General features: G+C 70.8%; 51 protein-coding genes and 1 tRNA gene (1 of these 52 running past the window's edge). 33 read left to right on the forward strand and 19 right to left on the reverse strand.

Features of this window, described 5'->3' with window-relative positions; translation table 11 throughout:
- Positions 1 to 80: 80 nt before the first annotated feature.
- Positions 81 to 404 (reverse strand): chorismate mutase, encoded by a 324-nt coding sequence (locus ACLF6P_RS16060; RefSeq protein ID WP_415950999.1) that lies wholly within the window; start codon positions 402 to 404, stop codon positions 81 to 83.
- A gap of 105 nt (positions 405 to 509) precedes the next feature.
- Between ACLF6P_RS16060 and pepN the strand changes: the two genes are divergently transcribed.
- From pepN to ACLF6P_RS16120, 12 genes are all read left to right on the forward strand, one after another.
- Entirely contained in the window at positions 510 to 3,005 is a 2,496-nt protein-coding gene (pepN, locus tag ACLF6P_RS16065; RefSeq protein WP_415951000.1) for an aminopeptidase N, read from the forward strand.
- 274 nt (positions 3,006 to 3,279) lie between these two features.
- Positions 3,280 to 4,701: a pyridoxal phosphate-dependent decarboxylase family protein gene (locus tag ACLF6P_RS16070; RefSeq protein WP_415951001.1), complete on the forward strand. Its 1,422-nt coding sequence runs from the start codon at positions 3,280 to 3,282 to the stop codon at positions 4,699 to 4,701.
- Positions 4,698 to 6,110 (forward strand): lysine N(6)-hydroxylase/L-ornithine N(5)-oxygenase family protein, encoded by a 1,413-nt coding sequence (locus ACLF6P_RS16075; protein WP_415951002.1) that lies wholly within the window; start codon positions 4,698 to 4,700, stop codon positions 6,108 to 6,110. Before ACLF6P_RS16070 ends, ACLF6P_RS16075 begins: the two co-directional genes overlap by 4 nt.
- A 122-nt stretch (positions 6,111 to 6,232) precedes the next feature.
- Positions 6,233 to 6,940: an SIMPL domain-containing protein gene (locus tag ACLF6P_RS16080; RefSeq protein WP_415951003.1), complete on the forward strand. Its 708-nt coding sequence runs from the start codon at positions 6,233 to 6,235 to the stop codon at positions 6,938 to 6,940.
- Positions 6,941 to 7,205: 265 nt separating this feature from the next.
- Entirely contained in the window at positions 7,206 to 8,633 is a 1,428-nt protein-coding gene (gene pyk, locus ACLF6P_RS16085; protein WP_415951004.1) for a pyruvate kinase, read from the forward strand.
- 255 nt (positions 8,634 to 8,888) lie between these two features.
- Complete coding sequence (locus ACLF6P_RS16090) at positions 8,889 to 9,371, forward strand: PaaI family thioesterase (protein ID WP_415951005.1); 483 nt, start codon at positions 8,889 to 8,891, stop codon at positions 9,369 to 9,371.
- Between the two features lie 140 nt (positions 9,372 to 9,511).
- Entirely contained in the window at positions 9,512 to 9,928 is a 417-nt protein-coding gene (locus tag ACLF6P_RS16095) for a hypothetical protein (RefSeq protein ID WP_415951006.1), read from the forward strand.
- A 434-nt stretch (positions 9,929 to 10,362) separates the two neighbouring features.
- A complete protein-coding gene (locus ACLF6P_RS16100) occupies positions 10,363 to 11,571 on the forward strand; it encodes a branched-chain amino acid ABC transporter substrate-binding protein (protein WP_415951049.1) in 1,209 nt (402 codons plus the stop codon).
- Between the two features lie 105 nt (positions 11,572 to 11,676).
- On the forward strand, positions 11,677 to 12,606 hold the full coding sequence (locus tag ACLF6P_RS16105) for a branched-chain amino acid ABC transporter permease (protein WP_415951007.1): 930 nt from the start codon (positions 11,677 to 11,679) through the stop codon (positions 12,604 to 12,606).
- Between the two features lie 5 nt (positions 12,607 to 12,611).
- Positions 12,612 to 14,402 carry a branched-chain amino acid ABC transporter permease gene (locus ACLF6P_RS16110; protein WP_415951008.1) on the forward strand — a complete coding sequence of 597 codons (1,791 nt, stop codon included), beginning with the start codon at positions 12,612 to 12,614 and terminating at the stop codon, positions 14,400 to 14,402.
- A 5-nt stretch (positions 14,403 to 14,407) separates the two neighbouring features.
- Positions 14,408 to 15,337 (forward strand): ABC transporter ATP-binding protein, encoded by a 930-nt coding sequence (locus ACLF6P_RS16115; RefSeq protein WP_415951050.1) that lies wholly within the window; start codon positions 14,408 to 14,410, stop codon positions 15,335 to 15,337.
- Complete coding sequence (locus ACLF6P_RS16120) at positions 15,334 to 16,050, forward strand: ABC transporter ATP-binding protein (protein ID WP_415951010.1); 717 nt, start codon at positions 15,334 to 15,336, stop codon at positions 16,048 to 16,050. The genes ACLF6P_RS16115 and ACLF6P_RS16120 overlap by 4 nt, the downstream gene beginning before the upstream one ends.
- A 168-nt stretch (positions 16,051 to 16,218) precedes the next feature.
- On the opposite strand, the gene polA is transcribed toward ACLF6P_RS16120, so the two are convergent.
- Positions 16,219 to 18,882 carry a DNA polymerase I gene (gene polA / locus ACLF6P_RS16125; RefSeq protein WP_415951051.1) on the reverse strand — a complete coding sequence of 888 codons (2,664 nt, stop codon included), beginning with the start codon at positions 18,880 to 18,882 and terminating at the stop codon, positions 16,219 to 16,221.
- Positions 18,883 to 19,198: 316 nt separating this feature from the next.
- Here polA and ACLF6P_RS16130 point away from each other — a divergent pair, with 316 nt between their 5' ends.
- Positions 19,199 to 21,472 (forward strand): FdhF/YdeP family oxidoreductase, encoded by a 2,274-nt coding sequence (locus ACLF6P_RS16130; protein WP_415951011.1) that lies wholly within the window; start codon positions 19,199 to 19,201, stop codon positions 21,470 to 21,472.
- Positions 21,473 to 21,554: 82 nt separating this feature from the next.
- Here the strand turns inward: ACLF6P_RS16130 and ACLF6P_RS16135 are convergent.
- Positions 21,555 to 21,627 (reverse strand) — tRNA-Leu (locus tag ACLF6P_RS16135).
- Positions 21,628 to 21,729: 102 nt separating this feature from the next.
- Between ACLF6P_RS16135 and ACLF6P_RS16140 the strand changes: the two genes are divergently transcribed.
- Positions 21,730 to 22,389, forward strand: a complete 660-nt coding sequence (locus tag ACLF6P_RS16140) for an ANTAR domain-containing response regulator (RefSeq protein ID WP_415951012.1) — start codon at positions 21,730 to 21,732, stop codon at positions 22,387 to 22,389.
- Positions 22,390 to 22,674: 285 nt separating this feature from the next.
- Positions 22,675 to 23,076, forward strand: coding sequence for a hypothetical protein (locus ACLF6P_RS16145; protein ID WP_415951013.1), 402 nt, complete (start codon positions 22,675 to 22,677; stop codon positions 23,074 to 23,076).
- Here the strand turns inward: ACLF6P_RS16145 and ACLF6P_RS16150 are convergent.
- Positions 23,055 to 24,002 carry a DUF4184 family protein gene (locus ACLF6P_RS16150; RefSeq protein WP_415951014.1) on the reverse strand — a complete coding sequence of 316 codons (948 nt, stop codon included), beginning with the start codon at positions 24,000 to 24,002 and terminating at the stop codon, positions 23,055 to 23,057. The genes ACLF6P_RS16145 and ACLF6P_RS16150 overlap by 22 nt on opposite strands.
- A 239-nt stretch (positions 24,003 to 24,241) precedes the next feature.
- On the opposite strand from ACLF6P_RS16150, the gene ACLF6P_RS16155 reads away from it, so the two are divergent.
- The 3 genes from ACLF6P_RS16155 (at position 24,242) to ACLF6P_RS16165 (ending at position 27,436) form a co-directional block, all read left to right on the forward strand.
- A complete protein-coding gene (locus ACLF6P_RS16155) occupies positions 24,242 to 26,092 on the forward strand; it encodes a lytic transglycosylase domain-containing protein (protein WP_415951015.1) in 1,851 nt (616 codons plus the stop codon).
- Positions 26,093 to 26,282: 190 nt separating this feature from the next.
- Positions 26,283 to 26,417, forward strand: coding sequence for an SPW_0924 family protein (locus ACLF6P_RS16160; protein ID WP_415951016.1), 135 nt, complete (start codon positions 26,283 to 26,285; stop codon positions 26,415 to 26,417).
- Positions 26,418 to 26,431: 14 nt separating this feature from the next.
- Entirely contained in the window at positions 26,432 to 27,436 is a 1,005-nt protein-coding gene (locus ACLF6P_RS16165) for a cell envelope lipid trafficking protein PgfA (RefSeq protein ID WP_415951017.1), read from the forward strand.
- Here ACLF6P_RS16165 and ACLF6P_RS16170 read toward each other — a convergent pair whose 3' ends face one another.
- Together ACLF6P_RS16170 and ACLF6P_RS16175 are read right to left on the reverse strand one after the other, a co-directional pair.
- Complete coding sequence (locus tag ACLF6P_RS16170; RefSeq protein ID WP_415951018.1) at positions 27,437 to 30,028, reverse strand: ATP-dependent RNA helicase; 2,592 nt, start codon at positions 30,026 to 30,028, stop codon at positions 27,437 to 27,439.
- A gap of 165 nt (positions 30,029 to 30,193) precedes the next feature.
- The gene (locus ACLF6P_RS16175; protein ID WP_415951052.1) at positions 30,194 to 31,042 is read right to left on the reverse strand and encodes a class I SAM-dependent methyltransferase; all 849 of its coding nucleotides are present in this window, start codon (positions 31,040 to 31,042) and stop codon (positions 30,194 to 30,196) included.
- A gap of 426 nt (positions 31,043 to 31,468) precedes the next feature.
- Between ACLF6P_RS16175 and rpsA the strand changes: the two genes are divergently transcribed.
- The 4 genes from rpsA (at position 31,469) to ACLF6P_RS16195 (ending at position 35,467) form a co-directional block, all read left to right on the forward strand.
- Positions 31,469 to 32,983, forward strand: a complete 1,515-nt coding sequence (gene rpsA, locus ACLF6P_RS16180; protein ID WP_415951019.1) for a 30S ribosomal protein S1 — start codon at positions 31,469 to 31,471, stop codon at positions 32,981 to 32,983.
- Positions 32,984 to 33,161: 178 nt separating this feature from the next.
- Complete coding sequence (locus ACLF6P_RS16185; protein ID WP_415951020.1) at positions 33,162 to 34,100, forward strand: PAC2 family protein; 939 nt, start codon at positions 33,162 to 33,164, stop codon at positions 34,098 to 34,100.
- 176 nt (positions 34,101 to 34,276) lie between these two features.
- Complete coding sequence (gene coaE, locus ACLF6P_RS16190; RefSeq protein WP_415951021.1) at positions 34,277 to 34,879, forward strand: dephospho-CoA kinase; 603 nt, start codon at positions 34,277 to 34,279, stop codon at positions 34,877 to 34,879.
- A 204-nt stretch (positions 34,880 to 35,083) separates the two neighbouring features.
- The gene (locus ACLF6P_RS16195) at positions 35,084 to 35,467 is read left to right on the forward strand and encodes a tetratricopeptide repeat protein (protein ID WP_415951022.1); all 384 of its coding nucleotides are present in this window, start codon (positions 35,084 to 35,086) and stop codon (positions 35,465 to 35,467) included.
- A gap of 92 nt (positions 35,468 to 35,559) precedes the next feature.
- Here ACLF6P_RS16195 and ACLF6P_RS16200 read toward each other — a convergent pair whose 3' ends face one another.
- Positions 35,560 to 36,669, reverse strand: coding sequence for an ABC transporter substrate-binding protein (locus ACLF6P_RS16200; RefSeq protein ID WP_415951023.1), 1,110 nt, complete (start codon positions 36,667 to 36,669; stop codon positions 35,560 to 35,562).
- 181 nt (positions 36,670 to 36,850) lie between these two features.
- Between ACLF6P_RS16200 and ACLF6P_RS16205 the strand changes: the two genes are divergently transcribed.
- Positions 36,851 to 37,129 (forward strand): DUF6343 family protein, encoded by a 279-nt coding sequence (locus ACLF6P_RS16205; RefSeq protein WP_415951024.1) that lies wholly within the window; start codon positions 36,851 to 36,853, stop codon positions 37,127 to 37,129.
- Positions 37,130 to 37,202: 73 nt separating this feature from the next.
- Positions 37,203 to 37,646, forward strand: coding sequence for a DoxX family protein (locus ACLF6P_RS16210; RefSeq protein ID WP_415951025.1), 444 nt, complete (start codon positions 37,203 to 37,205; stop codon positions 37,644 to 37,646).
- A 119-nt stretch (positions 37,647 to 37,765) separates the two neighbouring features.
- On the opposite strand, the gene ACLF6P_RS16215 is transcribed toward ACLF6P_RS16210, so the two are convergent.
- The 4 genes from ACLF6P_RS16215 to ACLF6P_RS16230 form a co-directional block, all read right to left on the reverse strand.
- Positions 37,766 to 38,359, reverse strand: a complete 594-nt coding sequence (locus ACLF6P_RS16215) for a GNAT family N-acetyltransferase (RefSeq protein WP_415951026.1) — start codon at positions 38,357 to 38,359, stop codon at positions 37,766 to 37,768.
- Positions 38,349 to 39,002, reverse strand: coding sequence for an RNA-binding S4 domain-containing protein (locus tag ACLF6P_RS16220; RefSeq protein ID WP_415951027.1), 654 nt, complete (start codon positions 39,000 to 39,002; stop codon positions 38,349 to 38,351). The genes ACLF6P_RS16215 and ACLF6P_RS16220 overlap by 11 nt, the downstream gene beginning before the upstream one ends.
- A gap of 61 nt (positions 39,003 to 39,063) precedes the next feature.
- Positions 39,064 to 39,579: a GNAT family N-acetyltransferase gene (locus tag ACLF6P_RS16225; RefSeq protein WP_415951028.1), complete on the reverse strand. Its 516-nt coding sequence runs from the start codon at positions 39,577 to 39,579 to the stop codon at positions 39,064 to 39,066.
- Positions 39,576 to 39,989, reverse strand: a complete 414-nt coding sequence (locus tag ACLF6P_RS16230; protein WP_415951053.1) for a RidA family protein — start codon at positions 39,987 to 39,989, stop codon at positions 39,576 to 39,578. Before ACLF6P_RS16230 ends, ACLF6P_RS16225 begins: the two co-directional genes overlap by 4 nt.
- 181 nt (positions 39,990 to 40,170) lie before the next feature.
- Here ACLF6P_RS16230 and ACLF6P_RS16235 point away from each other — a divergent pair, with 181 nt between their 5' ends.
- Complete coding sequence (locus ACLF6P_RS16235) at positions 40,171 to 41,094, forward strand: NADP-dependent oxidoreductase (RefSeq protein ID WP_415951029.1); 924 nt, start codon at positions 40,171 to 40,173, stop codon at positions 41,092 to 41,094.
- A gap of 93 nt (positions 41,095 to 41,187) precedes the next feature.
- Here the strand turns inward: ACLF6P_RS16235 and ACLF6P_RS16240 are convergent, their stop codons facing one another.
- Positions 41,188 to 41,994 (reverse strand): ArsR/SmtB family transcription factor, encoded by an 807-nt coding sequence (locus ACLF6P_RS16240; protein WP_415951030.1) that lies wholly within the window; start codon positions 41,992 to 41,994, stop codon positions 41,188 to 41,190.
- 292 nt (positions 41,995 to 42,286) lie between these two features.
- On the opposite strand from ACLF6P_RS16240, the gene ACLF6P_RS16245 reads away from it, so the two are divergent.
- From ACLF6P_RS16245 to ACLF6P_RS16255, 3 genes are all read left to right on the forward strand, one after another.
- A complete protein-coding gene (locus ACLF6P_RS16245) occupies positions 42,287 to 43,993 on the forward strand; it encodes a tetratricopeptide repeat protein (protein ID WP_415951054.1) in 1,707 nt (568 codons plus the stop codon).
- Between the two features lie 260 nt (positions 43,994 to 44,253).
- Positions 44,254 to 45,819, forward strand: a complete 1,566-nt coding sequence (locus ACLF6P_RS16250; protein WP_415951031.1) for an MFS transporter — start codon at positions 44,254 to 44,256, stop codon at positions 45,817 to 45,819.
- A 175-nt stretch (positions 45,820 to 45,994) separates the two neighbouring features.
- Positions 45,995 to 46,954 carry a bile acid:sodium symporter family protein gene (locus ACLF6P_RS16255; RefSeq protein ID WP_415951032.1) on the forward strand — a complete coding sequence of 320 codons (960 nt, stop codon included), beginning with the start codon at positions 45,995 to 45,997 and terminating at the stop codon, positions 46,952 to 46,954.
- A gap of 9 nt (positions 46,955 to 46,963) precedes the next feature.
- Here ACLF6P_RS16255 and ACLF6P_RS16260 read toward each other — a convergent pair whose 3' ends face one another.
- The 3 genes from ACLF6P_RS16260 to ACLF6P_RS16270 form a co-directional block, all read right to left on the reverse strand.
- Positions 46,964 to 48,412 carry a WGR domain-containing protein gene (locus tag ACLF6P_RS16260; protein ID WP_415951033.1) on the reverse strand — a complete coding sequence of 483 codons (1,449 nt, stop codon included), beginning with the start codon at positions 48,410 to 48,412 and terminating at the stop codon, positions 46,964 to 46,966.
- Between the two features lie 103 nt (positions 48,413 to 48,515).
- Positions 48,516 to 48,911 (reverse strand): hypothetical protein, encoded by a 396-nt coding sequence (locus tag ACLF6P_RS16265; protein WP_415951034.1) that lies wholly within the window; start codon positions 48,909 to 48,911, stop codon positions 48,516 to 48,518.
- A gap of 11 nt (positions 48,912 to 48,922) precedes the next feature.
- Complete coding sequence (locus ACLF6P_RS16270; protein WP_415951035.1) at positions 48,923 to 49,273, reverse strand: ATP-binding protein; 351 nt, start codon at positions 49,271 to 49,273, stop codon at positions 48,923 to 48,925.
- 401 nt (positions 49,274 to 49,674) lie between these two features.
- Between ACLF6P_RS16270 and ACLF6P_RS16275 the strand changes: the two genes are divergently transcribed.
- From ACLF6P_RS16275 to ACLF6P_RS16285, 3 genes are all read left to right on the forward strand, one after another.
- A complete protein-coding gene (locus ACLF6P_RS16275; protein WP_415951036.1) occupies positions 49,675 to 50,535 on the forward strand; it encodes a helix-turn-helix domain-containing protein in 861 nt (286 codons plus the stop codon).
- Positions 50,536 to 50,582: 47 nt separating this feature from the next.
- Positions 50,583 to 50,831 (forward strand): DUF397 domain-containing protein, encoded by a 249-nt coding sequence (locus tag ACLF6P_RS16280; protein ID WP_415951055.1) that lies wholly within the window; start codon positions 50,583 to 50,585, stop codon positions 50,829 to 50,831.
- Positions 50,832 to 50,904: 73 nt separating this feature from the next.
- The gene (locus ACLF6P_RS16285; RefSeq protein WP_415951038.1) at positions 50,905 to 51,726 is read left to right on the forward strand and encodes an SAM-dependent methyltransferase; all 822 of its coding nucleotides are present in this window, start codon (positions 50,905 to 50,907) and stop codon (positions 51,724 to 51,726) included.
- A 98-nt stretch (positions 51,727 to 51,824) separates the two neighbouring features.
- On the opposite strand, the gene ACLF6P_RS16290 is transcribed toward ACLF6P_RS16285, so the two are convergent.
- On the reverse strand, positions 51,825 to 52,799 hold the full coding sequence (locus ACLF6P_RS16290) for an SGNH/GDSL hydrolase family protein (protein WP_415951039.1): 975 nt from the start codon (positions 52,797 to 52,799) through the stop codon (positions 51,825 to 51,827).
- A gap of 164 nt (positions 52,800 to 52,963) precedes the next feature.
- A complete protein-coding gene (locus tag ACLF6P_RS16295; protein ID WP_415951040.1) occupies positions 52,964 to 53,446 on the reverse strand; it encodes an anthrone oxygenase family protein in 483 nt (160 codons plus the stop codon).
- A gap of 319 nt (positions 53,447 to 53,765) precedes the next feature.
- Between ACLF6P_RS16295 and ACLF6P_RS16300 the strand changes: the two genes are divergently transcribed.
- Both ACLF6P_RS16300 and ACLF6P_RS16305 read left to right on the forward strand, forming a co-directional pair.
- Positions 53,766 to 54,185 (forward strand): CBS domain-containing protein, encoded by a 420-nt coding sequence (locus ACLF6P_RS16300; RefSeq protein WP_415951042.1) that lies wholly within the window; start codon positions 53,766 to 53,768, stop codon positions 54,183 to 54,185.
- A gap of 330 nt (positions 54,186 to 54,515) precedes the next feature.
- The gene (locus tag ACLF6P_RS16305; RefSeq protein WP_415951043.1) at positions 54,516 to 55,310 is read left to right on the forward strand and encodes a methyltransferase domain-containing protein; all 795 of its coding nucleotides are present in this window, start codon (positions 54,516 to 54,518) and stop codon (positions 55,308 to 55,310) included.
- A gap of 68 nt (positions 55,311 to 55,378) precedes the next feature.
- Here ACLF6P_RS16305 and ACLF6P_RS16310 read toward each other — a convergent pair whose 3' ends face one another.
- On the reverse strand, positions 55,379 to 56,266 hold the full coding sequence (locus ACLF6P_RS16310) for a carbohydrate kinase family protein (RefSeq protein WP_415951056.1): 888 nt from the start codon (positions 56,264 to 56,266) through the stop codon (positions 55,379 to 55,381).
- A 128-nt stretch (positions 56,267 to 56,394) separates the two neighbouring features.
- On the reverse strand, positions 56,395 to 56,951 hold the 3' portion of the coding sequence (locus ACLF6P_RS16315) for a pseudouridine-5'-phosphate glycosidase (RefSeq protein WP_415951045.1). The gene runs 343 nt beyond the window's last position; 557 of the gene's 900 nt are visible here — the last part of the coding sequence; its start codon lies beyond the right edge, outside the window; its stop codon occupies positions 56,395 to 56,397.

A 56,951-nucleotide genomic window follows, 5' to 3' on the forward strand; every position in this document is an offset into this window, starting at 1 on the left:
CACCTCCCGGTGACGGGCACCTCCCGGTGACGGGCACCTCCCGGTGACGGGCACCTCCCGGTGACGGGCACCCCCCCGGCTCAGCGGTCCGTCGCGTCCGCGATCTGTTCGTGGTGGCGGATCACCTCGGAGATGATGAAGTTGAGCAGCTTCTCCGCGAAGGCCGGATCGAGCTTCGCGCTCTCCGCGAGGCCGCGCAGCCGCGCGATCTGCTGGGCCTCGCGAGAGGGGTCCGCGGGCGGAAGCTGGTGGGCGGCCTTGAGATGCCCGACCTGCTGGGTGCACTTGAACCGCTCGGCGAGCATGTGCACCACGGCGGCATCAATATTGTCGATACTGTCCCGAAGCCGCCCCAGCTCGGCGAGGACCTGGGGATCGGTGGCGGAGGAGTCACGCGTGCTCATGAGAGGCGAGCCTACGTGCCCACGCCCTCCCACCGCGCCCGTGACCACCTCACGGACACCCGGCCCCCTCTGTGACCCGCCTTCCGCATCAGGCAGCATGTCCCCATGTCCGTACTGACGCGCGACGAAGCGCAGACCCGTGCCCGCCTCCTCGACATCCACCGCTACGAGGTCGACCTCGACCTCACCGGCGGTGAGGAGACCTTCGACGCCCGGACCGTCATCCGGTTCACGGCCCGCGAGGCCGGAGACACCTTCGTCGACCTGAAGGCCGCCAAGCTCCGCGAGGCCACCCTGGACGGACACCCCCTCGACCCGGAGTCGTACGACGACAGCCGCCTCCCGCTGCGGAACCTCACCGCCGGCGAGCACGAGCTCACCGTCGACTCCGAGATGCGCTACTCGCACACCGGCGAGGGCATGCACCGCTTCACCGACCCCACCGACGGCGAGACATACCTGTACTCGAACCTGTGCATGGACGAGGCCCAGCGCGTCTTCGCCGTCTTCGACCAGCCCGATCTGAAGGCCGTCTTCGCCTTCACCGTCACCGCCCCCGAGCGCTGGACCGTCCTCGGCAACGGCATCGCCAAGGACGAGGGCGGCGGCCGCTGGACCGTCGCCGACACCCCGCGGATTTCCACATACCTCGCCGCGCTCGCCGCGGGCCCGTACCACTCGGTGCGCACCGAGCACCGCGGCCTGCCCTTCGGCATCCACTGCCGCCGCTCGCTCGCGCCCCACCTGGACGCCGACGCGGACGAGATCCTGGATGCCACCAAGGCCCTCTTCGACCGCTACCACGAGAAGTTCACCGAGCCCTACCCCTTCGACTCGTACGATCAGGCCTTCGTCCCCGAGTTCAACATGGGCGCGATGGAGAACCCGGGCCTCGTCACCTTCCGCGACGAGTTCGTCTACCGCTCCGCCGTCACCGACACCGAGCGGCAGAACCGCATCATGGTCATCGCCCACGAGATGGCCCACATGTGGTTCGGCGACCTGGTCACGCTGCGCTGGTGGGACGACATCTGGCTGAACGAGTCCTTCGCCGAGTACATGGGATACCAGACCACGTCCGAGGTCACACGGTTCACCGACACCTGGACCAACTTCGGCATCTCCCGCAAGACCTGGGGCTACGACAGCGACCAGCGGCCCTCCACCCACCCGGTCGCCCCGGAGCCGGAGCTCGTGCCCGACACCGGCTCCGCGATGGCCAACTTCGACGGCATCTCGTACGCGAAGGGTGCCTCCGCGTTGCGCCAGCTCGTCGCCTGGCTGGGCGAGAAGGACTTCACCGCCGGCATCAACGCGCATTTCGCGCGGCACAAGTTCGACAACGCCACACTCGACGACTTCATCGAGAACCTGTCCTCCGCCACCGACCGCGACGTCCGCGCCTGGGCCGATGTCTGGCTGGGCACCACGGGCGTCGACAAGCTGGTCCCGACGGTCACCGGGAGCGGCAACTCCTGGCACCTCGCCGTCACCCGCGAAGGCAGCCGCCCGCACCGCATCTCCGTCGCGGCCTACGACCACGACCTGCACGAGGCCCGCGCCCTCGTGCTGCGCGAGCGCTTCGAACTCGACCTCGCCGAGGAACGCGCCGAGACCTCACGCCCCGGCCGCAGGCCCGCGCTCGTTCTCCTCAACGACCAGGACCTCACGTATGCGAAGATCCGCTTCGACGAGCAGTCCGAGGAGACCGCCCTGCGCGGGGTCTGTGGCATCCCCGACCCGCTGAACCGGGCCGTCGTGTGGAACGCGCTGCGCGACATGGTGCGCGACGGCGAACTCGACCCGAAGCGCTACCTGGAGGCCGCCCGCGCCCACCTCCCGCAGGAGACCGATCTCGCGATCGTGCAGGGCGTCCTCGCCTTCGCCGGCTCCCAGGTCGCCGACCGCTACCTCGCACCCGAGGACCGACCCGCCGCGCTCGGCCTCCTCTCCGACCTGTGCGAGGACATCATCCGGCTCACCGAGGACGGCTCCGCGCCCGGCGCCCGCCTCACCGCCGTACGCCACTTCATCGACCACGCGCAGCGAGCCGACGTCATCCGGGCCTGGTTCGACGAGGGAACCGTGCCCGGCGGCCCCGAGCTCGACCCCGAGCTGCGCTGGCGCATGCTCACCCGGCTCGCCGTGCTCGGCGCCGTCGACGATGCGGTGATCGAGGCCGAGCTGGTGCACGACCCGAGCGCCACCGGGCAGGAGGGCGCGGCCCGCTGCCGTGCCGCACTGCCCGATCCGGCGGCGAAGCAGGCCGCTTGGGAGGCGATGTTCGGCGGTGCCGACGAGCTCTCCAACTACCTGTTCGCCGCCACGGCCCAGGGCTTCTGGCAGCCCGAACAGCGCGACCTGGTCCGCCCGTACGTCAGCCGCTTCTTCACCGAGGCGCCCGCCACCGGCCGCCGCCGCGGGCCCGCCCTCGCCGACGGGATCGGCCGCCACGCCGTCCCCACCATCGTCGTCGAGCCGGAGACCCTCGAACTGGGGGAGCGGTGTCTGGCCGGTGAAGCCATGCCCGCGCAGCTGCGCCGCCGCCTGGCCGATCACATGGACGACCTGGCCCGCGCGCTCCGGGTGCGTCAGGCCTGAGCTGTACCAGGGGGCGTCCGGCATGATCCGCCGGGCACTCCCTGGCCGAGGGGGCGCCGGTCGGTGGACCGGCGCCCCCTTCGTACGCTCGCGGCCGCCCCCGGTGCATGCGGGGCGTTTCCCTCGCCCAACAGGCGCTCCATACCACCTCAACTGCTTTTCTCCGCACGGCAGTACCCCTTTCGAGTTGTGCTCGTTCTTCTCCTCGGGCACCACCGCACACCGCACTGCACGCTGGATGTCCCGCACTGATCACTTCCGCGAAGGACGTCCTATGAGCAGCAGCCCGCCCCTGGCCGGAGGCACCACCGGCCCCGACGCCCTGCGGCCGCTGCTGAACACCGTCCTCGACGCACTGACGGAGGGCGCCGCCGACCGTGGGGGGCCGCTGCCCGAGGGCGGGCCCCAGGCCGTCGAACAGCACGTCGCCAAAGCGCTCGATGCGGTGCTCCCGGAGCGGGGGCGAGGCGCCGACGAGGCGCTGCACACCCTCGTCAGCCTCCTCGCGGCCGGTGCCGCCGACCCCGCCGACCCGCTCTGCGCGGCCCACCTGCACGCCCCGCCACTCGCGGTGGCCGCCGCCGCGGACCTCGCGGCCTCCGCGCTCAACTCCTCCCTGGACTCCTGGGACCAGGCACCCGCCGCCTCCGTCCTCGAAGGCCGGGTGACCCGCGCGATCGCCCACGAGGTCTACGGCGAGGAGGCCGCCGCCCCCGACGCCCTCACCACCACCGGCGGCACCGAGGCCAACCAGCTCGCCCTGCTCCTCGCCCGCGAACTCCTCGGCCCCGTCCAGCTCCTGACCGGCGCCAACGCCCACCACTCGCTGCACCGCGCCGCCTGGCTGCTCGGCCTGCCCGAGCCCGTCACCGTGCCCGCGCCCGCCGGGGTCATCGACCCGGCAGCCCTCGACGAGGCGCTCACCGAACTGCCCGGACCCAAACTCGTCGCCGCCACCGCCGGCACCACCGACGCCGGACTCATCGACCCCCTCGACGAGATCGCCGGCCTGTGCGCCCGGCACGGGGCCCGCCTGCACGTGGACGCCGCCTACGGCGGCGGACTGCTCTTCAGCAGCCGCCACCGGAACACACTCCGCGGCCTCGACCGCGCCCACACGGTCGCCCTCGACCTCCACAAACTCGGATGGCAGCCGGTCGCCGCCGGCTTCCTCGCCGTACGCGCGGCAGCCGACCTCGCGCCGCTCGGGCACCGCGCCGACTACCTCAACGCCGAGGACGACACCGAGGCCGGACTCCCCGACCTCCTCGGCCGCTCCCTGCGCACCACCCGCCGCGCCGACATCCTCAAGACCGCCGTCACCTGGCGCGCCCTCGGCCGCGAGGGCATGGGGGAGCTCGTCGACCGGGTCTGCGCACTGGCCCAGGACTTCGCCGGCCTGATCGAGCAGCACCCCGGCTTCGAGCTGTACGACCGGCCCGCCCTCAGCACCGTCCTGTTCCGGCCGCGCGGAGCCGATTTCGCTCCCGATTCCGCTCCCGATTCCGCTCCCGACGGGGGCGATCACGTCCTCGCACACGTACGCCGGACCCTGCTCACCGAAGGCCGCGCCGTGCTCGGCCGGGCCCGCCTCGACGGGCGGCTCTGGCTCAAGGCCACCCTGCTCAACCCGTACACCCGAAGCGGCGACCTCGCCGCACTGCTGCACCTTGTGGAAGGACACACCCGCCGATGATCACCCCTGCACCAGCCCACGAAGAGCCCCGGGACCTCGTGGGCATCGGCATCGGACCGTCCAACCTGTCACTCGCGGCGCTCGCCCACCCGCTCACCGGGCTGCGGACCGCGTTCTACGAGCAGAGACGCGGCTTCCACTGGCATCCGGGGCTCCTCATCGAAGGCGCCACCCTCCAAGTGCCCTTCCTCGCCGACCTGGTGACCCTCGCCGATCCCACGAGCCCCTGGTCCTTCCTCAACTACCAGCGCGAACAGGCGCGGCTCTTCCCCTTCTACTTCGCAGAGAAATTCCACATCCAGCGCGCCGAATACGACGCGTACTGCCGCTGGGTCAGCGGACAGCTGCCCGGCCTGCACTTCGGCCACCAGGTCGACGCCGTGCGCTGGAACCCCGAACGCTCCCTGTTCGAGGTCGACTTCACCCAGCTCGACGCCGAAGGCGAAGCCGAAGCCCTCGGCCGTACGTACACCCGCAATATCGCCCTCGGCGTCGGCACCGCACCCCACGTACCCGAACCGCTGCGACCGCTCGCCGAAGCCCCCGGCGTCCCCGTGTTCCACGCGGCCGACTACCTCGAACACCGCGCGGACCTCCTCGAAGCCGGCCATGTCACCGTCGTCGGCGCGGGCCAGTCGGGCGCCGAGGTCTTCCTCGACCTGCTCAAATCCCGCCCGGCGGGCGCCGAACGGATCCACTGGCTCGCCCGCACCGAGGCCTTCGCGCCCATGGAGTACTCCAAGCTGGGCCTCGAACACTTCACGCCCGACTACACCGGCTACTTCCACGCCCTGCCCGAAGCCGTACGCGACCGCCTCGTCCCCGCACAGTGGCAGCTGCACAAGGGCATCGACTCCGAGACCCTCGCCGCCATCCACGACGAGCTCTACCGCCGCAGCCTGCACGGCGGCTGGCCCGATGCCACCCTCACGCCCGCCGTCAGCGTGCGCACCGCAGGACGCATCGCCTCCACCAGCATCGAGCTGCACCTCGAACACGTACAGCAGGGCACCCGCTCCCGCCTCGCCACCGACGCCGTCGTCCTCGCCACCGGCTACCGCGAGCGCCCGCTCGACCAGGTGCTCTCGGGCCTCGGCTCGTATCTGCGGCGCGACGCGAGCGAGCGGCCGCGGATCAGCGAGGACCACCGGCTGCTCCTCGACCCCTCGGTCAGCGGCTCCGTCTACGTGCAGAACGCCGAACGGCACACCCACGGTGTCGGCGCACCCGACCTCGGCCTCATGGCCTGGCGCTCCGCCGGCATCCTCAACTCCCTGACGGGCAACGAGCCCTACACGCTGCCCGAGCGCACCGCCTTCACCACCTTCGGGCTGCTGTCCGACGGACAGGGGCAGGGCGGGGGACCGGGGCGGCTACGGGAGAGCAGCCTCGTGCCGCTGAAGGGCTGATCCGGTTGAGCCCCGTACGGGGACGTGTACGGGGACGCGTACGGGGCTGGGCTGCCCTCGACCGCCCCCGGGTGCGAGAGTGACGGCAACGCCTTCGCCCAGCCGCTCAGGGGGAGCCAGCCATGGAGCAGGACACGGACTTCACACCGTACGGAACGCCCGAGTCGCCGCGCCTCGCCGTCACCGGGGAGGCGCGGCTCGAAGTGGACCCCGAGGTCGCCCGGATCCATGTCACGGTCAGCTCCCGTGACCGCGACCGGCGCCAGGCCCTCGACGACCTCACCCGGCGCAACGCGGCGGTCATCGACCTGATCAAGTCCTACGCCGACGCCGTCGAGAAGCTGGAGACCGGATCCTTCTCGCTGCGCCCCCGGTTCTCCGGCAAGGGGCGCGGCGAGAACATCCGCTCCTACCACGGGCATGTCCGCCTCACCGCCGTACTCGGCGACTTCACGGCGCTCGGCGAACTCGTCACCCGCCTCGCCGACCTGGAACTGACCTCGGTGGACGGCCCCTTCTGGGAGCTGCGCCCCGACTCGCCCGTGCGCGGCGAGGCGCGCAGCCAGGCCGTACGGGAGGCGGTCAAGCGGGCCCGCGAGTACGCGGCCGCTCTCGACACCCGGCTCGCCGCGCTCGTCGAGCTGGCCGATCTGGGCGCCGAGCGCCACGGCGGTGCGAACTTCGACGCGGCACATGTGCGCCGGGTCTCCGCCGGGGGAGCAGGGGCGGCCGAGGAGATGGCGGCCGCGCCCATCGACCTCGAACCTCGACGCCAGACCGTGCAGGCTCTGGTGAACGCCCGCTTCACGATGCATCCGCCGCAGCTGTGACGGATTCGGCTGGTTCGGCGGATTCAGCGGATTTGGCGTCTTCGGCCGACTCGGCTCGTTCGGTCGGTTCGGCGGATTCATGCGGTCAACAAATGAATGCAGGTCCGCGCAATCGAGCGACCAAGGGCCGGTATCCGTACGGGAAATGCTCATCGGAGCGCGGCACCGCACAATTCAACACTTGTCAATAGCCTTTCACGTAAAGGTTGTTGAGTAGTCATGCCCAGCCAATTCTCTACCCGCCGGTAAGGCCTAGGCTCGAAGTATGCGCCGAGCAAAGATCGTTTGTACCCTGGGGCCAGCCACCGACTCATACGACCAGATCAAGGCCCTGGTCGAAGCCGGAATGGACGTGGCCCGCTTCAACCTCAGCCACGGCACCTACGCCGAACACGAGGAGCGCTACGCGCGCGTGCGGAAGGCCTCCGAGGAGACCGGCCGCAGCGTCGGCGTCCTCGCCGACCTTCAAGGACCGAAGATCCGCCTCGGCCGCTTCAGCGAAGGCCCGGTGCTCCTCGAACGCGACGACGAGTTCACCATCACCGTCGAGGAGGGCGTCGAAGGCGACCGTCAGACCTGCGGCACCACCTACGGCGGACTCGCCGCCGACGTCACCGCCGGCGAGCGCATCCTCGTCGACGACGGCAGGGTGTGCCTCGAAGTCACCGCCGTCGACGGCCCCCGTGTGCGGACCCGCGTCGTCGAGGGCGGCATGGTCTCCGACCACAAGGGCCTCAACCTGCCCGGCGTGGCCGTCTCCGTCCCCGCGCTCTCCGAGAAGGACCAGGAAGACCTCCGCTGGGCCCTGCGCACCGGCGCCGATGTCATCGCCCTGTCCTTCGTCCGCAGCGGCCGCGACGCCAACGACGTGCACCGCATCATGCGCGAGGAGGGCCGCAGGCTGCCCGTCATCGCCAAGGTCGAAAAGCCCCAGGCCGTCGAGAATATCGACGACATCGTCGCCGCCTTCGACGGCATCATGGTCGCCCGCGGCGACCTCGGCGTGGAGATGCCCCTGGAGCAGGTGCCGATCGTCCAGAAGCGCGCCATCAAGCTCGCCAAGCGCAATGCGAAGCCGGTCATCGTGGCCACGCAGATGCTCGACTCGATGATCGACAACTCCCGGCCCACGCGCGCCGAGGCCTCCGACGTCGCCAACGCCGTCATCGACGGCACGGACGCGGTGATGCTCTCCGGCGAGACCAGCGTCGGCTCATACCCGATCGAGACGGTCCGCACCATGGGCCGCATCGTCGAGGCGGCGGAGGAGGACATCCTCGCCAAGGGCCTGCCGCCGCTCACCGAGCGCAACAAGCCCCGCACCCAGGGAGGCGCGGTGGCCCGCGCGGCCGCCGAGATGGGCGACTTCCTCGGCGCCAAGTACCTGGTCGCCTTCACCCAGTCCGGCGACACGGTCAAGCGCCTCTCCCGCTACCGCTCCCCGATCCCCCTCCTGGCCTTCACCCCGGTCCCGGCCACACGCTCCCAGCTGAACCTGACCTGGGGCGTCGAGACCTTCCTCGGCCCGGAGGTCGACTCCACCGACGCGATGGTCGCCCAGGTCGACGACCTCCTCCTGAAGCACGGCCACTGCAGCCCCGGCGACGTGGTCGTCATCACCGCGGGCTCACCCCCGGGCGTCCCCGGCTCGACCAACCTGGTCCGCGTCCACCGCATCGGCGAGGGGCACTAGGGGCCGCCATCGGGGGGGAATCGGGGGCACGGGGAACGAATGAGGGGGCACGGGGAACGAATGAGGGGGCACGGGGAACGAATGAGGGGGCGCGGGGAACTGCGCGAGGACGGACCACCGGCCCGCAACCGGCATCGGATCCCGCGCCCCCACGGCGGGTGGCCGCCCCACAACCACGCCCCCGCATCCCCAAGGGCAACCCCACCCCTGATATGAAACCGGTGTACCGCACACCGAGGAACAGGAGCCGGGCCCATGGGCGAAACCAACCACGTCAAGTTCCCGCAGGAAGTCATCGACGAGTACGCGGCCCTCGGCGTGGACCTGCCCGCCCTTTTCTCGGCGGGCGACCTCGGCACCCGCATGGGCGTCGAGATCAAGGAGGCCGCTGCCGACCGCGTCGTGGGCACCATGCCGGTCGAGGGCAACACCCAGCCGTACGGACTCCTGCACGGCGGCGCCTCCGCGGTGCTCGCCGAGACCCTCGGCTCGGTCGGCTCGATGCTGCACGGCGGCACCAACAAGATCGCCGTCGGTGTCGACCTGAACTGCACCCACCACCGCGGGGTCCGCTCGGGCCTGGTCACCGGTGTGGCGACGCCGGTCCACCGGGGCCGCTCCACGGCCACGTACGAGATCGTCATCACCGACGAGCAGGACCGCCGCGTCTGCACGGCACGCCTGACCTGCCTGTTGCGGGACGTGAACCCGAGCGACGAGGCACGCGTACGCGGCTGACGCACCCCGCGCGCGGCGAGCAGCTCAGCACCCCGAAGGGGCGCCCCGGCCGACCGGGGCGCCCCTTCCGCGTCCGGCCGCCCGGCCTCCCCGGCACACCTCTTGCCCACCGCCGCCAACCCGCCCTATCTTCCCCGGATATGAGGCAAGCCGCCGCAATCCGCGCGCTCTTCGCTCCGGCGGCCCTGTGCGTCATCACGCTGCTTCTGGGCGGTTGTTCGGGCACAGAAGACAACCGTGCCGTACCGGCCCCTTCTCCGCGTACCAGTTCCGATACGGAGATCTGCATCGCACTCGTCGGCTACTGGGCGAAAGAGGTCTTCCTCGAACGGCCCACCTCGGGGCGGGACTTCATGCAGAAGGGCCTGTCCAACGGGCAGAACGAGATCCTGCTCGCCGCGGTCGACGCGGCGATTCGGGAGCGCGAACGTGCCGGCGAGGAGGCCGCGCTGAAGGTGCTCGACGAGCGCGTGGCGCAGGGCTGCGGGGAGCGCTACCGCTCGGGCAGGCCGAGCGAGGGCATCTGGCGCGAACCCTCCGCGAGCCCACAGGCGTAATTACCCTGAGTAATCAGAATGGGGCCTTCGAACACATTCTGTTCCCGCCGCAAACGATCTCCGGAATTACCGGAATCCCTTATTCGGTCCGCAGGATTCCCGTCCGGGCTGTCAGGAGCAAGATCCCCTCAAGCACCTGAGCGGAACTGCCAGTTCTCAGCATGTGGTCCTTTGCGAGGGGGGTGAGAAGTCCGATTGGCCCGCCCTGTTCCGCCCGAAATCAAACCCGGATAACAAGAGAGTCACATCTGCTCTTCCGCTGTCCCGGGGCCCGCCACCTGCGCTTAGAGTCACGGCCAGTCACCGCGCCGCCGGGCGCGAACTGAAATGCACGGCCCTGTACCACCACCAGTACGGCCCGGCGATCAGTACGGCCCCCTCACGCCGAGGGCAGGCCGGCGCCAGGGAAAGGACCCATCGTGCGTAACCGCTCCTTGCTCATACTCACCTCGGTGTTGACCACCGGAGCCCTCACCCTCACTGCCTGTGGTTCGCGCGACGACAGCAAGGGTGGCGGCGGTGGCGGGGAGAACGTCACCGTCACCATCGGATTCGACGCCCCGCTGACCGGTGACCTCTCGGCCCTCGGTCTCGGCATGAAGAACTCCGCCGACCTTGCGATCAAGCAGGCCAACGAAGAGAAGCTGATCGACGGCGTCACCTTCAAGCTGGACGCCAAGGACGACCAGGCGCAGCCCTCCGTCGGCCAGCAGAACGCCGTGTCGTTCATCAACGACAAGGACGTCCTGGGCGTCATCGGCCCGCTGAACTCCAGCGTCTCGCAGTCGATGCAGAAGCCCTTCAACGACGCCAAACTGGTCCAGATCTCGCCGGCCAACACCGGTACCGAGCTGACCCAGGGCGACAACTGGAAGTCCGGCGAGAAGAAGCGCCCGTTCGCGACCTTCTTCCGCACGGCCACCACCGACGCCAACCAGGGCGCCTTCGCCGCTGACTACATGTACAACACGGCGGGCCTCAAGGAGGTCTACCTGATCGACGACCAGAAGACCTACGGCGCCGGTCTCGCGGCCTCCTTCAAGGCCAACTTCACCGAGCTCGGCGGCAAGATCGTGGGCACCGACCACGTGAACCCCGAGGAGCGCGACTTCAACGCCGTGGCCACCAAGGTCAAGGAGTCCGGCGCCAAGGGCGTCTACTACGGCGGCGAGTACCCGGCCGCCGCACCGCTCAGCCAGCAGATCAAGGCCGCCGGCGCGAACATCCCGCTGATGGGCGGCGACGGCATCTTCAGTGGCGAGTTCATCAAGATCAACAAGAAGGCCGAGGGCGACCTCGCCACCTCGGTCGGCGCGCCCACCGAGAAGCTCGACTCCGCCAAGAAGTTCATCGAGGACTACAACGCGGGCGGCTACTCGGAGCCCTACGAGGCCTACGGCGGCCTGACCTACGACGCCACCAGGGCGCTCCTCGAGGCGATCAAGGTCGCCTACGAGGCCAACGACAACAGCCTTCCGAGCCGCGAGCAGGTTCTCAAGGCCATGGATGAGGTCAAGTTCAACGGCGCCACCGGTGAGATCGCCTTCGACGAGTACGGCGACACCACCAACACCCTCCTGACCGCGTACAAGGTCGAGGGCGGCGACTGGAAGGACCAGAAGTCCGGGACCGTCGAGAAGTAATCCGCACGCCCTCCCGGCACCACCTGCATTGACCCAGACCGCGCGGGAGCGCCACCAGCGCTCCCGCGCGGCGCCATATCCGAACCATTCCACGGAGGCCTTGCGGTGAACGAACTGCCGCAGCAGCTGGCCAATGGACTCATCCTCGGCGCGATGTACGGTCTCATCGCGATCGGCTACACGATGGTCTACGGCATCGTCCAGCTCATCAACTTCGCCCACGGCGAGATATTCATGATCGGGGGCTTCGGGGCCTTCACGATCTTCCTGTGGATGCCGGACAGCACCCCGCTACTGGTCCTGCTCCCCCTCATGCTCGTCTTCGGCATCATCTGGTCCGTCCTCGTAGGCGTCGGCGCCGAGAGATTCGCCTACAAACCGCTGCGCGGCGGACCACGGCTCGCGCCGCTGATCACCGCCATCGGCCTCTCGCTCTTCCTCCAGCAACTGGTCTGGTACGCCTACCCGGGCGCCACCAAGGACATCCCCTTCCCGCAGTTCTCCGGCGCCCCCCTCGAAATCCTCGGCGCCAACATCAGCCGCAACGACCTGTTCATCCTGATCAGCGCACCCCTGTGCATGATCGCGCTGGGCTGGTTCGTCAACAAGACGCGCTCCGGCCGCGGTATGCAGGCCACCGCGCAGGACCCCGACACCGCCAAGCTGATGGGCATCAACACCGACCGCATCATCCTCCTGGCCTTCGCGATCGGCGCCGCGTTCGCCGCCGTCGCAGCCATGGGATACGCCCTGCACTTCGGCCAGATCGGCTTCAAGATGGGCTTCCTGATGGGCCTCAAGGCCTTCACGGCGGCCGTGCTCGGCGGCATCGGCAACATCTACGGCGCCATGCTCGGTGGCATCGTCCTCGGCCTCGCCGAAGCCCTCTCCACCGGTTACATCGACGCCATCCCCGGCCTGGAGCAGTTCGGCGCCCAGTCCTGGGCCAGCGTCTGGGCCTTCATCCTGCTCATCCTGTTCCTGCTGTTCAGGCCACAGGGCCTGCTCGGCGAACGCGTCGCGGACAGGGCGTGATCCCCATGACGACCTCTCCCGCCAAGACCACCGTCGGCACGCCGGTCATCCAGCTGCCCCCTGCCGCCGCGCGCATCGGCGTCCTCGCCGGAGCCGTCCTCGTCTTCGCCGGCACGATGATGCCCTGGACCTGGACCAGCGCCTACCCGGGCGATCTGACCGTCTGGGGCTACCCCGCCGAACTCCAGGTCGTCACCCTCACCGGCGCCCTGCTCACCCTCCTGTTCGCGCTGTCCGCCCAGGGCCTGCGCGGCCTCGGCTGGCTGACCCCCGGCGGCAAGAACAGCCCCATCCTGCTGACCGCCCTCGGCACCCTCCTCACCGCCGGCTACGCCATGGGCTCCATCGCCTACGAACTCGGCGGCGTGGTCAACCTCGAACCCGGCGCATGGATCTCCGGCATCGGCGCGCTCATCGCCGTCATCGGCGCACTCGCCCTGCCTTCCGAGATCGCCCCCGAGGAAGCCGCGCCCAACCCCTGGCACCGGCTGCGCGCCGCCACCAGGGCACCCGAGCCCAAGCGGGCCGCCAAGGAACTGCCCGGCTGGATGGAGATCCTGGCGATCGCCACCGCCTTCGCCATCGGCCTCTACGTCCTCGCCTACGGCATCGCCGCCGAGGCCGAACTGTTCATCGGCACCCTGGTCACCGCCCTGTTCGGCGCGGCCGCCATCTCCCGCTCCGGGCTCCTTGCCCGCGTGAACGCACTCACCGCCAAGCACCGCAACGTCACGCTGACCGCGGCCTTCGTCGCCGCCGTCTGCTTCCCGTTCACCCAGACCGACGACACCTACGCCCTCATCGGCACGAACATCCTGATCTTCACGACCGTCGCACTCGGTCTGAACATCGTCGTCGGCCTCGCCGGACTCCTGGACCTCGGCTACGTCGCCTTCCTCGGCGTCGGCGCCTACGCGGCCGCCCTGGTCTCCGGATCCCCGCAGTCGACCATCGGCGTGCACTTCCCGTTCTGGGCGGCCCTGCTCACCGGTGCGATCGCCTCGCTGATCTTCGGTGTGCTCATCGGCGCCCCGACGCTCCGCCTGCGCGGCGACTACCTCGCCATCGTCACCCTCGGCTTCGGCGAGATCTTCCGCATCACCATGAACAACCTGAACGGGAACACCGGACCCGACGTCACCAACGGATCCAACGGCATCCCGAACATCCCCAACCTGGAGATGTTCGGCTTCAACTTCGGCGAGCAGCACGAGATCCTCGGCTTCACCCTCGGCAGGCCCAGCAACTACTTCCTGCTGATGCTGCTCGTCACTGCCGTCGTCGTCCTGGTGTTCCGCCGCTCCGGAGACTCCCGGATCGGACGTGCCTGGGTCGCCATCCGCGAGGACGAGACCGCCGCCACGGCCATGGGCATCAACGGCTTCCGCGTCAAGCTGATCGCCTTTGCCCTCGGCGCCACCCTCGCCGGCCTCGCCGGCACCGTCCAGGCGCACGTCCAGTACAGCATCACCCCCGAGCAGTACCAGTTCGCCAACTCCGTACCGCCCAACTCCGCCTTCCTGCTCGCCGCCGTCATCCTCGGCGGCATGGGCACCATCAGCGGACCGCTCATCGGCGCGGCACTGCTCTACCTCATCCCCGCCAAGCTGCAGTTCCTCGGCGAACTCCAGCTGCTCCTCTTCGGCCTCGCGCTGGTCCTCCTGATGCGCTTCCGCCCCGAAGGCCTCGTCGCCAACAAGCGGTCCCAGCTCGAGTTCCACGAGGCGGACCAACCCGACGTGCCCGAACAGCGGGAGCCCGAGAACACCGTCGGCGCCACGAAGGCGGGGGCGTGAACACCATGACCACCAAAACCACGACAGCCACCGCGGCCACCGCGACCACGGTCCTCGACGCCCGCGATGTCACCATGCGCTTCGGCGGCCTCACCGCCGTCCGCTCGGTGTCGCTGACCGTCAACAGCGGCGAGATCGTCGGTCTCATCGGCCCGAACGGGGCCGGCAAGACCACCTTCTTCAACTGCCTCACCGGCCTCTACGTCCCCACCGAGGGCAAGGTCAGCTACAAGGGCACCGTCCTGCCCGCCAAGCCGCACCTGGTCACCAAGGCAGGCATCGCCCGCACCTTCCAGAACATCCGGCTCTTCCCCAACATGACCGTCCTGGAGAACGTCCTCGTCGGACGCCACACCCGGACCAAGGAAGGCCTCTGGTCCGCGCTGCTGCGCGGCCCCGGCTTCAAGAAGGCCGAAGCCGCCTCCCACGAACGCGCCATGGAACTCCTCGAGTTCGTCGGCCTCGCCCACAAGGCGGGCCACCTCGCGCGCAACCTGCCCTACGGCGAACAGCGCAAGCTGGAGATCGCCCGCGCGCTGGCCTCCGACCCCGGCCTGCTGCTCCTCGACGAGCCCACCGCCGGTATGAACCCCCAGGAGACCCGGGCCGCGGAAGAACTCATCTTCGCCATCCGCGAGCAGGGCATCGCCGTACTCGTCATCGAGCACGACATGCGCTTCATCTTCAACCTCTGCGACCGGGTCGCCTGCCTCGTCCAGGGGGAGAAACTCGTCGAGGGCACCCCCGAGGTCGTCCAGCGCGACGAGCGCGTCATCGCCGCCTACCTCGGCACCCCCTTCGAGGGAGCCCCCGGCGCCGAAGAGGCCGCCGAGGTCCAAGCCGCCGAAGCCGAACACGAGGCCGAGGCAGCCGAAGCCGAGGCCGCGGAGGCAGCAGCACCCAGCACCGACTCCCGCACGGAGGACGACCAGTGACCGCACTGCTCGAGGTCGAAGACCTCAAGGTCGCCTACGGCAAGATCGAAGCCGTCAAGGGCATCTCCTTCAGCGTCGAGGCCGGTCAGGTCGTCACCCTCATCGGCACCAACGGTGCGGGCAAGACCACCACACTGCGCACCCTGTCCGGGCTGATCAAACCGCTCGCCGGGAAGATCACCTTCGACGGGAAGCCGCTCGCGGGCGTCCCCGCGCACAAGATCGTGGCACTGGGCCTGGCCCACTCGCCGGAAGGCCGCCACATCTTCCCGCGCCTCACGATCGCCGAGAACCTCCAGCTCGGCGCCTACCTGCGGGACGACAAGGAAGGCATCGAACGCGACATCCAGTACGCGTACGACCTCTTCCCCATCCTCGGCGAACGCCGCAAGCAGGCCGCCGGCACCCTGTCCGGCGGTGAGCAGCAGATGCTCGCCATGGGCCGCGCGCTGATGTCCCAGCCCAAACTGCTCATGCTCGACGAACCCTCCATGGGCCTCTCGCCGATCATGATGCAGAAGATCATGGAGACCATCGCCGAACTCAAGTCCCGCGGTACCACGATCCTGCTCGTCGAACAGAACGCCCAGGCGGCGCTCTCCCTCGCCGACCAGGGACACGTCATGGAGATCGGCAAGATCGTCCTGTCCGGCAGCGGACAGGACCTCCTCCACGACGAATCCGTCCGCAAGGCCTACCTCGGCGAGGACTGACCCCTCCCGACCACACGCCTGCACGGCCAAGGGCCCCTTCCTCCCGTCCGTACGAGAGGAAGGGGCCCTTGGCGCACACGCGGCTCAGGGGCTGACCCCGGACCCGGCCCAGGGGCTGACCCCGGACCCGGCCCAGGGCCGGGCCCAGGGCCGGGCCCAGTGCCCGGCTCAGTGCGCGGCAGACTCCCAGTCGGGACCCACGCCCACCGACACATCCAGCGGTGCCCGCAGCTGCACCGCCCCGGACATCTCCCGGCGCACCAGCTCCTCGACCGCATCCCGCTCACCCGGCGCGATCTCCAGCACGACTTCGTCGTGCACCTGCAGCAGCAGACGGGACGTCAGCTGCTCCGCCCGCAGGGCCTTGTCCACATCCAGCATCGCGATCTTGACGATATCGGCGGCCGTGCCCTGGATCGGCGCGTTCAACGCCATCCGCTCGGCCGCTTCACGCCGCTGCCGGTTGTCGCTGTTGAGATCCGGGAGATAGCGGCGGCGGCCCAGCATCGTCGCCGTGTAGCCCGTCGCCCTGGCCTCGTCCACCACCCGGTGCAGATAGTCCCGCACACCGCCGAAACGCTCGAAGTAGGTGTCCATCAGCGCACGCGCCTCACCTGCCTCGATGTTCAGCTGCTGCGAGAGACCGAAGGCCGACAGGCCATACGCAAGGCCGTACGACATGGCCTTGATCTTGCGGCGCATCTCCGCGTCGACCTCGGACTTCGCCACCGAGAAGACCTGCGAGGCGACGGTGGTGTGCAGATCCTCACCCGAGGTGAAGGCCTCGATGAGCCCCTCGTCCTCCGAGAGATGCGCCATCACGCGCAGCTCGATCTGGCTGTAGTCCGCCGTCATCAGCGACTCGAAGCCCTCGCCCACCACGAAACCCCGGCGGATCGCCCGGCCCTCGTCGGTACGGACCGGTACGTTCTGCAGATTCGGCTCCGTGGAGGAGAGCCGGCCCGTCGCCGCGACCGTCTGGCTGAACGTGGTGTGGATCCGGCCGTCCGCCGCGATCGTCTTGATCAGACCCTCGACCGTCACCCGCAGTTTCGCCTGCTCACGGTGACGCAGCATGATCACCGGCAGCTCGTTGTCCGTCTGCGTGGCCAGCCACGCCAGTGCGTCCGCATCCGTCGTATAGCCGGTCTTCGTCTTCTTTGTCTTCGGCAGACCCAGCTCCGCGAACAGCACCTCCTGCAGCTGCTTGGGCGAACCGAGATTGAACTCGTGCCCCGCCGCGGCATGCGCCTCCTTCACCGCCTGCTGCACCGCACCGGCGAACTGCTGCTCCATCGCCTCCAGATGGGCACGGTCGGCGGCGATACCCGAACGCTCCATCCGCGCGAGCAGCAGCGACGTGGGCAGCTCGATGTCCGTGAGCAACTCGGCCGCACCCACCTCCTGCAGCCTCCCGGCGAAGACCTCGCCCAGATCGAGGATCGTCCGGGCCTGATGCATCAGAGCATCGGCCTCGGCGCTCTCCTCCGCGCCGAACGCCAACTGCCCCTCGGCGGCCGAGGCAGGCGCCAGCTCACGCCCCAGATACTCCAGGGACAGAGCATCGAGCGCGAACGAACGACGACCAGGCTTCACCAGATACGCGGCCAGCGCACTGTCCATCGCGATGCCCTCGACTGGCCAGCCATGCTCGGCGAACACCCGCAGCACGTTCTTCGCGTTGTGCAGCACCTTCGGCTTCCCGGCATCCGCCAGCCACCGCGCGAAGGCCTGTTCGTCGGCCTCGTCGAGCTGCGAGGGATCGAACCAGGCGGCCGCGCCGTCGCCCGCGGCCAGCGCCACCTCCGCGACCGAACCCGTGCCCAGCGCCCACGCGTCCACACTCGCGAGCCCGAGCAGCTGATCGCCGTGCGCATCGAGCCACGGCTTCAGCTCGCCGGTGGACAGCACCTCGCCGTCGACCTCGACACCGGGCGCCGCCGGGGACTCCTCGGCCTCCTCGGCACCCGGGTCCACCGCAAGCAGCCGCTCGCGCAGCGAAGGATTACGGATCTCCAGGGTGTCGAGGACCATCGCAAGCGCCTTGCGGTCATACGGGCGGCGCTCAAGATCCGTGGCGGACTTGGGCAGCTCCACGTCGCGGACCATCTCGGTGAGCCGGCGGTTCGTCTTCACCGACTCCAGATGCTCGCGCAGATTGGCCCCCGCCTTGCCCTTGACCTCCTCGGCCCGCTCCACCAGCTCGGCGAACGAACCGAACTGGTTGATCCACTTCGCCGCCGTCTTCTCGCCGACGCCCGGGATGCCCGGCAGATTGTCCGAGGGGTCGCCGCGCAGCGCCGCGAAGTCCGGATACTGCGAAGGCGACAGACCGTACTTCTCCTGCACCTTCTGCGGAGTGAACCGGGTCAGTTCCGAGACGCCCTTCGTCGGATACAGCACCGTGGTGTGCTCGGTGACCAGCTGGAAGGAATCACGGTCACCCGTGACGATCAGAACCTCGAAACCGGCGGCCTCCGCCTGCGTGGCCAGCGTGGCGATGATGTCATCCGCCTCGAAACCGTCCACCGCGAAACGATCCGCATCCATCGCGTCGAGCAGCTCGCCGATCAGCTCAACCTGGCCCCTGAACTCATCCGGAGTCTTCGACCTGTTCGCCTTGTACTCCGGGAACTCCTCCGAGCGCCACGTCTTGCGCGAGACGTCGAAGGCCACCGCGAAATGCGTGGGCTGCTCGTCACGCAACGTGTTCGCCAGCATCGAGGCGAAACCATAGATCGCGTTCGTGGGCTGGCCCGTCGCCGTCGTGAAATTCTCCGCGGGCAGCGCGAAGAACGCCCGGTAGGCGAGCGAATGCCCGTCCATGAGCATCAGGCGCGGTCGGGACTGCTTCTTCGACTGGTTCGCTGTCTTCTCTGCCACGTCCCCGATCCTCCCACGCCCCACTGACACTCCGGACCGCTCCGCGCTGAGGCGGACCGCTCCGCGCTGAGGCGGGCCGCACCGCTCCGCGGCGCACACAGCACACCTGAGCTCCGCCCTCACCACCTCACCCCGGACCTCCACTCGGCGTGATCCCCCTCACCCCCGCGTGGCAGGATCGGAAGCAGTACCCGGACCACGGCGGCACCGCGGCAGGCGCCGGCCCCGTACCCGTACAGAGGCATCCGCTCGAAGGAGAACGGTCATGGCAGCCAAGCCCCCCGCAGGCGATCCCGTACAGGACGCACCCGAGGTCGCGGCGCCCCAGCACGCCGCCGCAGGGCTGCCCGCCATCGGACACACACTGCGCATGGCACAGCAGCAGATGGGCGTGAAACGCACCGCACTGACCCTGCTGCGGGTCAACCAGAAGGAAGGCTTCGACTGCCCCGGCTGCGCCTGGCCCGAACCGGAACACCGCCACAAGGCCGAGTTCTGCGAGAACGGCGCCAAAGCCGTCGCCGAGGAGGCGACGCTGCGCCGCGTCACCCCCGACTTCTTCGTCGCCCACCCCGTCGGTGACCTCGCCCACCGCAGCGGCTACTGGCTCGGCCAGCAAGGCCGGCTCACCCGGCCCATGTACCTGCCCGAAGGCGCCGACCACTACGAGCCCGTCACCTGGGAACGCGCCTTCGACATCATCGCCGAGGAACTCGACGCCCTCGCCTCACCCGACGAGGCCGTCTTCTACACCTCGGGGCGCACCAGCAACGAGGCCGCCTTCCTCTACCAGCTCTTCGCCCGCGAATACGGCACCAACAACCTCCCCGACTGCTCCAACATGTGCCACGAGTCCTCCGGCTCGGCCCTCGTCGAAACCATCGGCGTCGGCAAGGGCAGCGTGCTCCTCGAAGACCTCCACCAGGCCGACCTGATCATCGTCGCCGGACAGAACCCCGGCACCAACCACCCCCGCATGCTCTCCGCCCTCGAACAGGCCAAGGAGCGCGGAGCGAAGATCGTCACCGTCAACCCGCTCCCCGAAGCGGGCCTGGAGCGCTTCAAGAACCCCCAGACCCCCCAGGGCATGCTCAAGGGCACCGCCCTCACCGATCTCTTCCTCCAGATCCGCCTCGGCGGCGACCAAGCCCTCTTCCGCCTCCTCAACAGACTCATCCTGGAGACGGACGGCGCGGTCGACGAAGCGTTCGTGCGCGAACACACCCACGGCTACGAGGACTTCGCGGCCGCCGCACGCGAAGCCGACTGGGAGGAGACCCTCACCGCCACCGGCCTCACCCGCGAACAGATCGATCAGGCACTGCGCCTGGTCCTCGCCTCCGAGCGCACCGTCGTCTGCTGGGCCATGGGCCTCACCCAGCACAAACACGCCGTCCCCACCATCCGCGAAGTCGTCAACTTCCTGCTCCTGCGCGGCAACATCGGCCGTCCCGGCGCCGGCCTCTGCCCCGTGCGCGGCCACTCCAACGTCCAGGGCGACCGCACCATGGGCATCTTCGAACGCCCCGCCCCCGAATTCCTCGACGCACTGCAGAAGGAATTCGGCTTCGACCCGCCGCGCCACCACGGCCTCGACGTCGTCCGCGCCATCCGCGCCCTGCGCGACGGCGAGGCGAAGGTCTTCTTCGCCATGGGTGGCAACTTCGTCGCCGCCTCCCCGGACACCGACGTCACCGAAGCGGCGATGCGACGCGCGCGCCTCACCGTCCACGTGTCGACGAAGCTCAACCGCTCCCACACCGTCACCGGGGCACGGGCTCTGATCCTGCCGACTCTCGGCCGCACGGAGAAGGACCTCCAGGACAGCGGTGAACAGTTCGTCACCGTCGAGGACTCCATGGGGATGGTGCATGCCTCACGCGGCCGCCTCGCCCCCGCGAGCCCCCACCTGCTCTCCGAACCGGCCATCGTCGCCCGCCTGGCCCGGCGCGTCCTCGGTCGGAACTCCCGCACACCATGGGAGGAGTTCCAGAAGGACTACGCGACGATCCGGGACCGTATCGCCGCAGTGATCCCCGGCTTCGAGAACTTCAACGCACGCGTCGCACACCCCGGGGGCTTCACGCTTCCGCACGCCCCACGCGACGAACGCCGCTTCCCGACGGCCACCGGCAAGGCCAACTTCACGGCCGCCCCCGTCGAGCACCCCCGACTGCCCGCCGGCCGGCTCCTCCTGCAGACCCTGCGCTCGCACGACCAGTACAACACCACCATCTACGGCCTCGACGACCGCTACCGCGGGATCAGGAACGGCCGCCGCGTCGTCCTCGTCAACCCCGAAGACGCCGCAGCCCTCGGTGATCTCGCCGACGGCTCCTACGTCGATCTCGTCGGCGAATGGCAGGACGGCGTGGAGCGCCGCGCCCCCGGCTTCCGCGTCGTCCACTACCCGACGGCAAGGGGCTGCGCGGCCGCGTACTACCCGGAGACCAACGTGCTGGTCCCCCTGGACGCGACGGCGGACACCAGCAACACACCGGTGAGCAAGGCGGTGGTGGTACGTCTGGAGCCGAGGTAGACGGTCGGCCGCTGCGGATCGGGCTCAGTGCCCGGGGCGCATCCCGCCCGGACTGTCGGCGACCTTGAAAGTGAAGGAAAAGTACCCCGGGTCGGATTCGAACCGACGCTGTATGGGTTTTGAATCCATGGCCTCTACCGCTGGGCTACCGGGGCTCCTTCAAAACGAAGGCAGGCACTCACCCGCCGTGCCCCTACCTTACCGCAGCTGGGTACGCTCGTGGAAAGCAGTTCCTGCCCCGCCACGAGGAGTCCGACGTGACCGCCCCCGAGTCTCCCCAGCCCGTCGCCGATGACGAAAACGCCCACGTGCCCCCGCTCACGACCCGTGTGGTCATCGCCGAGGACGAAGCCCTCATCAGGCTCGACCTGAAGGAGATGCTGGAGGAGGAGGGGTACACCGTCGTCGGTGAGGCGGGTGACGGTGAGCAGGCGATCGAGCTGGCCCGTGAGCACAAGCCCGATCTCGTGATCCTCGATGTGAAGATGCCGAAGCTGGACGGGATCAGCGCCGCGGAGAAGATCACCGAGGAGAGCATCGCCCCGGTGCTGATGCTGACCGCGTTCTCGCAGCGTGACCTCGTCGAGCGGGCGCGGGACGCCGGTGCGATGGCGTATCTCGTGAAGCCGTTCAGCAAGGGCGATGTGGTGCCGGCGATCGAGATGGCGGTCTCGCGCTACACGGAGCTGAAGACACTGGAGCGCGAGGTCGCGGATCTCACGCAGCGGCTGGAGACGCGCAAGCTCGTGGACCGGGCGAAGAGCATTCTGCAGACGGAGTACGGGCTGAGCGAGCCTGCCGCGTTCCGGTGGATCCAGAAGACGTCGATGGACCGGCGGCTTTCGATGCAGCAGGTGGCGGAGGCCGTGATCGAGGACTCCGAGGAGAAGAAGGCGGCCAAGGGCGGCGACCAGTAGGTCGCGTCCCCGGCGGGACCGGGATTCCGTGCCTCGTGCCGGGGGTCCGCCCTTCGGTCGGCTCTCACCCGAACGGACCCCGATTCCGGGCTGTCCGTTGCGGGCGGCGGCATCGTGGCCTGCATGGATCTTCGAATACGGACGCGCCGTGCTGCCGTCATACGGTCGCGCTGTGCCGTTGTCACGCGTTCGGGCCGCGCGGTGGTCACGCGCACCGGCCGTGCGGTGGTCATGCGTACCCGTCGTGCCGTGGTCCGGCGCGGTATACGCAGGCGGCACAGTGCGGTGCGGCAGCGGCGCCCCGCACTGCGGGCGGCTTTCGTCTCGGCGTTGATCGCGCCGGTTTCGGCGGTTTTCGCGAGGGCGGCGGTGCGCCGCGGCGTGACGGTGGCGCCGTTCGCTCCCGACTGTCGTGCGCCGCGTGATCCGCAGCTCGCCGCCCGGATGTCCAAGGGGGTCCGGGCGGCTCTGTCCTCCCGCCCGGCGGCCGCGACGCTCGCCGTGCACGACGATGCCGAGGATCTGTGGTGTTCGGTGGACGCGGGGCGTGGCTACGGTCCGGCGCATGGCGCGAGGACGCTGATCCTGGAGACCGTGCTGTGGCGTGCCGATCAGTTGCGCCGCAAGCTCGCCTGGTTCGAGGCCCGTCGGGTGGCGCCGATGCTTCAGGTGACGGAGTTCCCCTGAGACCCGACGGAGTCTTTCCGGGATCCGGGTGACGGTCCGGCGGACATCCGCTGATCGGGACGGTGGGTCCAGGGCGCGGAGTGGGGCGATGCGGTGCATGGCGGGCTGACGGGGGTGTCGGGGTCGGTGGGGTGGCTCGTCCGCAGTCGGACCGCCGTCGCGTAGGCGAGCAGTCCGGCCACGAGGCCCGCCCCGGAGCCGAAGCAGAGGGTGGGGATGACTTCCCAGGCTTCCCGGGGTGTGCCGACCTGTTGCCACCACCGCAGAGTGCGGTGGCCGGCGCCGAGCAGCACGCAGCCGCCGATGAGGGCGAGTGCGGCGATGCGGTGGCCTCGGCTGAGGCGGGGGACGCCGGCCGTGGCGGTGTGGGTGGAGCGGCGCAGCGCGGAGAGTGCGAAGCAGGTGACGGCGATGAGGGCCAGTGCCGAACCGCCGTACTGCAGGTACCAGTAGAGCGGTGATCCGGCGATCTCCTCGCCGAGCACCGGCAGTACCCGCATGCCCCACCGGTCGAGGTGGGTGAACGCGTCCCACACGGTGTGGCTCGCGGCGCCGAGCGCGGCGGAGACGGCGAACCACAGGAGCAGCGGCCCGCGTGGGCGCGATCGCCAGGTACGGCCGCGCACGAGGCCGAGCACCCGGCCCTGCCAGGCGCGGGGGAGCAGGGCGACGAGCGGTTCCCGGAGCAGCAGCCACGCGGCCACGAGCAGGGCCGTGATCACGATGTCCACGGTGAGCACTCCGGGCCAGGAGTGGGTGACCGAGCCGAACTCCATCGCCCCGGGCAGCACACTTGCCGCGAAGTACGTCATATCGGGTGCGAAGGATCCCGCGACGAGGGCGGAGGGCAGCAGTGGCCCGCGCCCGGCTCCGTTCCGGTGCACCAACGGCAGTACGGCGGCGGCATGGCTGAGGGTGAAGGGCAACGGGGCTCCTCGCGGGCGTAGGGGAGACGGCATCACCAACGGCGGGTGTGCGGCGGCATCCTGTTCGACGACGAACGGCGCGGCCCGTCGGTTCCCGGTGGTTTCCGTGTTCGCACACGCATCGAACCAGCCATGAACCGGACAGGAACCGGTATCTGCGCACAGGAACTTGCCGTATGGTCGCGTCCGTTGGCGTGCGATGATGCGCGTGGGTGGGACAAGGGAGGGGAACCGCACGGATGCGAGCGCTCTTCGGGAAGCGGATGCGCAGGACGACGGCGGCTGCCGCGGTGGCGGCGGCGGCCTTTGCCGCACTGTCGGCTTCGCAGGCCCCGGGGGTGACGGACCTCCCCTCGGGCGAGCGTCGGCCCACCGGCAGCACCGAGACGCCGCCGGGTCCGGGCGACGACTCGTACTACACGGACCTGCCGCCGCTCTCCTCTCCGGATCCGGCCGAACCGGACGCGCCGGGCGCCACCGACGGTGCGGGCTCGGGCATTCCGGAGACCGTCCTCGACGCGTACCAGCGGGCCGCCACGACGCTGCGGGCCGATGATCCCGGCTGCAATCTTCCCTGGGAGCTGCTCGCCGCGATCGGCCACGTCGAGTCGGGGCACGCCCGTGGCGGCAAGGTCGATGCCCATGGCACGACGCCGAAACCGATCCTCGGTCCGCAGCTGAACGGGAACGGCTTCGCGAAGATCACCGACACCGACGGTGGTCTCTACGACGGCGACACGACCCATGACCGGGCCGTGGGCCCGATGCAGTTCATACCCGACACCTGGTCCAGATGGGGCCAGGACGGCAACGGGGACGGCAGACAGGACCCGAACAACGTGTACGACGCGGCGCTCGCGGCCGGGAAGTACCTGTGTGCGGGCGGGCGTGACCTGGCGCAGGAGGACGAACTGCGGCAGGCCATCCTCAGCTACAACCATTCGACGGACTACTACAACACGGTCATGTCGTGGCTGGAGCACTACCGCGAGACCGGCGTGCAGGGGGTTCCGGACGGTACGGGCGAGGTGCCCGGCAACCGGAACGACGACGCGATTCCGGACCCGCGGCCGCCGGCCGCCTCGGGGGGCGGCGGCACGAAGCCGTCCGGTGGGAAGCCGTCGGGTGGCGGCACGGACACCAAGCCTTCGGGCGGATCGGGCGGCGAGTCCGCCAAGCCCACCGATCCCTCGGACCCGGCCGATCCGTCGAAGCCGGTGGACCCGGAGAAGCCCACCGATCCGACGGACCCCACGGACCCGGGTGAGCCCACGGACCCGACGGATCCCACCGATCCGACGGATCCCACCGACCCCACCGACCCCGACCCGGCTCCGGTCGTCGCCGAACTCGCCGCTGCGGGCGCCGGTTCCTTCACGGCCACCGAGGGCACCGACTTCGCCGGCACGCCCACCGTCAAGGCCGTCACGGAATCCGGCACGGGCGTCGCCGAGGTCCTCGTGCGCTTCACGATCGTCGGCGAGACCGAGGCCTCCTTCGACGGCAGCAGCACGGCCGAGGTCAGGACCGGTGCGGACGGGCGGGCGAGCGCGCCCGCGCTGCAGGCGGGGGAGCGGACGGGCGAGTTCACGATCCGCGCCACCACCACGGTCGGCGAGCGGGTGCTCACCGCGGAGTTCACCGCGACCGTCACGGCACGCCAGGCGGACACCCTGACCAGCGCCACCGCAACGCTGACCGGTGCGCCGGGCGCCAAGTTCGCCGGGAGCGTGGAGGTGACGGCCACGCTGGACGGCGTCGCCGCGCCGGATGTCGAGATCACCGCCACGATGATCAAGAACGCGGAAGGCGATCCGAGCGAGGCGGGCCCGTACTTCAAGGACCCGGAGGGCGAGGCCATTCGCAGCCTCACCCTCACCACCGGCCCCGAGGGCACCCTCGTGCTGCCCGAGGTGTACGCCGATGGCACGGTCGGTACGTACACCCTGCGGCTGCTCGCGCCCGGTGGCGGCAAGCTGGACATCGAGCTGAAGGTGGAGGCCGCCGAGTCGCCCTCGCCGGACCCGGGCTCCGAACCCGGCCCGGAGCCGACGCAGACCCCCGGCCCGACGCCGACCACGACCCCGTAACGGCGGCGGCACACCCCGCACCGCACACCCCGCACCGCACACCCGCAGCACACAACGTCACACGCGTCACCGCGCCGCCCCTGGTCCGTTTCCCGGATCAGGGGCGGCGCCACGTGTTCTCATATCGCCCCCGCGTTGCTACGGTGCCCCAGCCCTGACGCCATATCAGATTCCGGGAGGAGGGCCGGACATGCGCGCCTTGCTGGCAGCGGGGATCGGTCTCGCCGTTGCGCTCGCCCTGGTCCTCACCGTGTCGTCGATGGAGGCGCCGCCCGGCGAGACATCCCCGGAGCCACTGCTGACCACTGTCCCCGAGCACCCGTAGGGAGGGCCGCCGCGATGCGCCGCAAGGCCAGCCTCATCCTGCTCGCGTTCGCCGTGTTCTTCGCGGCCCTCTCGCCGCTGCTGCGGTTCCACGCCTTCCCGCGCCTCGCGAAGGTGCCGGCGAACCAGTACCAGGTGATGGTCCTGGAGGCGAAGGACGCGACCATCTACGACGCGCTCGAAGGCGTCAAGAAGACCGATCTGTCGATCGTGCAGACGCTCAAGGGCAATGTGGAGGAGTCCGAGAAGATCGAGGAGAAGGTCGGCAAGGACGTCGTCGTCTGGGACGGGCTCTCCTACGCCCAGGACTCCGACGGCAACATGGTCACGATGATCCCCGAGCGGTACATCTTCGACGCGCACAGCGGCGAACCGGTCCACGCGAAGGGGGAGATGGCCGCGGACAAGCCCGTCGAGCGGGAGGGCCTGGAGTTCAAATGGCCGTTCCTCACCCAGAAGCGGGACTACAAGTACTTCGACGCCCGCAGCCGTACGACCAACACCATCTTCTTCAAGGGCGAGCAGGACTTCCGCGGTCTGAACGTCTACTACTTCGAGCAGACGATCCCCTGGCAGAAGGTCGACTTCCCCAGTGTCATGCCCGGCGGCATGGACCCGGAGCAGCTGACGGGGACCGGTACCGAGATGTGGTACACGACGGTCCGCAAGTTCTGGGTGGAGCCCACCACCGGCGCTCCCGTGTACGGCGAGGAGATCCACAAGGAGGAGATGCGCGGCGGCTCGCTCGTGAAGGCCCTGGCGCCGGGCAAGGGCAAGCTCACCGTCTTCGACGGCCATGTGAAGATGCGCGAGGACTTCACCCGGGACACCGTCGAGCTGGTCAAGTCGCAGCGGGTCCTGGTGCTGCTGATGACCTCGTATCTGCCCTGGGGATTCCTGGTCCTCGGCGCCCTGCTGCTCGCCCTGGCCCTGTGGCTGGAGGCGCGCAGCCGTCGCCCCGGTGACGACCCTGAGGAGAGCGGCGACCGTGAGCCCGAGCCCGAACCGGCGGGCGTCTGATCAGCGCTCCCGGCGCAGCCGCGCGTTGGTGAAGCGGGTCGGTTCCGCACCGGCCGGGTCCTCGGGCCACGGGTGCTTCGGATAACGGCCGCGCAACTCGGCCCGTACCGCCTGATAGCCGCTGTGCCAGAACGAGGCGAGGTCCGCGGTCACGGCGGCGGGACGGCCCGCGGGCGAGAGCAGGTGCACGAGTACGGGTACGCCCGCGATCTGCGGGGTCTCGGCGAGCCCGAACATCTCCTGCAGTTTCACGGCGAGTACGGGCTGCTCGGGGTCCGTGTAGTCGACGCGCGGGCTCGAACCGCTCGGCACGGTCAGCCGCTCCGGCGCCAGCTCGTCCAGCCGCGCCGCCTCGCCGCCCGCCCAGGGCAGCAGCCGGGTGAGCGCCTGCCCGGCGTCGATCCGGGCGAGATCCGCCCGCCGCCGCGCCTTGGAGAGCTCCGGCTCGAGCCACTCGTCCGCGCGTGCGAGCAGGGACCGCTCGTCCACGGCGGGCCACGGCTCGCCGAGCCGCCGGTGCAGAAAGGCCAGCCGCTGCCGCAACTGTGCCGCCTTCTGCGACCACCTCAGGAGTACGAGGCCGTCCTCGGCCAGTCCGTCGAGGAGCGCGGTGCGTACGAGACGGGGCTCGGGCTCGCGGATCGGCCGCACCCGCAGCTCCACCGCGCCGAGCCGTTCCACCCTTCGTGCCACGACATCGCCGTCCGCCCAGCCGACCTCCTCGCCCTCGTGGCGCAGCGGCGCGGCGGCCCGCAGCGCGGTCTCCTCGTCGAGCACCGCGCCGAGCCGTACCCGCGCGTGCGCCGAGCCGACGGGACGGTCGGCGACCGCGACGGCGATCCACGCGGCCCCGGACAGCGCGGAAGCCTCGGAGAGCTCGGCCGCGGTCCCCGACACCATGAGACAGGCCTTGCCGCCCTTGTTCCGGGCGATGCGTTCGGGGAAGGCGAGGGCGGTGACGAGGGCGGGGGAGCGGTCGTCGGTGGGCTGACCGGCCTTCTCGACGGGCTGCTCTTCGACGCGCTGCTTCTCGACGCGCTGCTTCCCGATGGATTGCTTCCCGATGGACTGCTCCGCGGCCTCCTCGGTCGTGTCCTCCATCGCCTTGTCGGCGGCCGAGGCGAGGCGTTTCGTCTCCGTGCGCCAACGGGCCGCGTAGCCGTCGCCGCCCTGCCGGGCCCGGCGCCAGGCGGCGGCCAGGTCGTCGCCGTACTCGCGGGGCGGCTCCTCGCTGAGCAGGGCCACGAGTTCGGCCGCGCGCCGGGTGCCCAGATCGCGGGCGCCATCGAGCAGGGCGCGGCCCAGGCGCGGGTGCAGGCCGAGGCGCGCCAGACGCAGTCCGCGCGCGGTCACCCGGCCCGCCTCATCCAGCGCTCCGACGGCGCCGAGGGTCCTGCGCGCGGCCGCCATCGCACCGGCCGGCGGCGCGTCGAGCAGGGCGAGCCCGGCGGCATCCGGTTCGCCCCAGCAGGCGGCCTGCAGCGCGAACGCGGTCAGATCGGCGACTGAGATCTCCGGCGCGGGGAAGCGCGGAAGCCGCCCGTCCTCCGCCTCGTCCCAGCATCGGTACACGGCACCCGGCGCCTCACGCCCCGCCCGCCCCGCGCGCTGCCGTCCGGCCGCCCGGGAGGCCCGTACGGTCGTCAGGGCGCCGAGCCCGCGCGCGTGGTCGGTCCGTGGCTCGCGGGCCAGGCCGGAGTCGACGACGATCCGTACGCCCGGCACGGTCAGCGAGGACTCGGCCACCGCAGTGGCGAGCACGACGCGGCGGCGCTCACCGGGGGACAGCACGGCGTCCTGCACGGCTGCGGGCGCACGGCCGTGCACCTGCAGCACGTCCACACCCTCCAGCACCCCCAGTCGGCCTGCCACGCGCCCGATCTCGCCGACTCCGGGCAGGAAGCACAGCACATCGCCCTCGCGCTCCGCGAGCGCGCGGCGGACCGTGGCTGCGACATGCGTGAGCAGCGCCGGGTCGACCCGCATCCCGTGCGGCGGACTTACGGGGCGGGGCGGCGGCGCCCAGAGCGTCTCGACGGGGTGGGCCGTGCCGTGCGCCTCGACGACCGGGGCGTCCGCGGCCGTACCACCCGTACCACCCGTACCGGCCGCGACACCCGCACCGCCCGGTTCGCCCGAGCCCTCGCCCGTGCCGAGCAGCCGGGCCCACCCCGCGGCGTCGGTGGTCGCGGAGGCGGCGACCAGACGCAGGTCGGGGCGGAGCGTGGAACGCACGTCGAGGAGGAAGGCCGCGACCGTATCGGCGTCGAGATGCCGCTCGTGCACCTCGTCGAGGACCACGACATCCACCCCGGACAGCTCCTGATCGCGCTGCAGCCGCTGCAGCAGCACCCCGGTGGTGACCACCTCGACCCGGGTACCGGGCCCCGCCTTCCGCTCACCGCGCACCGTGAAGCCGACGGCCTGGCCCACCTGCTCCCCGAGCAGCCACGCCATCCGCCGCGCGGCGGCACGGGCCGCGATCCGGCGCGGCTCGGCCACCAGGACCCGACGCGGGGCGCCGCCCAGGAGCCCCGCCAGGTGCAGGGGTACGAGGGTCGTCTTGCCGGTGCCCGGCGGCGCACAGAGCACGGCGGTGCCGTGCTCGTCCCAGGGCGCGGGTCAGCTCGGGCAGCACATGACGGACGGGCAACTGGTTCAGGGCGGCGTCGGCACGGGTCACCCGCCAAGTCTGCCAACCCGGCTTGCCGGCGGGACCGCTCGGTCCCGCTCGCACCGGCCCGCCGCGGGGACCGCTCAGTCCCGCTCGCAGACGAAGATCGCCGTTCCCGGGATCAGGGAGCCGCGCAGGGGCGACCAGCCGCCCCACTCCTGGGTGTTCCAGGACGGCCACTCCGGTTCCACGAGGTCCACGAGCCGCAGACCGGCCGCGGCCACCTCGCGTACCCGGTCGCCCACGGTCCTGTGGTGCTCGACGTAGACCGCGCGGCCGGTGTCGTCCTGTTCCACGTACGGCGTGCGGTCGAAGTACGAGGACGAGACCGAGAGCCCCTCGGGGCCCGGCTCGTCCGGGAAGGCCCACCGGATCGGATGCGTCACCGAGAAAACGAAGCGGCCGCCGGGCCGCAGCACCCGCCGCACCTCCCGCAGCACGAGCACCGGATCGGCCACGAACGGCAGCGCCCCGTACGCGGAGCAGGCCAGGTCGAAGGAACCGTCCGCGAAGGGCAGCGCCCCGGCGTCCGCCTCCACCAGGCCGATGCCCTCGGCACCGAGCCTGAGCGCGTGCTGCAGCTGCCGGTGCGAGAGGTCGAGGGCCACCGGGTGCGCGCCCTGCGAGGCCAGCCAGCGGGCGCACTGGGCGGCGCCCGCGCCGATCTCCAGGACCGCGCTGCCCTTCAGGGCCCCGGGCGGGCCGAGCAGCCGGGCCTCCGCCTCGTCGAGGCCCTCCGGGCCCCAGACGAAGCGGTCGTCGCCGAGGAACGCCCCGTGATCGCTCTGGTACTCGTCGGCGTTGCGGTCCCACCAGCCGCGGCTGGCCCGGCTGCTCTCCGTGGTGCCGGCATCGCGGCGCGTGGCCACGGACTCGTCGTCGACGGAACCGGTGGACGTGGTTGCGAATGCGTCGTCTGCGGACTCTTGGATGACGGGCTCCAGCGTCGTAGGGTGCGTGGCATCTGACGGTCTGTGGGGTCGCTCAGGCGCCTGCGGGCACCCGCTCCCCCGCCGACGGCGGGCCTCCGGGACACCGGACCACCGGGGTACGAGCGACCCCGATGGCCTCGTGCGACGGATTTTGTGCCGGGAATGCGGCGATCCGCCCCGGGTGTGCGCCTTCGCGCATTGACCCTGCCCGGCGGCCCCCGTATGCTACAAGTTGCGCTGCGAGCCTGCGCTCCTCAGACCTAGCAGGCTGCGCTCGCGTCTGTTGTATGTCCCCTCGGTTTCTCGAGGTGCCAGTGCATCCCATGGATCGGCGCCTCCTAGGCTGTCCGGCTTCTGCAGAGCGAAATCGGCTCCCGGCGTAGCAGTACCTACGACTTCAATGTCCGTACCGGAGCCCTTTCCCACATGACGAGCAGCACCGAGACCACCGCCACCACTCCGCAGGTTGCGGTCAACGACATCGGTAACGAGGAAGCCTTCCTCGCCGCGATCGACGAGACGATCAAGTACTTCAACGACGGCGACATCGTCGACGGCGTCATCGTGAAGGTCGACCGGGACGAGGTCCTGCTCGACATCGGTTACAAGACCGAAGGTGTCATCCCGAGCCGCGAGCTCTCGATCAAGCACGACGTCGACCCCAACGAGGTCGTTGCCGTCGGCGACGAGATCGAGGCCCTCGTCCTCCAGAAGGAGGACAAGGAAGGCCGCCTGATCCTCTCGAAGAAGCGCGCCCAGTACGAGCGTGCCTGGGGCACCATCGAGAAGATCAAGGAAGAGGACGGCATCGTCACCGGTACCGTCATCGAGGTCGTCAAGGGTGGTCTCATCCTCGACATCGGCCTCCGCGGCTTCCTCCCGGCCTCCCTGGTCGAGATGCGTCGCGTCCGCGACCTCCAGCCCTACGTGGGCAAGGAGCTCGAGGCGAAGATCATCGAGCTGGACAAGAACCGCAACAACGTGGTCCTGTCCCGCCGTGCCTGGCTGGAGCAGACCCAGTCCGAGGTCCGCCAGACGTTCCTCACCACCCTGCAGAAGGGCCAGGTCCGCTCCGGCGTGGTCTCGTCCATCGTCAACTTCGGTGCCTTCGTGGACCTGGGTGGCGTCGACGGTCTCGTCCACGTCTCCGAGCTCTCCTGGAAGCACATCGACCACCCGTCCGAGGTTGTCGAGGTCGGCCAGGAAGTCACCGTCGAGGTCCTCGACGTCGACATGGACCGCGAGCGTGTCTCCCTGTCGCTCAAGGCGACGCAGGAAGACCCGTGGCAGCAGTTCGCCCGCACCCACCAGATCGGCCAGGTCGTGCCCGGCAAGGTCACGAAGCTGGTTCCGTTCGGTGCGTTCGTCCGCGTGGACGAGGGCATCGAGGGTCTGGTCCACATCTCCGAGCTGGCCGAGCGCCACGTGGAGATCCCGGAGCAGGTCGTCCAGGTCAACGACGAGATCTTCGTCAAGGTCATCGACATCGACCTCGAGCGTCGCCGGATCTCGCTCTCGCTGAAGCAGGCGAACGAGTCCTTCGGTGCCGACCCGAGCGCCGTCGAGTTCGACCCGACCCTGTACGGCATGGCCGCGTCCTACGACGACCAGGGCAACTACATCTACCCCGAGGGCTTCGACCCCGAGACCAACGACTGGCTGGAGGGCTTCGAGGCCCAGCGCGAGGCCTGGGAGACCCAGTACGCCGAGGCCCAGCAGCGCTTCGAGCAGCACCAGGCGCAGGTCATCAAGTCCCGCGAGGCCGATGCCCAGGCCGAGGCCGAGGGTGCGGCGGCTCCGGCCGGTGCCGCTCCGGCCGCCGGTGGCCAGGGTGGCGGCGGCGGTTCGTACTCCTCCGAGGGTGCGGACAACTCCGGTGCGCTCGCCTCCGACGAGGCGCTCGCGGCGCTCCGCGAGAAGCTGGCCGGCGGCCAGAGCTGAAGCTCTGCCCCTAGGCGGTAGTTGATCGCTGCCGAGGCCCGCGTCCCCACTGGGGGCGCGGGCCTCGCTGCGTTCGTGTCCGCGTGGATCTTCGTGGACCGGGCAGCCGTACCGGTGTTGGGGAATGCCCGGCGGCCCCGGGGCGTTCTTCCCGTTGGATATGAGGGAGGACGTCACTGTGGTCGACGCACAGGGTTTGTACGAGTGGGATGCCCAGGGGCTTGCCGTGGCCGATATGGCCTTGGCGCAGGACTCGGGTGGACTTGTCATGCTCTACCACTTCGACGGATACATCGACGCCGGTGAGACCGGTGAGCAGATCATCGACGAGATCAGCGACGCGCTGCCCGGGCAGGTCGTCGCACGCTTCGACCACGACCGGCTCGTGGACTACCGGGCCCGGCGCCCGCTTCTGACCTTCCGGCGCGACCAGTGGATCGACTACGAGGAGCCCGCCATCGAGGTGCGGCTGCTGCAGGACACCACCGGTGCGCCGTTCCTCGTGCTCGCCGGGCCCGAGCCCGACGTCGAGTGGGAGCTGTTCGCGCAGGCCGTCCGCGAGGTCGTCGAGCGGCTCGGCGTACGGCTCGCGGTGAACTTCCACGGCATCCCCATGGGCGTCCCGCACACCCGCCCGGTGGGCCTCACGCCGCACGGCAACCGCACCGACCTGGTGCCCGGGCACCGCAGCCCCTTCGACGAGGCGCAGGTGCCGGGCAGCGCGGCGGCGCTCGTCGAGTACCGCCTGATGCAGGCCGGTCACGACGTCCTGGGCGTCGCGGCCCACGTCCCGCACTACATCGCCCGCTCCGCGTACCCCGACGCGGCCCTCACCGTCCTGGAGTCGATCACCTCGGCCACGGGCCTGGTGCTGCCCGCGGTCGCCCACACCCTGCGCACCCAGGCCCACCGCACACAGAACGAGATCGAGCGCCAGATCCAGGAGGGCGACGAGGAACTGCTCTCCATGGTCCGGGGCCTGGAGCACCAGTACGACGCGGCCGCGGGCGCGGCCACTCGCGGCAACATGCTCGCCGAACCGGCTGACATCCCCACGGCCGAGGAAATCGGCCGTGAACTGGAACAGTTCCTGGCCGACCGCGACCCGGACAACTAACGCGCGGACCCTCAGGGGGTGCCGGGGTGCCGGGGTGCAGGGGGGCGGAGCCCCCGCGAGAGGGGAGTGGGGCGTTGGCCCCAAAAGGCACATACCCCCGCCGCGGAGCGGCGGGGGACGTCCACTTCGCGGGACGCGGGGAGCCCACCCCGTAGAAGAACCCCTAAGCTTGGCGCATGCTGAAGGTGGGCCTCACCGGCGGGATCGGCGCCGGCAAGAGTTCGGTCTCGGAAATGTTCGAAGCGTACGGCGCCGTCCTCATCGACGCCGACCGGATCGCCCGCGAGGTGGTCGCTCCCGGAACTCCGGGCCTGGCCGCGGTCGTTGAGGCCTTCGGCGAGGAGATCCTCGCCGAGGACGGCTCTCTCGACCGCCCCCGCCTCGGCTCGATCGTCTTCGCGGATCCCGAGCGCCTCGCGGTGCTCAACGGCATCGTGCACCCGCTCGTCGGCGCCCGCTCCGCCGAGCTGGAGCGCGCCGCCGACGAGGACGCCGTCGTCATCCACGACGTACCCCTGCTCACCGAGAACGGCCTCGCCCCGCTGTACGACGTCGTGATCGTCGTGGACGCCTCCCCGCAGACCCAGCTGGACCGTCTCGTACGCCTGCGGGGCATGACCGAACAGGACGCGAAGGCGCGGATGGCCGCGCAGGCCACCCGCGAGCAGCGGCTGGAGACAGCCGATCTGGTGATCGACAACGACGGACCGCTGGACGCCCTGGAGCCCCAGGTCCGCGCCGTCTGGAACGAACTGCGGACGCGCGCGGCGCGCGCCTGACCGGGGCGCCGACGTGGTCGTGCTCGCCGCGCCGGTCAAGCCTCCGCCGCAGGGCACGAAGAAGCGTACGTACTGTTGGCGGACAGGGCGTACGCGCGGTCCGACGGTCCGATGCGGGCACGCGTGCGGGACCGGGAGGCGGCGTACGGAATAGCGCCGGAGCGACGGGCGTTGAACGTGATCGGCGAACGGAAGGACGACGGCGTGCCGGAGAACAACGGACGTGGACGGACCCCGGAGACGGACGTCATCGATTTCCGCGCCGCGGAGCAGCTGCTCGACGCACGCGATCCGCGCGGCGCGATCAAACTGCTCGACGGCGTGATCGAGGCGCACCCCGAGCACACGGCGGCCCGCCTGCTGCGGGCCCGCGCCTTCTTCGCGGGCGCCCAACTGCGGGCGGCCGAGCTGGAGTTCTCCATCGTCCTCGAGCGCGAGCCGGACAACGCCTTCGCGCATTTCGCACTGGCCCGCACCTACGAGCGGATGAGCCGCCCCGGCCCCGCCAAGCGCCACTTCCGTCTCGCCGCGGCGCTCGACCCGCAGCCGGAGTACCGGGCGGCGGCCCGCTTCGACGAAGCCGGATAGCCCCTGAACACCCGCTTCGACGAAGCCGGGCAACCCCCGACGCCCCGCTTCGACGAGGCCGGATGCCCCCTGCCCGCGCGCTGCTTCCCGCCTCAGCCGCCGTACAGCAGCCGGAACTCCTCCGGAGCCGCCGGATCACGCTCGGCGATCTGCACGGGCGGCCAGGCCCACTGCCAGACGCCGATCCCGGGCGTACGGGAGAAGACGAGCGGCCCGCGTGTCCCTTCGACCGAGACCTGCGCCCAGGCCTCCGCACCCAGCCGTCCCCGCTCCACACCCTGCGTGCGCAGCATCTCGGCGAGCACGCGCACGGTGTCGTACCCCTCGTACGCCACGAACGAGGGCGCCGAGCCCAGGTGTTCGCGCAGCGCTTCGGTGACCCGGCTGCCCAGCTCACCGAGCCGCTCGGGCAGATAGCGCAGAAACGGGATCCCGGCACCGTCCGCACCGAGCAGCTCCCCCCACCCGGCGAACTCCGGCTGCCCGGCCGGGGCACCGATCAGCACCTCGGCCAGCCGCGGGTCGGCGCGCACGGAGCGGACCAGGGACACCGCAGGCTCCGGAATGCCGGTCAGCACAAGCAGCACCGTCGCCCGCTGCGCGGCGAGCGCCTCACAGACCGCTGCGGCGTCGTCCGCAGCGAGCTCCACGACCGTGCTGCCGCGGGAAGCGAGGTGTTCGCGCAGAATCCGGATTCCCGAGGCCCAGTACACGCTCGGCTGGGCTGCCACGGCGATACGGCGGTGGCCCGCGTCGAGGAGGAAGTCGGCGTAGATCCGCCAGCCGTGGGATTGCGCCGGGGCGATACGGCCCACCCACGGCGTCGGCTGCTCGGTGAGATCATCAAGCACCGCCGAGGAGCAGAGGAACGGCACGCCGAGCGCATCGGCGCTGGTCGCGGCGGTGCGCGCGACGACGCTGTGGTACTCGCCGGCCAGCGCCGCCACCCCGAGCCCGGCCAGCTCCGCCACGGCCCGCGCGGCCCGCCGCGGATCGGCCGCTGTGTCCCTGACGAGCAGCTCCAGCGGCCTTCCGCCGATCCCGCCGCTCTCGTTGACCTCCTGCGCCGCCAACCGGAGCCCGGCGAGCAGCTGCCGGCCCGCCTCGACCCAGCCGGGAGGGGAAAGCGGGACCAGAGCCCCGATGCGGACGGTGGAAGATGTCACGGCGTGCTCTGCCGGGCGCTGCTCCGCGTTGGCCATGGGGTCATTGCACCCATGATCACCACGGTCGGGCAAGCGAATTGGGTGCATCCTGGAAGGGAGCCCTCGGAGCCCTCGGAGCCCTCGGAGCCCTCGGAGCCCTCGGAGCCCTCGGAGCCCTCTGGGTCCTCGGGGGTCCTCGGAGCCCCCGGTGCCCCGGAGCCGCAGGAGGTGAAGGCCGATGCGCACAGGCAGTGAGCCGCTGACCGCACGCAGTCCTCTCCGGATGCGTTTCTGGCTCGGGCTCTGGGGCCTGGTGTGGGCGGGCTTCGGCACAATCGCCTTCGCGCTGGCGGGCCGTACGGGCTGGGCCGTGGCCTGCGGGATCCTGTGGCTGATCGTCACCGTCGACCTGGTCTTCGTCCTACGCCACATCCGCCAGGGCCCGCACTTCCAGCCCGGCAGGGACATCCCGCCGTACGAGCCGGACCGCGGCGATCCACCCGCCCCGCACCGATGAGTCCGGACCGCGTCCCGAGTCTGCCCCTGTGACAGCGCGAACAAGCGCGCACCCCGCTTACAAGGAGCAGCTCATGTCCGAGGCCACTCTCCCCACGTCCGCCACCGTCGCCTCCCCGCTCGCCGTGCGGCGCAGCAGGCGAACGGCGCTCCCGCTGACCGCTCTTCGGGTGGTCCTCGGGCTGTTCTTCATCCTCGCCAGCGCCTTCCCGAAGCTCACGGCGCATGAGTCGGCGACCGGCAGCTTCGACCGGATCGGGTTCGGTGACTGGTTCATGTACTCCATCGGCGGGCTCGAACTGCTCGGCGGAGTCGCCCTGTTGATCCCGCTCCTGTCCGGTGTCGCGTCCATCGCCTTCATCGGCCTGATGCTCGGCGCGTTCGGCTTCAGCCTCGCCTACCTGGGCGGCGAGTTCTGGTACACGCCGCTGATCCTCATCGCACCACTGGCGCTGCTCGCCCGCACCCAGCGGGCGCAGACGACGCGCCTCCTGAGGCGAGCACGCCTGCGCGCGTGAACCCGCGGTGAGGCGAGGGCAGGCTCCCGGCGCGGCGCGGCGCGGCGCAGCGCGGCGCGGCCTGGTGAGCGAGCCCAGGCCCGGTCCCGGAACGTTCCGGGACCGGGTTTCCGGCTTGCTCAGTCGCCTCGTATGCGGGCGTGCAGATGCATGTCGTGGTGGCCGTCCTCGTGCAGGGCGGCGGCGCGTTTCGTGCCTTCGAGCGCGAAGCCGGCCTTCGCCGCCACGCGGCAGGAGGACGGGTTGCGGGTGGAGTGGTCGAGTTCCAGACGGTGGAAACCGATCTCGTCCAGGGCCCAGGCGGACAGGGCGCGGAGCGCGGCCGAAGCCACGCCCTGTCCGCGTGCGGCGGGCAGCGTCCAGTACGCGGCGACGCCGATGCCGTCGTCGAAGTCGAGTCTCCGCAAGGACATCCGGCCGAGTACTTCGTCACCGTCACGGGTCACGGCCCAGTGGCCGCCGCGTTCTGCCGTCCAGTCCTCGGCATAACGCACGAACCAGCGATCGACCTGGTCCGGGGAGGCGGGGCGGTTGGTGTGCCAGCGCCTCAGCATCGCGTCCTCGTACGCGGAGAAGAAGGCCGGAGCGTCCGCCGGCCGCCAGGGACGCAGCAGCAGGTGCCCTGCGGGGATCTCCGGCTGCGGGCGGGCGGCGAGGGTGCCGCGGGGGAGGACAGGGGGTGTCACCAGGGTGCGGGCGGCTTCAGCGGGCACGACGGGGGCGCTCCTTCGGGTCCGTGGCGCGGGCACCGCGCCTGTCCGTGCCGCGGTCACCGCGCCTGTCCGTGCCGCGGTCAGTGCGGCGGGAAGCCCGCCGGTCGTCCCCGCCCGTACTCCGGTCGTCCCCGCCTGAACCCGGGTTGTCCCCGCCTGTACCCCGGTTGTCCCCAGCCGCCCGGCCTTCGCCCCTGACCCGCGGCGCCTCCTCGGTACGCGGGTCGAAGGCGCCCAGAGCCGCCGCCAGATCGCCGGAGCCGAGGCCGCGGAGGCGGTCCAGCTCGCGGCGGTCGCGCTTCGTCGGGCGGCCCGTACCCCGGTCGCGTACCCCTGCCGGGGCGATCGCATCGCGCGGCGGGGGCGGCGGGCTGTTGTCCTGGTAGCACTCCACGGCCACCGGCGCGCCCACCCGCTTGCGGATGACCTTCTTGACCAGCACGATCCGCTCGCGGTGCTCGGCCCGCAGCCGCACCTCGTCGCCCGCCTTCACCGGCTGCGCGGGCTTGGCCCGCTCACCGTTGACCCGGACATGGCCCGCCCGGCAGGCCGAAGCGGCGGCGGAACGCGTCTTGAGCAGCCGTACGGACCAGATCCAGGCATCGACCCGCACGCTGCCGCTTTCGGAGGGCTCGGAACTCATACCCCGACCCTAATGTCCCGTCCGGTCCTGACGGGACGCCCGGTTCCGATGGGGAGGGGAGTCAAGGCAGCTGACTCAGGGGCGCGGGTGCAGGTGCCGGTGCCGGTGCCGGTGCCGGTGCCGGTGCAGGCGTCCAGGTCATCCGGACATCCGGTTCCTGTTCCTCGTTGTGGGAGCCGTCCGTCCGCTCGCCCGCCACGAAGCCGTGGCGGGCGTAGAAACGCCGGGCCGGGGTGTTGACCTGGAACGTCCACAGCGAAAGACCGCCGGGGCTGCGGGACTTGGCGAGGGCCATGAAGCGCTCGCCGAGACCGCGGCCGCGCCACTCGGGGGCGAGGTAGAGCTGTTCGAGCTCCTGGCCGTCGAGGACGAGGAGACCGCAGACCTGCCCCTCCTCCGCCTCGGCCAGCCACGTCTCGTGCACGGGCACGACCACATGGCGGAACCAGTCCCGTACCTCGTCATCCGTATGTGCCCGACGCACCCCGGGCAGCGCCGCCGCGTACGAGCGCAGCCAGACCTCGGCGAGGACCGGGGCGTCCGCAGCCGTGGCCCGGCGCAGCTCGGGCGCGCTCATGCGGGGACGACGGCCGTGGCGGTGATCTCGACCAGCTGGCCGGTGTAGCCGAGGCAGGCCACGCCGAGCAGGGTCGAGGAGTGCGGGCCGCTCTCCCCGGTCGCCAGTCCCGAGGCCTCCACCACCTCCCACACCTGGGAGAGCACCGCGGGCTCGCTGCTCACCACGTACACGTCCGTGTACACGACCTGGGAGAGGTCGCTGCCGATGTCCCGCAGCTGCGCCTCCAGATTCGCGAGCACCTGCTCGGTCTGCCGGACCGGGTCGCCGGGCCCGACGAGATTCCCCTCGGCGTCCATCGGCACCGATCCGGCGAGGAACGCGAGGCGCGTACCGGCCTCCACGATCGACGCGTGCGAGTACGTGGGCGGCTTCAGCAGTCCGGCGGCGGCGATGCTGCGCTGAATGATGACGACCTCCGGGTGTATGCGGTGTGTGCCGAGTGGCTGTGCGCCGAGTGGCCGGGCGGCGTGGGTGTGCCGATCCTGTAGACGGTGGCCGTGCCCATCTTCGTATCCGGGTGCGGCCGGGCGCATCCCCATTTGCCGCCGCCCCGGAATGTTCCTCACCCACTGGGAGTTGCCGGACGTCATGAAGGCCATTGCACTCGAGAAGTACGGATCCGCCGACGACCTGCGGCTCGTGGACCTGCCCGAGCCGAAGACCGCACCCGCCGAAGTGCTGATCCGGGTCAAGGCGGCCGGTGTCAACCCGGTCGACTGGAAGCTCGCCGCCGGCTACCTCGACCCCGTGATGGAGGTGCGTTTCCCGCTGATCTCCGGCTGGGACGTGGCCGGCGTCGTGGAGCGGACCGGACTCGATGCCACGGAGTTCGCCGTCGGCGACGAGGTGTTCGGCTACGTACGCAAGGACTGGGCGCAGAACGGCACGTACGCGGAACTCGTCTCCGCCCCCGTGCGCGCCCTCGCGAAGAAGCCCACGGCGCTGAACTGGGAACAGGCGGCGGGTGCGCCGCTTGCAGGGCTCACCGCGTACCAGTCGATCGAGCGGATCGGCCTGGAGGCGGGGGAGACCGTGCTGGTGCACGCGGCGGCCGGCGGCGTGGGCTCGCTCGCGGTGCAGATCGCTGTGGCCCGTGGCGCGAAGGTCATCGGCACGGCGAGCGAGCGCAACCACGCGTACCTGCGTGAGCTGGGCGCGGAGCCCGTGACGTACGGCGAAGGACTGGTGGACCGCGTACGGGAGTTGGCGCCGGACGGCGTCGACGCGGCGCTGGACTTCGTGGGCGGTGGCGCCGTCGAGCAGTCGCTGCCGCTGCTGCGGCGGCGCGGGCGGATCGCCTCGGTCGCGGACGGCGAGGGTGTGCTGTCCGCGGGCGGCCACTACGTGTGGGTGCGCCCCTCCGCCACGGATCTCACGGCCCTCGCCCACCTTGCCGACGAGGGCAAGCTGTCCGTCCACGTCGACAAGGCCTTTCCGCTCTCGGACGCCGCCGATGCCTGGCGCCTCAGCCAGGAGGGCCGAACCCGCGGCAAGATCGTCCTGACGGTCTGAGAGCGTGTTGGCAACCCGCGCCCGGGCCCGAGTGGTCCGATCCGGACGGGGAGTTCGCCAACACGCTCGGAGGGGTGCGCCTCGGCCCCGGGGTCAGTCCGCCGCCGGATACAGCACCTCCTCCGTGAGCCCCAGTTGCTCGCGGAACACGGCTCGCCCCGCATCGGTGACCTCGACGGCGCGGGCCGTGCCGCGGCGCACCACCCAGCCCGCGTCGAGCGCACGCCGGAACAGCGCGGCGCCCAGGGCACCGGCCAGATGCGGACGGCGCTCCGTCCAGTCCAGGCAGGCGCGCAGCTGGGGGCGGCGGGAGCCGGGCGGGCGGAGGTCGTCGATGCCCATGGCCCGCAGCCAGGCCTTGCCTTCTTCGGAGAGCGAGGGGCCGTGGTCCAGGTCGAGCAGCGACCGCTCGGTCATCGCCTCGGTGATCGCCACGGCCACCGTGCCCGCGAGATGGTCGTAGCAGGAGCGGGCGTGCGCGAGGGCGCGGCGGCGGTTGGCATCCCGCAGCGAACGCACCGGGGCCGCCTTGAGCGGCGCGTGCGCGGCGAGCGATTCGATCATCTCGGCCGTGTCCGGTCCCGCGAGCCGCACGTAGCGGTGCCTGCCCTGCCGCGCATCCTTCAGCAGCCCGCCCGCGACGAGCTGGTGTAGATGCCCGGTGGCCGTGGACCGCGCGACCCCGGCATGCCGCGCCAGTTCGGTGGCGGTCCAGGCCCGCCCGTCCAGCAGCGCCAGGCATATGGCGGCGCGGGTACGGTCGGCGAGCAGGCCCGCGAGTCCCGCGAGCCCGGCGGCGGACACGCTCTCCGGGGCGGTCGAGGCCCCTGGGCGCGAGACGCGAGGGCCTGCACCGGCGGGCAGGGGGCTCGCGCCCAGGGGGCTGGCGCTGGGTGTCATACGCCGATTCTGCCCGCCGTACGGTTCGGTGGGCGCCGAACTGTTCCGTGCGGGCCGGCCGTGCGGCCCGGGTGGCGGTGAGCCCGCCGAGTGGGACGATGGCGAACGCGAGGCCGTCCGCGGCCAGGCCGTCGGGATCCGCCCCGGCGGCGCCGCGGGGTTCGCGCAGGGGGAGTCCATCCGGTTGGACGAGGAGCGGCACATGGACGCCATGGACGACACGCTGGGCCCCCACGGCTCGGAAGGCGCCGACACGGCGGACGGCACGGGCGCCACCGCTGGAGGCGACAGCATGCGCGGCGCGGACACTGCGGACGACGTGGACGGTACGGACTACTACGACCTCGGCTCCCACCGCCGCCCCGTGACCACCTCCGTCCCCCGGGCCCAGACCTGGTTCGACCGCGGGCTGGCGTGGTCGTACGCCTTCAACCACGAGGAGGCCGTGGCCTGCTTCGAGGCCGCCGCGGCCGCCGACCCCCGGTGCGCCATGGCCCATTGGGGCATCGCCTACGCGCTCGGCCCCAACTACAACAAACCCTGGGAACTCTTCGACGAACAGGACCTGGCGGCGACCGTCGCCCGCGCCCACGCCGCCGTCGAACGCGCCCACGAACTCGCTGCGGACGCGACCCCCGCCGAAGCCGCCCTCATCGAGGCCCTACGCGCCCGCTTCCCGCGGCCGGAGCCCGTCGCCGACTGCGCGGAGTGGAACGAGCCGTACGCCCGGCAGATGCGCGCCGCCCACGAAAGCGCCCCCGACGATGCCGACATCGCCGCCCTGTACGCGGACGCCCTGCTGAACCTCACCCCCTGGCAGCTCTGGGACCTGCGCACCGGTACGCCCGCCGAGGGCGCCCGCACCCTGGAGGCCAAGGCCGTCCTCGACCGCGCGCTCGCCACCGAGGCAGGGCACCGGCATCCCGGCGTCCTGCACCTGTACATCCACCTGATGGAGATGTCGCCCGCGCCCGAGGCGGCCCTGCCGGTCGCCGACCGCCTGCGCGGCCTCGTACCCGACGCCGGCCACCTCCACCACATGCCCTCGCACCTGGAGGTGCTCTGCGGCGACTACCGCCGCGTCGTCGCCGACAACACCGCCGCCGTCGCCGCCGACAGCACCTACCTGGCACGGGCCGGAGCGATGAACTTCTATACGCTCTACCGCTGCCACAACCACCACTTCCGGATCTACGGGGCGATGTTCCTCGGCCACTTCCAGGCCGCCCTCGAAGCAGCCGAGGGTCTGGAGGAGTGCATCCCGGAGGACTTGCTGCGGGTGCAGAGCCCGCCCATGGCCGACTGGCTCGAGGCCTTCGTCGCGATGCGCGTCCACGTGCTGATCCGCTTCGGCCGCTGGGCCGACATCCTGGCCCTGCCGCTGCCCGAGGACCCCCGGCTGTACAGCGTGACGACCGCGATGCTGCACTACGCCCGCGGCGTCGCGCTCTCCGCGAGCGGCCGCGTCACCGAGGCGGAGGAGGAACGCCGCCTGTTCCGTGCGGCCACCGCCCGCGTCCCTGCCTCCCGCTTGCTGTTCAACAACACCTGCGCCGACATCCTCGCCATCGCCTCCGCGATGCTCGACGGGGAGCTGGAGTACCGCAAGGGCGCCGTCGACGAGGCCTTCGCCGCCCTGGAGCGCGCGATCGACCTCGACGACAACCTTCCGTATGACGAGCCGTGGGGCTGGATGCAGCCCACCCGGCACGCGTACGGCGCCCTGCTCCTGGAGCAGGGCCGCGTCACCGAGGCCGAGGCCGTGTACCGGGCCGACCTCGGCTTCGACGACACCCTGCCCCGCCCACTGCAGCATCCCGGCAATGTCTGGTCCCTGCACGGGCTCCACGAATGCCTGGCACGCCAGGGCCGGACGGAAGAGGCGCAGGTCATCGCCCAGCCGCTGAAGATCGCCACCGCGCTGGCGGACGTCCCCATCGAGGCCTCCTGTTTCTGCCGGCTCGACACGGACAGCGGCTGCCACGACCCGCACCACTGAGACGCTCCTTCCGGGGCCGGCCGGGGTGCTCCCCCTGGACACCGAGCTCAAGCAGGCTGGCTGCCGCGCAAGGCGGCGGTCATGAGGGCGGAGCGCTGACGGCCGGATCGCGTACGCGCCGGTCACCCGCCCGCTAGTCCGCCCGCAAGCCCGCCCGCAAGCCCGCCCGTAAGTCCGCCCTCAAGCCCGCCCTCAAGGCTGGCCGGACGCCGCCGCCCCGGCAGGTGGCCCCGGGCTCCGGGTGACCGCATAATCCGCTTATGGCAGCTGCCGCCGACCCCGCCACCCTCCGCACCGGCAGCGCCGCAGGCCGCTGGGTGCTGCTGACCACCGTGCTCGGCTCCACGATGGTGCTCCTCGACTCGACCGTCGTGAACGTGGCGCTGCGGCGGATCGGTGAGGACCTCGACACGGATCTGGCCGCCCTGCAGTGGACGGTCAACGCGTACATGCTGGCGCTCGCCGGGCTGATCCTGCTCGGCGGGGCGCTCGGTGACCGGTACGGGCGACGGCGGGTGTTCGTCATCGGGGTGGTGTGGTTCGCCGCCGCCTCACTGCTGTGCGGTTTCGCGCCCAACGCCCAGGTGCTTGTGGCGGCGCGCGCCCTGCAGGGCGTGGGCGGTGCGCTGCTCACGCCCGGCTCGCTCGCGCTGATCCAGGCCTCGTTCCATCCCGACGACCGTTCCGCCGCGGTCGGCCTGTGGTCGGGGTTCGGCGGGGTGGGCGCGGCGGTCGGGCCGTTCCTCGGCGGATGGCTGGTCGACGGGCCGGGCTGGCGCTGGGTGTTCCTGCTGAACGTGCCCCTGGCCGCCGTCTGCGTGCCTGTCGCGCTGCGTCATGTCCCCGAGTCCAAGGACGGGCGGCAGGCGCAGGGGCGCTTCGACCTTCCGGGAGCGGCGCTCGGTGCCCTCGCCCTCGCCTTCCTCACGTACGCGCTGATCTCGGCGCCCGACGACGGCGCCTCCGCCGTGGTCATCGGATCTGCCGTCGCGGGTGTCGCCGCGGTCGTGGCGTTCCTGTACGTCGAGCGGCACAGCCGTGAACCGATGATGCCGCTGTCCGTCTTCGCCTCCCACCGGTTCAGCTCCGTCAATGTGGTGACGCTGTGTGTGTACGGGGCCTTCGGCGGCTTCTTCTTCCTCGCCGCGCTCCAGCTCCAGGTCGTCTCGGGCTACTCGGCCCTGGGCGCGGGCACGGCACTGTTGCCGACCACGATCCTGATGCTGCTCTTCTCCGCCCGCTCGGGCGCGATCGGCCAGCGGATCGGGCCACGGATCCCCCTCACGCTCGGCCCGCTGCTGTGCGCGGCGGGCATGCTCCTGATGATGCGGGCGGGTCCCGGCGCCTCGTACGCACTCGATGTGCTGCCGGCCGTCATCGTGCTCGGCCTGGGCATGGTGACGCTGGTCGCTCCGCTGACCGCGACCGTGCTGGCCTCGGTGGACCAGTCGCGGGCGGGTCTCGCGAGCGGGATCAACAACGCGGCGGCCCGGGCAGCCGGCCTGGTCGCGGTGGCCGCGCTGCCGCTGCTCGTGGGGATGGGCCCCGAGGCGTACCGTTCGGCGGTCGAGTTCGACACCGCCTTCCGGCGGGCGATGCCGCTGTGTGCGGCGCTGCTTGCGGCCGGTGCGCTGCTCGCGTGGCTGACGCTCCGCGCTCCGGTGCCGGTGAAGGGCGGGCCGGAGCCCTGCCATCCGGAGTGCCAGACGTACTGCGTGGTGGACGCGCCACCGCTGGAGAGCGGGAGTGCGGCCTCGACGGAGGACGGAGGCACCCCGCCGGCGGACGGCGGACCTGCGCGGGGCGAGGGCGCCGACACCGGCTGACGACGGCTGACGACGGCTGACGCGAGGGTCGTGGCGGCGGCTGGACGGCCGCAACGGCGTGAAGCGCCCGGCCTTACGGCGCGGTGGGCTCCTGGGGGCGGCCGCGGCTCAGGGTTTGGTCTCCGCCCGCCCGTGGCCATGGACTCCTCGGCCCGCACCCCCCACCCTGACCCCCATGGATTCCGGCCTGGTCACCATCCTCGTTCCCGTCGTGCTCGCGCTGATCATGTTCGGGCTCGGGATGAGCCTGGGCATCGGGGACTTCCGGCGGGTGCGGGAGTATCCGCGCGTGGTGCTCGCGGCGCTCGGATGCCAGCTGGTCGTGCTGCCCGCGGCCTGCTTCGGGCTCATCCACGCTTTCGGGCTCGCGGCCGCTCCCGCGATCGGCATGATGCTGCTCGCCGCCTCGCCCGGCGGGACCATGGCGAATCTGTACAGCCATCTCTTCGGCGGGGATGTCGCGCTCAACATCACGCTCACCGCGATCAATTCGGTGCTTGCCGTGTTCACCCTTCCTCTCGTGGTGAATCTGGCGGTCGGCTACTGGGACACGGCGGGCGAGGACGGGACGGTCGGGCTGCAGTTCGGCAAGACGCTGCAGGTGTTCGCCCTGGTGCTGATCCCGGTCGCCGTGGGCATGGTGGTGCGTGCCCGGCGGCCCGGCTTCGCCGAGCGCGCCGAGCGGCCCGTCAAGGCGCTCTGCCTGGTGATCCTGGCCGGTGTGATCGTCGCCGCCTTCCTCGCCGAGCGGAACAACGTGGGGGAGTACCTGGCCGAAGTCGGCCTCATCGCCCTCGTGTTCAGCTGCATCTCACTCGGGACCGGTTACCTCGCCGCCCGACTGGTCGGTGCCGCGCATACGCAGGGCGTCGCCGCCTGCATGGAGATCGGGATGCACAACACCTCCCTCTCCCTGACCATTGCGATGAGCCCCTCGCTGCTCGACAGCACGGAGATCGCCGTGCCCAGTGCCGTGTACGCGATCCTGATCTACTTCACGGCAGGAGCGGCCGGCTTGCTGCTCAGGCGCTTCGGGGCGGGACAGCGGACAGGGGAGGGCCGGTCGCGGCCCGGCGCCGTCGAGCAGGGCGCCGGCCACGAGGACGGGCAGGCCGCCGGGCGCGGCGGCGCGTGACGGGCCGGCTCAGACCAAGCGCCGTATCTCGCCCCGTACACGGTAGAAGCCGCCTGACGCGGGGTGCAGCGCGTCGACCACATAGCGGGCGCCGGGCTGGCGTATACCGCGCGGGAACTGCACGTTCCACGAGGGCTCATAGCCGTCCGTGAGCACATGGACGCGCAGCCGCGAGCCTTCCTGGACGCACTCGACCACCACACCGTCGGCGGGCGCCGCCGACACCGTGTGCACCTCGGCTACCGTGGTCGCCGGGGTGTACGTGGGCGTCGCCGCGGAGTACTTGACGTCCACGGCGGCCGGGACGGAACCGGACTCGGCCGCGCTGATCGCCGAAGGCGAGGCGTCCACGCAGACGAGGGAGCCGTCCGTGGTCACCATGTACAGCTTCTCGTCCAGATACTGCATGGACAGCGCCGAACCGTTGCCGGTGCGCAGCTTCCACAGACGGGTGCCGTCGGCGGTGAAGCAGTACACGGAGGAGGAGCTGTCACCGGCGAAGACATGGCGGCCGTCCGGGGACGTGGCGCACGAGTAGACCGGAGCATCGCACCGGTAGGTCGCCTCGATCAGCCCCGTGGTCTTCGACAGCCGCTGCACGGTGTGGCGGGCCGTCCCCGCGTACACCGAACTGTCCTCCTGCCAGCCGAAGAGCACCCCGCCCTGAGTGCGGGTGTGCCACAACTCGCCGCTGCCGTCCGGCGCATAGGCCGTCACGCCGTCCTGGTGGCCGTGGTAGACAGCCTGCTCGTCGGCGCGGACCATCCAGGCGTGCTGTCCGGTGGACCTGCGCGACCACTGGTACTCGTCCTCGTGGTCGATCACGGTCAGGCCGCCGTCGCGGTCGGCGACATCGAGGACGCCCTCGTGGATGTCGAGCCAGAAGATGTCCACGTCATGGGCGATGTCGTAGGCGGCGAACGGGAGCTTCGAGGAGAGGTCGTAGACCTTGCCGTCGTCACAGCCCGCATAGATCCAGAAGTCGTCCGCGACCAGGCACTTGACGCCGTCCGGCAGCGCATAGCGGGCGAGTACCTCGCCGCTGTGGCTCAGGGTGTACACATCGCCCGACTGGTTGCCCACCCAGCAGCGGTCCTCGTCGACATGGATACCGAAGGCCGCGGAACCGGTGCGGAAGCGCCACAGGACCGGGGCCACGCTGCGGGCGCTCGACGGCGCCGAGGTGACCTGACGGCGCGTCACCGGGCGCGGGGAGCGCTGCCCCTGGACCGCCGGTGCGTACCCCTTGCGCACCTTCTCGCCGATCTTCTTCGCCGCGGCGGCCTGTGCCTTGGCCGCCGTCGGGAAGGAGGACGTCTGCTGCTGGCCGGCCGCGCCGATCCGTCCGTAGCGCACCGAGACGACTGTCCCCTCCACGGTCACCTCGTAGAACTTGTGCGCGCCGCCGCCCTCCTGGGACAGCTCCAGATACGTATGCGTACGCTCCCCCTGCGCCATGCCACACCTCTCCCCGGGTCGGGGGCCCGGCGCCCCTCCGGCGCTCGCGACCACTGGAAAAGACGGTACGGGGCACCACTGACAATCGAGGGATCAGCCGGTCCTACGCCTCGGCGGGCCGCATCCACACCGGTACCGTCCGGGTGATCCGGCACAGCGTCAGATACAGCGGAATCGGCGGCGTGTACGGGGCGTCATGCCCCGGATGGTGGATCAGCCGTGCCCCGCTCGCCGTCTGCGGCACCAGCGCGTGCGGTGCGTAGCGCACCGGTTCGGGCCAGTCCAGGGACTGCTGGGAGTGCGAGGGCACGATCCACCACCACTGTTCCCCGGTGACGTACACACAGCCGATCCGGGACATCCGGCTCATGGCCTGCCGGCCGAGCTCCGCGGGCATGCCCACGGCGTCGCAGCCCAGTTGGGTGCGCATCCCGTCGGGCAGTTCCAGCGGGATGTCACTGAGGCGGCGGGCGAGTGCGGTGAGTCGGTCCAGGGTCATCGCGCGCATGCTCAGCCCACCTCGGAAGCCGCGGTACGGGGCAGATCGGCCCAGACCTCGAGCCCGAGGCCTGCTTCCTGGGTACCCCACGAACGGCATATCGCCTGCACCAGGAGCAGTCCGCGCCCATGGTCCTCGCCGGCGTCCCGCGCGGGGTGGGGTGCGGGGCGGTCCGGGCCGCAGCCCTCGTCCAGGACCGATATCCGCAGCAGGTCTGCTGCGTTGTCGTCCAGCAGCTCGCAGACGATGCGGCGGCTCGCGGTGTGCACCACGGCGTTGGTGACGAGTTCGGACACGACAAGAGCGGCCAGGTCACGGGTCTCCTCGCACAGCGCCCAGCCGGTCAGGCGCTCACGTGTCATCCGTCTGGCGTACGGCACGGCCTCGACGCCCGAGACGAGCTCGAAACGGCAACGTCGGCCGAGGTCCGGTTGTACTGATGCGTTACCGAGGGCCACGGCCGGTTCCTAACGGGGCGGTGGGGGGTTCCCCGCTCTGGGGGCAACTCCCGGATGAAGCCTGGGGGAGGAGTTGTGAGTTTGGAGTGGGGGCTCCCCTGCTCGAACTCGGTTGAGAGCTTGGGGACTGGTTCACAGATGCCACTATCTCCCCGCCGTGAACACTTGGCAAGACGCACTCTGAAAAATGCACAGTGTGCTGTTGCACCTTGGAGGGTCATGGCACACTGCTCGGACCGGTCGCGGCGGCCACTGTGTGTAACGGTGAACCGGCCGCGCTACAGAACGACCCGAGCGAGGTAGACGTGAGCGAACCGCGGTCCGCTCCCACCGTGGGCCAGGTCGTCCTGGGCAAACGCCTCCAGGAGCTGCGCGAGAACGCGGGGCTCAAGCGTGAGGAGGCGGCCCGGGTCCTACGCGTCGCGCCCGCCACGGTGCGGCGGATGGAGATGGCCGAGGTCGCCTTCAAGATCCCGTACGTACAACTGCTGCTGAACGCGTACGGGGCCGATCCGGTCGAGACCGAGTCCTTCGTCGAGCTCGCCGAGGAGGCCAACAAGCCCGGCTGGTGGCAGCGGTACCACGACATCCTGCCGAGCTGGTTCTCCATGCACGTCAGCCTGGAGGGCGCGGCCAGCCTGCTGCGCTCCTACGAACCGCACTTCGTCCCCGGCCTGCTGCAGACCGAGGGCTACGCCCGCGAGGTTCTGCGGGCCGGCTCGATCGGCACCATGGGAGAAGAGGAGATCGAGCGGCATGTGGCGCTGCGGATGCAGCGTCAGGAACTGCTCGGCAGGGAGGAGCCGCCCCGCCTCTGGGTGATCATGGACGAGACCGTGCTGCGCCGAACCGTGGGCAGTGCTGAGGTGATGCGCGGGCAGCTCGACCGGCTCATCGAGGCCACCCAGTCACCCCATGTGACCCTGCAGATCGCGGAGTTCTCCGCGGGACCGCACCCCGGGACGTACGGACCCTTCGTGCTGTTCCGCTTCGCGGTGCCCGAGCTGCAGGACATGGTCTACGCCGAATATCTGACCGGCGCCGTCTATCTGGACCGCCGCGCCGAGGTCGTCTCGTACCTCGAGGCGATGGACAAGATGGCCGCACTGGCCGCCTCGGCACACCGCACGAAGGAGATTCTCAAGGATCTCCGCAAGGAGCTCTGATGGATCAGCTGTCCGCGAACGGGGGCCGGATGGATTCCAAGGGGACCATGATCAGCGAGGACGAAGCCATCTACAACGGGATGCCCGCACGTGAACTCGGCTCCGAGGGCTGGCTGAAGCCCTGGAGCGGAGGCAACGGGGGCAACTGCGTCGAGGCGATGAAACTCGCCGACGGGCGCATAGCGGTACGGCAGTCGGCGGATCCCGACGGCCCCGCGCTCATCTACACGCTGGGTGAGATCCACGCGTTCATCGAGGGCGCGAAGTCGGGACAGGCGGACTTTCTGCTGTCATGATCACGGGTACATGCATGAGCATGGGCACCATGGGGCTCAACTCTCTCATCCACCACGGGACTTGGAGCGTCTTATGAGCGGGCAAGAGGCGGCGGACGGGCGGGCCGCTGTGAAGATCGACACCAGCAAGCCGCACCCGGCCCGGATGTACGACTGGTTCCTGGGCGGCAAGGACAACTATCCCGTCGACGAGGAGATGGCCGCCCAGCTGCTCAAGATCGAACCGCGCGGCCGGGAACTCGCCCGGGTCAACCGCGCCTTCATGCACCGCGCGGTCCGCTGGCTCGCCGGTCAGGGGATACGTCAGTACCTGGACATCGGTACCGGCATCCCCACCGAGCCCAACCTCCACCAGATCGCACAGCAGGCGGCCCCGGAATCCCGCGTCGTCTACTGCGACAACGACCCCATCGTGCTCGCACACGCCGAGGCGCTGCTGCGCTCCACGCCCGAAGGCGTGACCGAGTACATTCAGGCCGACGCCCGGCACCCCGAGGTCATCCTCGAACACGCGGGCAAGTTCCTGGACTTCGACAAGCCCATCGCGCTGTCGATGCTCGCCCTCCTCCACTTCATCTCCGACGAGGACGGTGCGTACGAGCTCGTGGACCGGCTCGTCGAGCAGCTCGCCCCCGGCAGCTATGTCGTCCTGTCCCAGACCACCGGCGATTTCAACCCGGGCGGCGCGGATGCGGCGATGGAGGTGTACAAGGCGCGCGGTCTCGTCCTCGCGCTGCGTACGCGCGCGCAGGTCGAGCGTTTCTTCCACGGCCTGGAGATCGTGGAGCCCGGCGTCTCGCTGACCGCCGAATGGCACCCCGAGCTCGGCGAGCCGGTCCCGGTCACCGGCGACGAGCCGATCCCCGGGTACGCGGTCGTCGCGCGCAAGCCGTAGGCCCAGCGCGCAAGCCGTAGGCCCAGCGCGCAAGCCGTGAGGTCCAAGGGGTGCGGCGGATCATGCCATCGCGCCGGCGGCATGATTCGCCGGACCCCTTACATGTCAGGGGTGCCGCGCACCTGCCGGGTGACCGTATCGGCGATCGCCCGGCTGAAGCGCAGCACGCCCGGTGAGCGCTTCGCGCACGGCTTCGGCGTCTTGGTCGTCGGGGCCAGACAGAAGTGCAGGTAGTCGTCATCGCGGTGCAGCTGTGCGCGGCCGCCGTCGGTGCAGTAAGGGGGGTGCTCGCGCTCGTAGCGGGTGCACGGCAGCCACTGCACATGGGCATAGCGGCCGCCGGGCCCGCTCACCGCTGCCCCCGCGTCTGCGGTGATGTCGCCGCGTGCGGCGGCCTGCTTCCGGTACAGAGCGTTGATCCGCCGGATGCGGTCCGGGGACATCGGATCTGGGCCCTGCAGCACCCAGACGAGCGTGGGGCGCTCGATCCCCACGTCCTTGGCGGCCCGTTCGATCTCGGTGGTCAGGGCGCGGGCGTCGGCGGCATGGCGCTCGTAGTAGGCCGCGGAGCCCTGCGCGATGCTGCCCATGCAGGGCGTGTAGCCCCAGGAGTTGCCCCAGAACTGCAGGATCACCACGGTCGGCTTCACCTCGCGCACGAGCGCGGCCGCCTTGTGCTGCGGCGGGACCAGGGAACGGTCCTCTCCGCGCTCCAGATAGTCACAGAGTGTGGTGCCCGAGTACGGGGCATTGCGCAGACTCGCGGTGTCCTCGAGCAAACCGGCCAGGACCTCCTGGTTCTCCATGGCCAGTGAGTCGCCCAGGTAGAGGGCGGGTACCGGGGCCTCGGAGGCGGCTTCGGAACCGGCGCCGGACCTGCCCGCGTCCTTAGGCCCGTCCGCGTCCTCGGGTACGGGACTTGCGTCGGAGGTACGGGAAGCAGGCGCCGTGGGCCGCGCGGCGGCCCCTGACGGGTCGGAGGTGACGAGCAGCCGCCAGCCGAGCACGGCGACGGCGAGAACGCCGAGCACCGTGACGGCCACGGCCCAGCTCGTGGAGCGCTGGCCGGCCATGGGACTCCCTGAGGCGTCGAGTGGGGGACGCACCACGGTGGCGGGTTCACGCCCAGAGGTCCAGAGGCAGTGGGTGGCCGATTGCGGCGATCTTGGCCGGACAGCGCGCCGCCCTGCCGACGGAACACGTCCAGGGCAGCGCCGATCCGCGGCCGACCAAGGGCTCAGGCGGCGAGCGCCAGCACCATCGCCGCGCAGCCCGCGAGCGCCGCTCCGGCGCGTACGTGGTTCCAGGCGGTCCACTCGGAGACGTACCGCTGCCACGGCTCGGCGCTCTCCGCGGATTCCGGGTCGAGCTTCTCCAGGGCTGCGTTGCGTGGAACATTGGCCGCCGCAGTCACCCCGAAGCAGCCCACCAGGTACAGCACACAGCCGGTCAGCAGCTCCCAGGCGCCGCCGTCCGGCCATCTCACCAGCGTCATCACGGCCAGTACGGCACTCAGCAGTGTGGTGCCCATGAAAACCCCGAGGAACACCGGGTTGAGGATCAGCGTATTGAGCTTCTGCATCGTGATCAGGCCCTGTTTCCAGGGCAGTGCCCCGAGTGTCCTCATCACCGAGGCGGAGAAGGCGAAGAAGACGCCGGCCATCACGCCGCTGCCGAGCGCCGCCACCAGGGTCAGCGCGAAGTACGGTCCGTCGATCATGACAACTCCCTTGGGAACGAAGAGGGGTTGGCGCCACGGCCCGCAGCCCGGAGAGCGTGCGGTGACGGGCCCGATCCTGCTGGCCGACGGCCGCCACCACAAGTGAAATCCCCACGCCCGCTCCCGGACCATCGACCGGCCGCGCAGCCGCATGCGCGAGCGTCTCCCGGCCGGGCACCCACTCCGGATCCCGATCACACTCCGTAGCCGCCCGTCTCCCCGCAGGTGCGGCATCCGTGTGCCGGGACGAGAATGAGTCCGCCGGACCCTGCGGTGTCACCCGCACCGCGCCGGCCGGTCGGAAACCGGGAGGTATCCCATGACCACCGCCGCAGACATCATGCACCCCGGGGCCCAGTGGATCCCCGCCCACGAAACCCTGGACCGCGCCGCACAGCTGATGCGCACGCTCAATGTCGGCGCACTGCCGATCAGTGACGAGAACGAACGGCTCTGCGGGATTCTCACCGACCGCGACATCGTCGTCGGCTGCGTGGCCATGGGGCACGACCCGTCGAAGATCACCTGCGGCGAGATGGCCAAGGGCACCCCGCGCTGGGTGGAGGCGGGCGCCGACGTCGGTGAGGTGCTCGACGAGATGCAGAGCCACCAGATCCGGCGGCTCCCTGTGATCGACAACAAGCGGCTCGTCGGGATGATCAGCGAGGCCGACCTCGCCAAGCATCTCTCCGAGGACCAGATCGCCACCTGGGTGGAGAGCGTCTACGCCACGAGCTGAGGAGCCGTGGGCACAGGCTGCTGACTCCGCCATTCCGTACAGAAGTTGAGGTCCGCCCCGTACCGGTGTCCGCTCCAGGGCGGCTGGAGAGTCCGTCTGCCGGGACGGGGCAGGGCTGAGTCCGAGCGGCATGTTCCGCGGGTGCGGCGCGAAAATGTTCTTCATGTCTTGATGCACCGCCCGGAGTAAGCGGGTTCCGCATCCGGCGGGAAATCTCCGGTGGGAATTCTCCGGCGCAACTTCGCGGCGTGAGGTCACCGGCGCAAAACTTCCGTCCGCACCGCCCTTCATGAACACTCCCAGAACCGCACAACTGGGATGATCGGCCGCATGACGCGAACCGACGGCTATCTCCTCGACAACCGCCAGACCGAGGCCGGACAGCGTTTCCAAGCGCTTTCGGCGCTGTTCGACCCCGCCACCTTCCGGCATCTCGAACGCCTGGGTGCCGGCCCCGGCGGACGCGTCTGGGAAGTGGGCGCGGGCGGCACCTCCGTGATCGCCTGGCTGGCCAGGAAGGTCGGCCCGACCGGGCGCGTGCTCGCCACCGATATCGATACTTCCTGGGCGGCCGGCGCGGCACGCTCCCCGGTCCAGGTGCTGCGCCACGACGTGGGGACCGAGGAACCACCGGGGGACGGCTTCGACCTGGTGCATGCACGCCTGGTCCTGGTCCATCTGCCGGACCGGGAGCGCGCGTTGCGTTCCATGGTCCGGGCGCTGCGGCCGGGCGGCAGACTGCTCGTCGAGGACGCGGATCCCGCGCTGCAGCCACTCGTCTGCCCCGAGGACCGCGGCCCGGAGCAGCAGCTGGCCAACCGGCTGCGGCACGGCTTCCGCGCACTGCTCGCCGACCGCGGCGCCGATCTCTCGTACGGCCGCAGACTGCCCCGGCTGCTGCGTGAGGCCGGGCTGGCCGAGGTCGAGGCGGATGCCTTCTTCCCGGTCTCCTCTCCGGACTGCGCCGCGCTCGAGCTCGCCACGGTGCGGCAGGTACGGGAGAGGCTTGTCGCGGCCGGATACGCCACGGACGAGGAGATCGACCGGCACGTCGCCAACGTAGAGACCGGTTCGATGGATCTGGCGACCGCGCCGATGATTTCAGCCTGGGGCCGCAAGGCCTGAGTCCCGCCGCGGGGTGCGGGCCGATGCTCCCGTACCCCGCGGGGTACGGGAGCATCGGCCCGCACCCCTCACCTCCCGGGCGGCCGCCCGCCGACCCGCCCCACCGCGAGCGCACCCGCCCGGCACCCCTCGGCCGCGGCCTCGCGCTCGTCCGCGCCGGAGAGCCAGGCCGCGAGAAACGCCCCGGTGAAGGCGTCACCGGCCCCCGTCGTGTCCACCGCATCGGCCTCGGTAGCCGGCACTTCGCCGGTCACCGCGCCCGCGCGGCACACCAGCGCGCCCTTCGCGCCCTGCTTGGCCACGACCAGCGGGTAGTGCCGGCTCAACAGCCCGGCCGCAGCCGGGAGATCCGCGCAGCCGCTGAGCAGCAGCGCCTCATCGCGGCTCGGCAGCAGGACGTCCACACCCTCCGTCGCCTCCAGGAACCGGTCGACGCCACTCTCCTTCAGAAACCCCGCCGAGGCCGGATCCACGCTCACCGTCACTCCGCGGGCCCGCGCGGTACGCATCGCCGCGACGGCCGTGTCTCTGCTCGGCGTTCCGAAGAGGAGGTAGCCGGAGACATGGAGGTGGGCGATCCGGTCGAACAGCCCGGGGGAGAGGTCCGCGGCCCGCAGCCGCAGCACCGCCCCGCTGTCCGTGAGGAACGACCGCTCCGCCGCCGCGGCCCCGTCGACCAGGCAGATCACCGTGCCGGTGGGTGCTTGCTCGTCAACAGTGAGATGCGCCCGTACGCCTGCGGCGGCCAGCTCCCTGAGGTGCCAGTCGGCGGAGTCCGCACCGACCCGTCCCGCGAGCCGCACCTCGCGACAGCCCTGGTACGCCGCCCAGCAGGCCACGTTGGCGCCCGCGCCGCCGGGGGCCAGACGGATCTCGGCCGTCGTGTCGGTGCCCGCCGCCAACGGCGCACGGTGACGTGCCACCACATCGGTGACCACGTCCCCGAGCACGAGCAACCCCTGGCCGTCGCCGTTCCCTCCCTCCGTGCCGAGGGCGCCGTCCGCGCCGACGGTTCGGTCCGAGCCATCGGCCCCGTCCGCGCCGACGGCCGCCTCCGCGCGCCTGCCCGCTCCCGCTCCCTCCGTCACGCCCACGCCGAAGCGATCCGTGCGGCGAGCCGTACGTTCCCGCGTACGGCGGCCAGATTGGCCTGCAGCGAAGCCCCCTCGGTGCGCCGCACCAGGAAGTCCAGCAGGAACGGCGTGACCGCCTGGCCCGTCACCCCCTGCTCGTCACAGGCCCGCAGTGCCTCGTCCAGAACCCGCGTATGGAGCCGGGGGTCGAGCTGCTCCTCCATCGGGACGGGGTTCGCGACGATCAGCGCCGCGTCCGCACCGCCCAGTTCGTCCTGGGCGCGCAGGACCGAGGCGACCTCCGCGGGGGAGTACAGCGACCAGTCCACGGGCTCTCCGGAGTCCGCCACGTAGAACCCGGGGAACCGGTCCGTCCGGTAGCCCGCCACGGAGATCCCCAGCGTCTCCAGGCGCTGCAGCGTCGCCGGGACATCGAGGATCGACTTGACCCCCGCGCAGACGACCGCGATCCGCGTCCGCGCGAGCAGCCCCAGGTCTGCCGATTCGTCCTGCGTGGCGGTCCACCGCCGGTGCACCCCGCCCAGTCCACCGGTCGCGAAGATCCGGA

It is taken from the genome of Streptomyces lothianensis (assembly GCF_047779955.1).
Taxonomy (GTDB): domain Bacteria; phylum Actinomycetota; class Actinomycetes; order Streptomycetales; family Streptomycetaceae; genus Streptomyces.

Bases quoted from the DNA above. Each gene is read 5' to 3' on its own strand.
- ACLF6P_RS16115 (WP_415951050.1), top strand. From the start codon at position 14,408: ATGACCACCAAAACCACGACAGCCACCGCGGCCACCGCGACCACGGTC.
- pepN (WP_415951000.1), top strand. From the start codon at position 510: ATGTCCGTACTGACGCGCGACGAAGCGCAGACCCGTGCCCGCCTCCTC.
- ACLF6P_RS16060 (WP_415950999.1), bottom strand. From the start codon at position 404: ATGAGCACGCGTGACTCCTCCGCCACCGATCCCCAGGTCCTCGCCGAG.
- rpsA (WP_415951019.1), top strand. From the start codon at position 31,469: ATGACGAGCAGCACCGAGACCACCGCCACCACTCCGCAGGTTGCGGTC.
- ACLF6P_RS16270 (WP_415951035.1), bottom strand. From the start codon at position 49,273: ATGACACGTGAGCGCCTGACCGGCTGGGCGCTGTGCGAGGAGACCCGT.
- ACLF6P_RS16165 (WP_415951017.1), top strand. From the start codon at position 26,432: ATGCGCCGCAAGGCCAGCCTCATCCTGCTCGCGTTCGCCGTGTTCTTC.
- ACLF6P_RS16305 (WP_415951043.1), top strand. From the start codon at position 54,516: ATGACGCGAACCGACGGCTATCTCCTCGACAACCGCCAGACCGAGGCC.
- ACLF6P_RS16130 (WP_415951011.1), top strand. From the start codon at position 19,199: ATGGCAGCCAAGCCCCCCGCAGGCGATCCCGTACAGGACGCACCCGAG.
- ACLF6P_RS16290 (WP_415951039.1), bottom strand. From the start codon at position 52,799: ATGGCCGGCCAGCGCTCCACGAGCTGGGCCGTGGCCGTCACGGTGCTC.
- ACLF6P_RS16240 (WP_415951030.1), bottom strand. From the start codon at position 41,994: ATGACACCCAGCGCCAGCCCCCTGGGCGCGAGCCCCCTGCCCGCCGGT.
- ACLF6P_RS16265 (WP_415951034.1), bottom strand. From the start codon at position 48,911: ATGACCCTGGACCGACTCACCGCACTCGCCCGCCGCCTCAGTGACATC.
- coaE (WP_415951021.1), top strand. From the start codon at position 34,277: ATGCTGAAGGTGGGCCTCACCGGCGGGATCGGCGCCGGCAAGAGTTCG.
- ACLF6P_RS16155 (WP_415951015.1), top strand. From the start codon at position 24,242: ATGCGAGCGCTCTTCGGGAAGCGGATGCGCAGGACGACGGCGGCTGCC.
- ACLF6P_RS16210 (WP_415951025.1), top strand. From the start codon at position 37,203: ATGTCCGAGGCCACTCTCCCCACGTCCGCCACCGTCGCCTCCCCGCTC.
- ACLF6P_RS16070 (WP_415951001.1), top strand. From the start codon at position 3,280: ATGAGCAGCAGCCCGCCCCTGGCCGGAGGCACCACCGGCCCCGACGCC.
- pyk (WP_415951004.1), top strand. From the start codon at position 7,206: ATGCGCCGAGCAAAGATCGTTTGTACCCTGGGGCCAGCCACCGACTCA.
- ACLF6P_RS16225 (WP_415951028.1), bottom strand. From the start codon at position 39,579: ATGAGCGCGCCCGAGCTGCGCCGGGCCACGGCTGCGGACGCCCCGGTC.
- ACLF6P_RS16080 (WP_415951003.1), top strand. From the start codon at position 6,233: ATGGAGCAGGACACGGACTTCACACCGTACGGAACGCCCGAGTCGCCG.
- ACLF6P_RS16110 (WP_415951008.1), top strand. From the start codon at position 12,612: ATGACGACCTCTCCCGCCAAGACCACCGTCGGCACGCCGGTCATCCAG.
- ACLF6P_RS16260 (WP_415951033.1), bottom strand. From the start codon at position 48,412: ATGGCGCAGGGGGAGCGTACGCATACGTATCTGGAGCTGTCCCAGGAG.
- ACLF6P_RS16095 (WP_415951006.1), top strand. From the start codon at position 9,512: ATGAGGCAAGCCGCCGCAATCCGCGCGCTCTTCGCTCCGGCGGCCCTG.
- ACLF6P_RS16090 (WP_415951005.1), top strand. From the start codon at position 8,889: ATGGGCGAAACCAACCACGTCAAGTTCCCGCAGGAAGTCATCGACGAG.
- ACLF6P_RS16250 (WP_415951031.1), top strand. From the start codon at position 44,254: ATGGCAGCTGCCGCCGACCCCGCCACCCTCCGCACCGGCAGCGCCGCA.
- ACLF6P_RS16295 (WP_415951040.1), bottom strand. From the start codon at position 53,446: ATGATCGACGGACCGTACTTCGCGCTGACCCTGGTGGCGGCGCTCGGC.
- ACLF6P_RS16235 (WP_415951029.1), top strand. From the start codon at position 40,171: ATGAAGGCCATTGCACTCGAGAAGTACGGATCCGCCGACGACCTGCGG.
- ACLF6P_RS16255 (WP_415951032.1), top strand. From the start codon at position 45,995: ATGGATTCCGGCCTGGTCACCATCCTCGTTCCCGTCGTGCTCGCGCTG.
- ACLF6P_RS16245 (WP_415951054.1), top strand. From the start codon at position 42,287: ATGCGCGGCGCGGACACTGCGGACGACGTGGACGGTACGGACTACTAC.
- ACLF6P_RS16205 (WP_415951024.1), top strand. From the start codon at position 36,851: ATGCGCACAGGCAGTGAGCCGCTGACCGCACGCAGTCCTCTCCGGATG.
- ACLF6P_RS16200 (WP_415951023.1), bottom strand. From the start codon at position 36,669: ATGGCCAACGCGGAGCAGCGCCCGGCAGAGCACGCCGTGACATCTTCC.
- ACLF6P_RS16160 (WP_415951016.1), top strand. From the start codon at position 26,283: ATGCGCGCCTTGCTGGCAGCGGGGATCGGTCTCGCCGTTGCGCTCGCC.
- ACLF6P_RS16300 (WP_415951042.1), top strand. From the start codon at position 53,766: ATGACCACCGCCGCAGACATCATGCACCCCGGGGCCCAGTGGATCCCC.
- ACLF6P_RS16285 (WP_415951038.1), top strand. From the start codon at position 50,905: ATGAGCGGGCAAGAGGCGGCGGACGGGCGGGCCGCTGTGAAGATCGAC.
- ACLF6P_RS16075 (WP_415951002.1), top strand. From the start codon at position 4,698: ATGATCACCCCTGCACCAGCCCACGAAGAGCCCCGGGACCTCGTGGGC.
- ACLF6P_RS16280 (WP_415951055.1), top strand. From the start codon at position 50,583: ATGATCAGCGAGGACGAAGCCATCTACAACGGGATGCCCGCACGTGAA.
- ACLF6P_RS16220 (WP_415951027.1), bottom strand. From the start codon at position 39,002: ATGAGTTCCGAGCCCTCCGAAAGCGGCAGCGTGCGGGTCGATGCCTGG.
- polA (WP_415951051.1), bottom strand. From the start codon at position 18,882: ATGCTCATGGACGGGCATTCGCTCGCCTACCGGGCGTTCTTCGCGCTG.